The sequence below is a fragment of the Ruegeria sp. YTSA168 genome, assembly GCF_059610045.1.
The window spans coordinates 1-54,753 of the sequence record NZ_JBXWMW010000006.1 but is presented as its reverse complement, the minus strand read 5'-3'; the positions used below and the strand labels follow the sequence as shown (position 1 = coordinate 54,753).

Below are 54,753 nucleotides of genomic sequence, written 5' to 3'. Positions count from 1 at the left end.
CCGGGACGCCTCGGATTGCGACGAAGCAGCAGGTGCGACACGGATAAAGCGGCTGCGCGATACCTTGGGCAACCAGATGGTCAGCGAGTTGTTGGTGAAAAACATCGCCAAGAAAGGCTATATGCTGTCGATCGAGAAAGATGTCATTCAAATGGTCTGACATCTTTGGGTGCACGATCGCACAGCCGATAAAATCTGCATGATCCCTCTTGGAATGGTGGGCGGAAGGCCCCATTCTTTGTGGACCCATGGCAAGGGAGGTCGATCATGAACGTCCACGCCACACCAAGAACCACTGGTTATGGAATCTCTGTAGAACCGTTAGAGGGCAGGATCGCCATCTATCGGAACGATACACTGTTGGCCGAAAGCCGTAACGCCAAGGTGATGTATGAAACTCGTCTGCCGCCGACCATCTACATCCCACGCGATGATCTATGCGTCGACCTGAGCGCCGAAACCGAGTTGCAAACCTTCTGCCCGTTCAAGGGTACGGCGACGTATCACGACATCACCGTTCAGGGCGAATATCTGGCCAATTCCGTCTGGGCCTATGAACAAGCTTTGCCAGAGAGCATCGCCATTCAGGGCCATATCGGATTCATGCCCGGCGCTTACACCGACATCGATCTGGGTCAGAACCAGCTGCGTGATCCGGATGATGGCAATATCAGCGGCCCATTGATTGACTGGCTGATGCGCGGTGCCTCGACCGCGACGACTCCCGAGGCCTTTACCGAAGCCCTGGCCGAGAAAATGTTGGAGCACGGGATCGCCATCCAACGCCTCAGCATACTGGCCTGGTCCCTTCACCCGTTGATCGCGGGCAAGCATTTTATCTGGGAAAAGGATCAGGAAGAGATTCTGACCCGCGCGCCGACTTATGAAATCTACGATCATCCGGCCTTTATCAACAGCCCCTTGCGCCACGTTTCCAATGGGCTTGGCGGCGTACGTCAGCGGTTGAATGACGAAAATCCGCATAACAGCTTTCCGATCATGGAGGATTTGCGCGAGAAGGGCGCAACCGACTACGTGGCGATGCCACTGCCATTCTCAGACGGGCGCACCAATGTTCTGACGCTGACCTGCGATCACCCCAATGGGTTCACCACCGAAAACCTCGGGTTGGTGTTTGAATGCTCATCGGTCATCGCGCGTTACTACGAAGTTTTCATGCAACGCGAAAACGCGCAGGTTCTGCTAGAGACCTATGTGGGCAAACGGTCAGGCGCACGGGTTCTGGGCGGTGAAATTCGGCGTGGCGATGGCGATGAGATCGACGCCGCGATCATGTTCTGCGATCTTCGCAACTCCACAAGTCTGGAAGAACAGTTAGGGCGTGAGGCCTATATCAATCTGTTGAACGAGTTTTTCGAAACTGTCTCGGAAATCGTGCACGAAAACGGTGGCGAAGTGCTGAAGTTTATCGGCGACGCTGTGCTTGCGGTCTTCCCGGCACTGGATGACCCAGACATCGCGCGCGAAAGCGCACAGCGCACGGCGATTGATATCGTCGAACGGTTGGGCGAACTGCGGCAATCGGGCGACGATATTCACTGCGATTGCTCGATCGGAGTGGCCTATGGGCGCGTGACTTATGGCAATGTTGGATCGCGCGAGAGACTGGATTTCACGGTCATCGGACAAGCGGCAAACATTGCAGCTCGGCTTGGTGAGTTCGGCAAAACGGTTGGCCATCGCATTGTTGTGTCCGAAGACATCGCCCCTGCCTGTGCCCATGCGCAGCCTTTGGGTGAGGTAGCCCTGCATAATGTATCAAAGCCTGTTAACTCCTATGCCCTGCGCACGTCCGCGGATGAGATCCTGAATTCTTAGCAAACGCGGTCGTTACTTGGTCGCGATGGCGTTTCACCCGTCGACAGATTACATGGTTAACCCACCAACTATACGCCGGAACGATAGCAGCAGGACATCTATCTCTGCTTACCCTGCCCCCAGCAAGATCAGCGCGGTCTGCGCTGGCGAGATGGTGCTTTGCAACTGTGCGATCTGACTGCGCGACAGATAGGTGTCGGTCAATCGCGTCACCGCATCTTCTTCGGTGAATTGCGCCAGATCATCGGACCCGGTCAACCGAAGCAAGCGATCTTTGAATTCGACCAACTGCTTGTCGATATCCAACTGCCCAAACGACGGCGGCAAGCCCAGCGCTGTCTCCATCATGCTGCGCAGCGGAGGCAAGCCCATCAGATCGAACCATTTGGTATCAGCACTGACATTTTCTTGCGCCAGCTCCGTCAACGCATGCTGCGCATAAAGGGCGATCCGCATCGTTTCATCAGATTCACCGACCGAAATCTCGAAACGGGCGGCCATATTGTCTTGCGCGACCTGTTCCATCAAGGACGCAAAGCCGGTTCGCCGCACCTGACCAGGCCCAAACCCAAACGCGTCCGAAAACTCTCGGTACCGTTTATCGGCCAACCGATTGGACAAGGCATCATCCGCACTCGTCCCATCCTCAAGGATCTTGCGGATGAAAAATCGGTTGTCCAGATCCCCTTCCAGACCAAAGGCACCCAGCGCGACCTGCAGCAGGCGCCGATCCGAAACCAGCTGCTCAGCCGTTTCAATCTTTCCGATGTTCTCCAGGAAGTAGCGATTTTCGCGCTCGTTGATATTCGAGCTCGAAAAGGCCTGAAACTGCGACTCATAGGTTCGCTGGAGGAAGCGCCAACCAACCAACCCGCCCGTGGGTATGACGGGTTGAAATGTCATTGCTGATAAGCCATCAAACGCTCTTCCCGCGGCAAGAGCGAACGAAGGGATTTGAGGCATTTATAGTAATGCTCGCCCACCAGTGCATCCGTGGCTTCGCCCAGTACACGGCGGCTGTCAGCATCTGTGAAAACCTGACTCAACTCTTCGACCCGGCGCAGCAACTGCTGACGCGCTTCAACAGGATCCATATCGCCTGACAGAACAAGCTGCGCGGCATAACAGACACGGCGGACAGGCGTGTTAACCTCATCGGGGTGTATCGCATCGCGTAAGCGCAGAACATTCGCCTGAGGTGTCATGATCGAGAACCGGCTGCGACGATCCCCATTTTCAATCACGACACCGTTGATCAGAACCCTCTCTTTCGGGGCAAGTTTCAGAACCAGCCCCCCCATTACGCCGCCCCGCCCTGGCGCAGGCCGCGCAAGACCGCTGTGTTGATCTCCAATAATGGTTCTACGGTGGCGTTGTTGCCAAGGATCTGACTGCTATGATGTTCCGTGAACTCTGCCAGATAGAAAATCCGCGCGCGTAGTTCATTGGGCAAGGCGTTGTCGGAATCTGAAACGCCAGTTGCCAGAACGGTCCACAAACGACGGTTTTCATGAACCGCCTGCACAAAGGCGGCGAAATCGGTTGTCTTGCTGGCCGCGGCCGCTTTCAGACGGCGTGTGATTTTCGAGATCGCCTCGAATTCAGTGTCGCGTGGTGTACGAACAGGGGCGGCAGTTTGCGCATAAGCGTTGTGAGCAAGCATTTGCGGGGTCACTTGAAATCCTTCCAATTGGCCGTCTTCAGGCGGTCAGAACCGGGGCGCGAAAACCGCGCCCCGGCCAAGTTCCAAAATTAACGGAACAGCGACAGGATCGACTGCGGCGCCTGGTTGGCGATCGACAGCGACTGAGTCGCCAACTGCTGCTGGACCTGCAGAGCCTGAAGACGGGCCGAGGTTTCCTCCATATCCGCATCAACCATCGCGCCGATGCCGGATTTGAAGGAATCCGTCAGTTTGGACACGAAATCCTGCTGGGTCTCGATTCGACCTTGGGCCGAACCAAAAGCAGCGGCTGCGTCAATCGACGTGTCGATCAGCGATTCAATCGTGCCAAGTGCAGCAGCGGCACCCGCATCAGTGGACACGTCAATCGAGCTGAGCGCACCCAGACCACCCGAACCAGCATTTGAGAACTGAGCAGATACCGAGATATCCTGATCCGCATCAGCCCCGGCGGCCGCCGTGCCTGTTGCGAAGGACAGTGTGTTCGGAGCACCCGACGAGTCGTAGTCAACCGCCATCCCGGTGATGCCTAACGCATCAATCTCGTTCTTCAGGCCAACCGCAACCAATGCATCGGTATAGTTCTCGTCATATGTGCCTGAAGGATCGAGATCGCTGTCCTGGATAGTGTAAGACACCTCCTGATCACCAACCCGGATCGAGACCCGGTCACCAACTTCAAAGTTGTCAGTAGAACTGTCGATCACGATATCGCCGGTGCCGGCGGTACGGTCCATAGTGAACCCAGCCACGTCGTTATCGGTGGTCGCACCATCCGAACCTGCAAGCACGCCCTTGGCGGTATACCCACCGATGGACAGATCCTGGCTGGCGACCGAGATAGACGCCGAATTGACAGCACCCGTGCCATCACGGTCCAGCGAAGACAGGATCGAAACAGTACCCGCAGATCCATCCACAAGGTTCAGTCCATTGAACTGCGCTGCACCAACAACCGATTCGATCTGGTTGCGCAGAGCGGTGACATCATCATTGATCTTGGCCCGATCAACGTTGCCTTCCTGCGCCGCGACAATCTTGCCTTTCATCTGGGTCAGAAGATCGGTCACAGTTTCAGATGCGTTCCGCGCGACCGCCACAGTCGACTCACCCAATGCAAGACTGTCTTTGATCGCGTTGAAGCCTTTGACGTCCGATTCCATCACTTTCGAAATCGCCCATACCGCCGAGTTATCCTTGGCGGTTGCGACGTCCTTACCTGTTGAAATTGCGTTCTGCGTCATCGCCAGGTTTTTGTTGACCGATTTCAGGGTCTGCAGCGCGACCATTGCGCCGTTGTTTGTCAGAATGCTGGACATTGCTGTCATCCTTTCACTTCGGGCGATTTGCGCCCATGTTCACCCCGCAGAGAACTGCAGGCTTGGCTGTCTTTCTGACCTGTGCGATGCGCCCTGTGGCCGTTCGCGCCACCTGCTGATTTCAGGTGCAAGGACACTTTTGGCGTTGATCCCCTAACGGAGTGCTAAGATGCCCGATCCCGAAACTTCAGATTTGAATCAACACCAAGCTAAGCCCGTTTTTCGAGCTTTGCATGGCTGCGAACTTTAAAGCCGCTGCGCTGCCCGTCAGCCCCATAGGTACTGAATTCCTGCCGCACCCGGCGCAGTTCGGCCATACGAGCGGCAACGGCGCGGATACCGTCTGCGGCGCTGTTCAACAAAGCCTGGTTGCGTTCGACCTTTTGCTGAACTCGAATCAGATCGACGCTGTCACGCACCTGCAAGTCATTGATCGCGCCAATCAGCTTCTCTTTTTCCGGCACCATGTGAGTCAGGCGATCCAGATCACCATCCACCAGCGCGGTACGTTCAAGATCCAAAATTTCTTCCAGGGATTTGATCAGGCTCATGCTTGGTTCAACCGTCATTGAACTTCTCCATCATTGATTTGAACAAAATTTCAGACAGGCCGACACCGCCCGACTGGGCCAATTGCTGGGCTTGATGCTGGACAAGGAAAGACGAAAACTGATCCTCACCCGCTCCGCCGCCGAATGAATCGCGCGATTCACCCAGCCCTGCAGATTTCAGCATCTCAGCCAGAAATGTCGCCTCAAGCTCGACCGCTGCGGCCTTCAGCTTATCGGCGGTTTGAACCGGTTGGGGCAGTGCCGTAACCTTCATCGCTTTCTCCGAAATTTACATCGAACTTTCTCGATCAAAGGTGAAAGCGGTTAAAATAAACGTAACTTCCTGCAGGCAGGTTTCCGATCAGACATGACGGAGCCCGGAGCAAAATGCCCAACCCGCTTACACCGATGACAGCTGCAACAGCCTCGACTGCCAAACCCGAGGCGAGCGCAGAGAAAGAGCGCCAGAACAGGACCGGGGCCCAGTTTCAGGATGTTCTGGATCAACAGGAAGCGCCGCCTGAACTGGAAATCTCGTCCGAAGATATGCCAGAGGAACAAGACGCCCCAATGGCGGCTGAAACCAATATCCCCTCGGTCAAAGGTGAGTCTTTGGACCCGGATGTAGCGATTTCTAACCCGACACCGCGTCCCGAAACTCAAAAACCTGTTGAGGTTGGGAAAACGGAGTTCGCAGTCACCCCAACACAAGCGCAACTTGGGAATGAGACTATGGTGCAGCCGCAGCAGGGACGGGGCGTGGTGGATGTTCCGCCAGAATCGGCACATAGCGAGATGTCCAAATCACGGATTGAGCCTGCTGACCCAACGCAGCAAGTTCAACCAAAGCCATTGGGGGAAACCCTCGTAGCTACAAAAGATGCGCCCAGTCGTCCCGACACCGGTGTGATCGCAATGCACGCTGCTAAAATGCAGTCAAAAGACAGATCCGCACAGGTTGATGCGGTGCCTGCTGACAAAGTACCGGATACCAATCCCGCCACCGTGCAACCGCAAAAGCCAACACATGCCGTACCGTCCCCGGCTGTCGGCATCAGTGTCGCGCAATTGCAATTGACAGCCTTTGCCCGGCAGCGTGATGCAGAACTGGCTGATAAAGTCGATGCCGCCGAACCCGTTGCTGCCTTGGGTGAGGAGCCCGTGTTGCAATCAACCCGCGATTCGACCGCACCACTCAGCGCACCTGCACAGGCGGCGCGAACCGAGGTTGCGCGGGCAATCGCGGGCCAGATGGCTGCAGCCATACAGGCCCGGCCTGGCTCGGGCGCAATCGAAATTGCCCTGAACCCCGAGGAGTTGGGACGCGTTTCCATCGTTCTGAATGGGCGCGAAGACGGGTTTCACCTGACCATAGCCACAGAACGGCCTGAAACCCTGGACCTGATGCGCCGCCATATCGCTGTGTTGTCTGAGGAGTTTCAGAAACTAGGCTATGGTGACCTGTCATTTGATCTCGGGGACTCCTCAGATTCGCCGCAAAACCCGCTCGGTCACCAAACCGCGAACAACTTCGATCTGACGCCTGAGGATCAGGGCGCGCAGGCTGCCCCGTTTCCGAAGAACACCGCCCCGGGCCGGGGCATTGATATAAGGCTTTGAACATGATCAATCCAACACAAGCCGCTCAGACATCGGTTCAGTCGCAAGCAACCTCGGGCTCCAAAACCAGTGCGATCGCCTCTGATTTTGAAACCTTTCTGTTGATGATGACAACACAAGCCCAGAATCAGGATCCGCTGGACCCGATGGATTCAGCCGAATACGCCTCGCAACTTGCGCAGTTTTCGATGGTGGAACAGCAGGTTCAGACCAACGATCTGCTGGCCTCACTCACCTCCAGCATGGGCAGCCTGAACCTGGGCGAACTGGCGAATTGGGTCGGCATGGATGTCCGGTCAACGTCCGGGTTCAGCTTCGACAGCCAACCGGTGACTCTGTTTGCAGCTCCGCATGAATCGGCGGACCAAGCCACCCTGACCGTTCGGGACGCTGATGGCAAAGTCGTTTCCACCTCGGATGTCCCGCTTGATCAGACCGAGTTTACCTGGGCCGGAACCGATTCTGATGGCAACCCGCTGCCGCCGGGGAACTACACTGCAACCCTCAGCAGCTATCAGGATGGAGAGCGGTTGTCTGAAACACCTGTCGCCTCATACGGCCGGGTTGTTGAGGCGCAGATTGGTACAGATTCGATCTTGCTGACCCTCGAAGGCGGGCAGATTGTTCCCACACACCAGGTGAGCGGGGTTCGATCAGGCGCTTGATCTGACCAGACGCACGGGCCAAACCTAAGCGGATCGCGATTCGCCCTTAGAACTGGTTTTGACCCTGCCAAGCTTCTCCGCCCCTCCGCCTGATCTTATCCAACAACTTTCTGATCAAAAGTTGGTGCAAAACGGTGCGCGTTTCGAAACCCTCTACGGCGGGCGAACCAATCAGGTCTGGAAGGTTCTGGGCGGAGATGCCGACCGCGTTCTGAAACTCTATCGATCCTCGTTGCAAAACCCGCTGTTTCGCAACGACGCCGCGCTAGAAGCACGATGCCTGACCGCATTGGAACCTACGGGGTTGGTTCCTCGCCTATGCGCTGCCGGTGGTTATCATGCAGATCATTGGGTTCTGTACGACCATGCGCCCGGCACACCTTGGAACGATGATCCCGCACCCGTCGCTTGGTTGCTTCGGCGATTGCATCAATCAACGGCTACAGTTCCAGCGCCAGAAGGCTGCAACGGGAGTGCAGATCTTGCCCGGCATGGGCAAGACATCCTTAATCTTTGTGCCCCCGAAACCCGAAACAAACTGCTGAGCCTTAGGCCAGATCATGAAGTCACTCCAACGGCGAACCTAAGCCTGATTCACGGCGACCCGGTGCCCGGCAATATTCTGGTCGCTGCATCCGGGCTGACTCTGATTGACTGGCAATGCCCGGCATTGGGTGACCCTTGTGAAGACCTGGCAATGTTCCTGTCCCCGGCGATGCAACTGCTCTATCGGGGTATGCCTTTGGACCGAGGTCAGGAAAACCGCTTTCTAAGCGCTTACGGAGACCCCGAAGTCCTGTCCCGATACGGACAGCTTCGACCGTGGTTCGCCTGGCGCATGGCCGCCTATTGCCTTTGGCGGGTAGAGAATGGTGCCCCAGATTACGAACATGGGTTTCAGCTTGAAGTTGAGGCGCTGCGTTAGGAATACGTCACCAATCAGCAACCGCCATGGCCGCATAGGCGGGCGGCAACAGCGCGCGCCGCATGCGCCCCAACGGGAACCGAGCGGGCGTTTGTGTCATCGGCTCTGGCAAGCCCGTCGCCTGCCCCAAAGCCAATCGCGCCAGCGCACGACCGCAATAGCTGCCCATCGCAACGCCGTTGCCATGAAACGCAAACCCCGCGAACATTCCGGGATATCCCGGAACGGCCCCTGCATAGGGCAACAGCGAACGTGACAGACACACCATACCCGACCAGATATGGGTGATATCGACATCGGACCATGCAGGGAACATCTGTCTGAAATCCCGCTGCACCTTATCTCGGATGGCCCTCTCGGACGCCTCGGAAGATCGCAGCCCCCCTCGCATTCCGAACAGAAACCGCCCATCCGGCATCAGACGGAAGTAATGCAGAAGATGCCGCGTATCATAGCACATTTGGTCTGAGGTCCAGCCCTGCGCCGCCTTTTCGGCCTCGGTCAACGGCTGAGTAACCAGAACCGTGGATTGCGCAGGCATGTACCGGCCTGACATCCAGTCTGGAACATCCTCGCTCGAATACCCGTTGGTGCAGATCAGCACCTGATCAGCCTGCACGCGGCCCGTGGGCGTTCCAAGTTCAAATCGCGAGGAGGTTTTCTGGACACTTTGCACAGGGCTGTTCTGATAAAATGCCGCCCCCAATGCGATTGCGGATCGCACAAGTCCAAACAGGTATTTCCGAGGATTCAAACCAAACCCGACCGGAGTCGTGTAGCCGCCATGAAACGGGCCGTTCAGACCCAATCCGGGTAAATCTTCTTTCTTATGCAGGGTGCCGCTTTGGTCTGCCTTTTTGCGCAATTTCGCCATCGCACGCGATGAATGCGCCAGCTGGGTCTCACCGACCGAATGCGTATCAGCCGCGATCTGATATTCCTCAAGCATGGCCGCAACCAACGCGACGGCATCATGTTCTGCTTGTTCATGAGCGGCGGCACTGTCCTGCCCAAAGCGGCGGGCTAAGGCGCTGTGGCTCAATTTTGATCCGCCCAGACAACAGAAACCGCCATTGCGCCCCGATGCGCCCCAACCTGGGGTTTCCGCTTCAAGCACGGCGACCGAAGCCCCTTCTTTGGCAAGGTGCAATGCAGCAGAGGTTCCGGTGAAACCGCTGCCGATGACGACGACATCTACACTCTGATCGCCGTTCAGTTCCTGCCAGTCAGGGCTGGGGCAGGTCTCATCCCACCAACACCCCTCGCGCGGGCCGGGGCCGTAGGTGTAGGCCGGATAGATGCGTTTCATTCGGCGCGGGCGGCGGCCATTTCATCCTGCCGCTGCCGCATCATCGCACGTTTCGTGACCAGCGATGCGGTGATCACCCCCACCGTGACAACTGCGATCATGATGGTCGAAAGCGCATTGATTTCCGGACTGACCCCAAGCCGAACGGCTGAGAATATCTTGATCGGCAAGGTCGTGGCCGATGGCCCAGACGTGAACGACGCTATCACCAGATCATCCAGCGACAGGGTAAAGGCCAGCAGCCAGCCCGAGATCACGGCTGGTGCGATGATCGGCAAAGTGACAAGGCGAAACGCCTGCGCGGGAGAACAGCCCAGATCCAATGCGGCCTCTTCCAAAGACTGATCAAATGTCACAAGGCGCGACGAGACGACAACCGACACAAAGCACATTGAGAATGTCGTGTGCGCCAGAACGATGGTCAGAATGCCTCGATCCAAACCGATCCCGATGAACAGCAACAGCAGGGAGAGGCCAGTAATCACCTCGGGCATCACCAGCGGTGCATAGATCATGCCCGAAAACAGGGTTCGCCCAAAGAATCGCCCCCCGCGCACCAGCACGTAGGCAGCGGCGGTGCCCAATATGGTGGCCAGCGTTGACGAAAACACCGCAACCCGGATCGTGACCCAGGCAGCGTCCAAAAACGCCTCGTTCTGGACCAGCTCACCATACCACTTAGTCGAGAAACCCGCCCAAACGGTTACCAGCTTGCTTTCGTTGAAACTGAAGATGATCAGGATGATCATCGGGATATACAGGAACGCAAACCCCAGCGTCAGCGAGACGGCATTAAACCAGCTTAGCCTGCTCATTGCTCGGCCTCCGTCTGTTTTTGCTGGTTGCGCTGGAACAGCACAATCGGAATCACAAGGATCAACAGCAGGACCACGGCCACGGCGCTGGCCACGGGCCAGTCACGGTTCGAGAAGAACTCTTCCCACAGAACCTTGCCGATCATCAGCGTACCCGATCCACCCAACAGCGACGGGATCACGAACTCACCAATCACCGGGATCATCACCAGGAAGCAGCCGGCGATGATGCCAGGGCGCGACAGGGGGATGGTGATCAGCCAGAACGCTTGCAGACGGGAACATCCCAAATCTTCGGCGGCTTCAATCAGGGATTCGTCCATCCGCTCCAGTGCCGAGTAGATCGGCAAGATCATGAAGGGCAGGTAGGTGTAGACGATACCGATATAGACTGCCGTATTGGTGTTCAGGATGGTCAGCGGGGTCGAGATGATACCCGTCCACAGTAGCAACTGGTTCAGGTAACCCTCATTCGAAAGGATGCCCATCCATGCATAAACGCGGATCAGGAACGAAGTCCAGAACGGCAGAATCACCAGCATCATCAATGTAGGCCGCCATTCTTCGGGCGCGCGCGCCATGCCATAGGCGATCGGATAGCCCACCAGCAACGTCAGAATGGTCGAAATCAGGGCAATTTTGACGCTGGATAGATACGCTTTCCAATACAGGTCATCCTCGGTCAGCCAGACGAAATTCTCGAAATCCAGCTGACTGAAGAAGTCCTTGATGCCAGCCCATCCCTGCGACAGGTCCAGCGTTGGCGTATAGGGCGGGATGGCCAGTTCCGTGTCGGACAGCGAAATCTTCAACACAATGAAGAACGGCACCATGAACAGTGCCAGCAACCAGACATAGGGCACAGCAATCAGCAGGGCACGGCGCATCAGTTCGCCAATAGAACCGCAGCCGTTGCTGTCCAGGACAGCCAGACCGGGTCTTCCCAAGTGAAGGATCGGCGCGAGATACGGCGCGTGTTGGCAGATTGCGCCTTAATGATCGTGCCGTTTGACAGTTCCACGTGATAGGTCGAGAGGTTACCAAGATAGGCAATGTCCAGCACCTTGCCCTGCACCGCGTTGATTGCTTCGGCCGGGCGATCGGTCGAGATTGTCACTTTCTCGGGCCGGATTGCGAGATGGCAGGATTGACCATTCGAAAGCTCAGTGCCCGATGTCGCAGTCAGGGGTGCCTGTCCTTCGGCCCAATCGATCTGATAGGTCTCATCACCTGTCGATGTTGCACGACCTTCGATGATGTTCACATCTCCGATGAAGTCGGCCACGTAGACCGAGTTCGGGTTTTCATAGATTCGATCCGGCGTGGCGACTTGCATCAGTTTGCCCTGATCCATCACCGCCACACGGCTGGCAACGGTCATCGCCTCTTCCTGATCATGGGTAACGATCACAAAGGTGGTGCCGGTTTTTTCCTGAATATCCATCAGTTCGAACTGCGTGTCCTGTCGCAGTTTCTTGTCCAGCGCGCCAAGGGGTTCGTCCAACAGCAACAGCTTCGGAGCCTTCGCCAGCGACCGTGCCAAAGCGACCCGCTGCCTTTGTCCACCCGAAATCTGGTGCGGTTTACGACGGGCGAACTGTTCCAAACGAGTGAGGCGCAACATTTCCTCGACCCGATCCTCCAGATCATGCTTGGGCATGTTATCCCGGCGCAGCCCAAAGGCAATGTTGTCCCAAATGCTGAGATGCGGGAACAGCGCGTAGGACTGGAACATCATATTCACCGCCCGCTTATTCGGCGGGATCGGATCAATGTCTTGTCCACTCAGCATGATGTGTCCCTCGGTCGGGGTTTCGAACCCCGCCAGCATTCGCATCATCGTGGTCTTGCCACAGCCCGATGGGCCGAGCAGAGCAAAGAATTCCCGTTCGAAAATGTCCAGCGACAGGTTGTCGATGGCAGTGAAGCCCCCGAACCGTTTGGTGACATTCTGGAACTGGATCAGCGGTTTCGCCTGTGGGTCTTCCCACGGCGCAAAGACATCAGAGTTCAAAGCGGCCCCCGTATTTCTGTACGGCAAAGAAAAACGCGGGGCGTTGTTTCGCCCCGCGCCGCAAGATCAGGTGCCTGACTTGATCTTGGTCCACAGGCGGGTCACGACCCGCTGTGTTTTCGACGGATAGGGCGTCGTGATATAGAGGTTCTGCATCGTCGCATCATCCGGATAGATCGCCGGATCACCGATCACGTCTTCCTCCAGAAATTCCTGCGAAGCCTTGTTGCCGTTTGCGTAGTACACATAGTTCGACGCGGCAGCCATGTTGTTGGCGTCCAGGATGAAGTCCAGGAACTTGTGCGCACCCTCGGGATTGGGCGCATCCGCAGGAATGGCCATTTGGTCGAACCACATCAGCGACCCTTCGGCGAAGGGGTGGTATTCAATCTCGACACCATTGTCGGCCTCGGCCGCACGGTCCCGCGCCTGAAGGATGTCACCCGACCAGCCGACGGCCACACAGATATCGCCATTGGCCAGCGCATTGATGTATTCCGAGCTGTGGAATTTCTGAATATGCGGACGTACCGCCATCAGCACCTCTTCGGTCTTGGCGATGACATCCGGATCATGGCTGTCAGGATCCTCACCCAGATACTGCAGTGTCATCGGTATCATCTCGGCAGGCGCGTCCAGGAAATGCACACCGCACGAGGCCAGCTTCTCCATATTTTCGGGTTTCAGGACAAGGTCCATGCTGTTCAGGACCACGTCGTCGCCTAAAGCTTCTTTGACCTTGCCAACATTCACACCGATGCCGGTGGTGCCCCACATGTAGTTGATGGAATAGGCGTTGTTCGGATCATAGCCTGCAGTGCGATCCTGGATCACGTCCCAAAGGTTGCCAGCGTTCGACAGTTTGGCGGCATCCAGTTCCTGAAACGCGCCAGCCTGAATCTGACGTTGCAAGAAAGTGCCGGACGGCACCACAACATCATAGCCTGACCCACCGGCCAGCATCTTGGTTTCCAGAACCTCGTTACTATCGAAGACGTCATAGATCAGCGTCAGGCCGGTCTCTTCTTCGAACTTCGCCAGCAGGTCCTCGTCAATATAGTCGGACCAATTGTAAACACGCACCTCTTCGGCAAAGGCTGCCGAAGTCCCCAATGCGATGACCGCTGTCAGCGTCAGCGTTTTGATTGTCATTTTTTTCTCCCTGCAAATGTCCGGGTATTTTCCCTGTTTTTCAGATTTGATCAAGTTTTGCGTTTTTTGATGGTAACGACTATGGTTCCACGAAGGGTTAAACCCCGCAAACCATAGGTATCGAAACTGGAACCAGCCCATTGGATTTGATCAAAAATAAAGCAAATGCAGCACAGATGAGTGACACAAAAAGCCCCGTGCATGAGCAGGTCTATCACACCCTCAAATCGCAAATCCTGTTTGGCGATTTGGTTCCGGGACAACCGGTTACAATCCAGGGTTTGGCCAATGCTTTGGGTGTTGGCATGACACCGGTGCGCGAAGCGATTCGGCGGTTGACCTCTGATGGGGCACTGGTGTTTCAGGGGAACCGCCGGGTCAGTGTTCCATTGATTTCCGATTCGGATATCGCCCAGATGAAATTCGCCAGAAGCGCAATAGAATCAGAGCTTTCCAGACGCGCAACCACAAATCTAAGCCCTGCTGGGATTGATGAGCTAGAGCGAATTGACCAGCGTTTGGACAGCATGATCGACGAAGGCGATATCGGCGGTTATCTTCGCTTGAACTATGCCTTCCACAAAGCGCTTTATGCCCATGCGGATGCCCCGATTCTACGCGATCTGGCCGAGCGGATGTGGCTCAGATTCGGCCCGTCCTTGCGGGTTGTCAGTGGCCGATTCGGCACGCAGAGCCTGCCAGATCGACACAAGGACATCATCGCGGCACTGCGCGAAGGCGATGCCGAAAAGGCTGCATTGGCCACCGCACAAGATGTTGAACAGGGGATGGAGCTGATGGTCGGCGCGCTGACCCCTGCCTGAATCGCGCGATTCGATTGACAGACAAAAATTTGATCATATTGTGACCTGCAACTGCTTTAGGAGGTTTCAGGATGTCCACCATCACCAACCATATGCCCACCGCTGAGTTACAGGCCCTGGATGCGGCCCATCACCTTCACCCGTTCTCGGCCAATGGTGCATTGGGGCAGGAAGGCGCGCGCGTCATTACCCGCGCCAAAGGCGTCTACCTGACTGATAGTGAGGGCGAAGAGATCCTGGACGCAATGGCCGGTCTGTGGTGCGTGAACATCGGCTATGGGCGCGACGAACTGGCCGACGTTGCCGCGCGTCAGATGCGCGAGCTTCCCTACTACAACACGTTTTTCAAAACCACCCACGTGCCCGCCATTGCTTTGGCGGCCAAGATTGCCGAGCTGGCGCCCGGTGACCTAAACCACGTCTTCTTTGCCGCAGGTGGTTCAGAGGCAAACGACACCAACATCCGTCTTGTGCGCACCTATTGGGCAGAAAAAGGTCAGCCTGACAAAAACATCATCATCAGCCGCCATAACGCTTACCATGGTTCATCGGTGGGCTCCGCTTCGCTGGGCGGAATGGCCGGAATGCACGCACAGGGTGGCATTCCGATCCCGAATATCCACCACATCAACCAGCCGAATTGGTGGGCCGAAGGGGGCGACATGACGCCCGAAGACTTTGGCCTGGCCCGTGCGCGTGAGTTGGAAGAGGCAATTCTGGAACTGGGTGAAAACCGCGTAGCCGCCTTTATCGCCGAACCGGTGCAAGGCGCTGGCGGGGTCATTGTCGCGCCGGATACCTATTGGCCCGAAGTTCAGCGTATTTGTGACAAATACGATATCCTGTTGATCGCCGACGAGGTCATCTGCGGCTTCGGCCGTACCGGCAACTGGTTCGGGTCGCAAACCGTTGGGATCAAACCCCATATCATGACCATCGCCAAAGGCCTCAGCTCGGGCTACGCGCCCATTGGCGGGTCCATCGTAAATGATGAGATTGCCGAGGTGATTGGGGGCACCGAGTTCAACCACGGCTACACCTATTCCGGGCATCCGGTCGCAGCAGCAGTTGCCCTGGAAAATCTGCGCATCCTCGAAGAGGAACGAATCGTCGACCACGTCCGCGACGTAGCCGCGCCTTATCTGAAGAAAAAATGGGAGGCTCTGGCCGATCATCCGTTGGTGGGTGAGGCCAAGATTGTAGGCATGATGGCCTCGATCGCACTTACGCCCGACAAGGCAAGCCGCGCCAAATTCGCCTCGGCCCCCGGCACCGTTGGGTATATCTGCCGCGACCGCTGTTTTGCCAACAACCTGATCATGCGCCATGTGGGCGACCGGATGATCATCTCTCCACCACTTGTCCTGACTCCGGCGGATATCGACGAGATGTTCGTACGCATCTACAGATCGCTGGATGAAGCACAGGCCGAGATCATCGCACAGGGGCTGATGAAGGCGGCGTCTTAGTTGGTTGATCCCGGTTTATAGTGAAGGCGGCTGTGATAGCCGCCTTTTTCTTTGGGGTCTGGTTTGGCGACAATGTCGGCTCGGAGCCCACTTTACCAAATGCTGCGCTGCTTATGAATGTCCTGTTCCCTGTCGCGTGACGTTGGTTCGGTGCGAAAGAACTGAAAGCAGAACGACACCAAGTATCAGCAGACTGCACATCGCAAAGGTTCCCGCCATGGCAAAGCTCACTATGGGTGTCCGGCCTTCGATGCCAGACTCAAAGAAAGCCAGAGACCAAAATACTGCGCTGACTGATCCGGCCCCGAGGATAAAGCCAAAGTTGCGGCTGAGATTGAGGATGCCCGACGTTACGCCCCGATCTTGTTCTGACGCACTCTCCATCACCGAGGTGTTGAGCGCGGCTAAGAAAACCTGGTAGCTGGGTGCCAGCAAAATAAAGGCCAGAATAAATCCGCCAAGGCCGAGCAGATAAGGCAGCGTCGCCATGGCAGCGCATGCAAAGGCCATTGCAGACGCGCCTGCCGTCACCGCGTAGCCTGTCCCCACTTTCTCTGTGAACCGCCCTGCTGGAATGCCGCTCAGCGCCGACGATATGGGGCCGACAGACATCGCCAGGCCCATTTGCGCGGTCGTTAATCCAAGTCCATCCATGAGGAAAAAAGGCCCAACCACCAACATGCCCATCATAACGAGTGAAACGATAACGTTCATCGCAAGGCTTATGCGCAAACGGCTGGAGCGTAGGAGATCAAGAGGGATGATGGGTGAAGAACTGCGGGTCTCGATCACATAAAGCGCCATCAATGCGCCAATCGCCAGGGCTGCGAGCAAACCATCTGTGACGTCGAACCCATTGACCAATTCAGACATGAGGAACGTTAGGGCAGTGAGGAAAGCGGCCAATGCACCCGCTCCAGGAAGATCAACCGAGCCTTTCTCCGCCTGTCCTGCGCTGCCTCGAATCCAAACGAGGCAAAGCACGAGTGTTGCCAGAGCAAAAGGGACTTGCAGAAGATACACCGAACGCCAGCCGAAAGCGGCCGCAGCAGCAGCCCCAATCGCAGGGCCTGAAGCCGTTCCAATGGCTGACATGGTTCCTAGCACGCCCATCCAACGCCCGATTTGGCCAGAAGACACCAGATCGCGCACCATCGCCAAAGGCATCGCCATCATGGCCGCTGCACCTGCGCCTTGGACAAATCTGCTGGCGATCAAAGCCGTCAGCGTTGGCGCGAGGAACGCAAGAACTGCGCCAAGAGTAAAGAGGCACAAGCCCGAAGCCAGCACAGTGCGCTTGCCATAGAGATCGCCTGCGCGCCCCATCGGCACGATAAGGGCTGTGACGGCAAGGATGTACATCGAGACAACCAGTGCCGGGTTAGGGCTCTGGCCACCAAAGGCGAACGATACGTCCGGTAACGTTACGGCAGCAGAACTTATTCCATAAGCTGCAAGCATGATCGAGATGCCAGGCCCCGACAGCACCGCCAGCGTTCTTTTTGGGTCGGTAGATAGAGAGGCATTGGTCAATTGAACGCTCCATTGCAAATTCGGAGCAGTCACCCTACAACTTGAAGTCAAGTTTAAGTCAAGAGGTATCATATGACAGCACTCTTGGATATTGCTGAGGTGTCAGACCGGTCTGGCATAAGCCCCTCCGGCCTCCGCTATTATGAGAAAAGGAAGCTGATCGAAGCCGTCGCCCGCAACGGGCTACGTCGTCAGTATGAGCCAACAGTCCTTCAAGAACTGGCGCTCATCAACCTGGCCAAATCCGCAGGCTTCTCGCTTGATGAGATCGGCTCCGTTTTACGCCGACCCGGGACGACAGTATTACCTCGCGACGCTCTGGTCGATAAGGCAGGCATGTTGGAAGAGCAAGCTGAGCGGCTGGTCAACCTCGCGAAGATGCTGCGCCATGTCGCGGACTGCCCGCACCAGGATCATTTCGAATGCTCTCGTTTCAAGAAGTTGTTGAAAGTCGCAACAAGAATTTGGAAAGCATGAACTGGCAATTCCCAAAGTTGCCGTTGGAAGCTTGAAGGCCAATGACAACTTCGTCCGCGTTGCAGACCCCGCAGCAACTCAAATCATTCACCTCCCCAATCACCGCAACCGTTCCAACAGGTTCAACGTTGGGTACCCGTCCGGCACCAACCCTTGAGCCAATTGATAGGCCCGTACGGCGTTGATGGTGTTTGGTCCTGTCCGCCCATCGATGCCCTGCGTATCAAATCCCGCTTTGGTCAGTCGGGTTTGAAGCTCTTTTTTCTCGGTAAAGCTCAGCACCCGGTCGCCCCGTGGCCAAGGGGCCTGAAACGGTGCGTGGCCTGCCAGGCGGTCGGACAGGTGACCAATGCCGATGACATAGGCATCAGCACCGTTATAGGTCTCAATCACACTGAAGTTGCCAAAGATCATCAAAGCAACGCCTTGCCCACCAGCCGGTAGTAGGATCGCAGCAAGCCCGTGATCGGGAACCGGTTCGCCATCACGCCCGACCACGCCCAAAGACGCCCATTCGGACGGCATCAAACTATAATCGCGTTTGGCCGTGGCATAATCGAACCCTTGGGGCAGGCGAACCTCAACACCCCAAGGCTGCCCTTTGATCCAGCCGTGCCGGGCCAGATAGGCCGCCGCCGAGGCCAGTGCGTCGGTCGGATCATCCGACCAGATGTCGCGCCGCCCATCGCTATCGAAATCAACCGCATGATCCAAATATGAGGTCGGCATGAACTGCGTATGCCCCATCGCCCCGGCCCAACTGCCGATCATCCGGCCCGCGCTGACATCGCCTGCCTGAATGATCTGCAAAGCTGCGATCAACTGGGTTTCAAAGAAGGATGCCCGGCGTGCATCAAAGGCCAGTGTCGCCAAAGACCGGATCGTCGGGTTGCTGCCGCGATAGGTGCCGAACGATGTCTCTAACCCCCAGATTGCGGTCACGACCTCTTTCTCGACACCGTATTGCGCCTCGATCCGCTTTAGGACCTTTTGGTGCCGATCCAGCGCCGCGCGCCCGTTTGCGATGCGCGTATCCGAGACGGCGCTGTCCAGATACTCCCAAATCGGTTTTGAGAATTCAGCCTGATTGCGATCCCGCCTTATGACATCGACATCATAGGACAGGCCCGCCAATGCGTGGCCCAGCGTAGATTGCGAGATGCCCTGATCCCGCGCCCGATCCGCAAACGCACCTAACCACGCCTGAAATCGCGCATTCCCACCCGAAGACGCCCGCACGACCTCAACCTCGGGCCGGGGCACCGGACGCAGGGATGTCGTAACATCCGCCGAAGCCAATTGGATTTCGCCACCCACAGGCCGAATCTCGGGCCTGGGGGCGTGTTCTGTCGCTGACGCCTGCACGATGGATGCCCATAATGCGGCGGTCATGACGCCACCTATGCATTTATGCATTCCGATTTTTTTCCTGAGTACTGCTCAACCCCAAGGATAGCGCAAAATCAGCAATTCTCAAAGGTCTTAGCTGTTTTCGTCCTGTTCATGTGCGGCGCGTTTTGAACGGATCTGGGCGAGAACATCGCGCAGCATTGGTATACGATTCGGGCGAAAGCTTTGATCTGTCACCAACATTTCGCGCATGCGATCCAACCGAAAGACACGAAAATCCCGCCTGAGATGGCACCAACTGAGCAAGACATTCGAACGGTCCATGTACACGATGCTCAAGGGGTCCACCCGCCTGCGGGTCTCATCCCCCTTGGCATCGGTATATGCAAATTCGACTGTGCGTTCATCCCATGTGGCCTGCCGCAGATCGGCAACTTCGATGGTGGGCGCAGGGGGTCGGTTAAATCGCGTCGCCGCCAATACCGCGTGGCTCAGCCTGTGGGATTGGCGCGGTGGCAGCCGTCCTTGAAGTTTGCGCAACGCGGCGCTGGCAGCATCAGCCAGTGCCGGATCGCCGATTACCTGCACTTCGCGCAGACCCAGGACCAGCGCCTCAAGCTCATCATCGGTAAAACCTAATGGCGGCAGGGTTGCGTCTTCGATCAGGGTGAACCCGAATCCGGCCTCACCATCTATAACCGCGCCAAGGCCGCGCAGCGCATCTATATCGCGGTGTATCGTGCGGGGCGACACATCAAGATCGTCCGCCAGTTGGACCGAGGTTTTCGGCGACGGGCCAGAGCGTAAGGCTTGCATCAGCTGGAACAGGCGGGCAGTGCGGGACATATCGGATGTTAGCCTACCTCTAATGTCAGAAACTGTCATCAGTCGTGTCTAAGGTCCGGCCATCCCCAATGATGGAGCTTATTAATGCTGACCCTTCTGACTTACCCTTCAGCGTTCGGCCTATTTAGTGCCAGCCCGTTCTGCGTGAAAACAGCGCTGATGCTGCAACAGTCTGGCCAACGCTGGCAGCGATCCGACATGCTGGATCCCCGGAAAATGCCACATCAGAAACTGCCAGTGCTGCGCACGCCCGAGCGTCTGGTACCCGACAGCGATCTGATCCGCGATTGGCTGGAACAGCAAGGGGCTGACTTCGATGCTGGTTTGTCGGACATTCAGAAGGCGCAGTCCCGCGCCCTGATCCGCATGGCAGAAGAGCATCTGTACTTCCAGATCGTTCTGGACCGCTGGGGCAATGACGAGGCCTGGCCCATCCTGCGCGAAACCTTTTTCACCGGCATTCCGGCCCTGATCCGCAAACCAGCTTCGAATTCGATCCGAAAATCTGTTCTGAAAGGACTTACAGCGCAAGGCATTGGTCGCTTTTCTCTGAACGAGCGCCTGGAAAGGATCGAGCGTGATCTCGAGGCGATCTCGGCCTATCTGTGGCAATCACCCTTCCTGTTGGGAGAGCAACCAACCGCAGCAGATATGAGCGTTGGCCCCATGCTGGCCGCAATGCGCGCAACACCCGTTGAAACACCGCTGACCCGGCGCATCAAACAGGATAACCTGCTCAACAGCTATATAGACCGGATGGAACAGGCCGTGCCGCTGTCATGACGCAGATTGAAGACCCCGCCATAGCAGCCGTTTTTGCGGCCTTACCGTCGGAAACGCGCGCCGGGGCGTTTGCCCTGCGTGATCTGATCTTCGAGACAGCCAACGCCCTGCCCCGCGCACAACCGCTGCAAGAGGCTCTGCGGTGGGGTCAGCCTGCCTATCTGGCCCCCAAAGGCTCGACCATTCGGTTGGGCGGGCACAAGTCTGCGTCATTTGCCCTGTTCGTACATTGCCAAAGCCGGTTGATGGGGGACTTCACAACCGCCTTTCCCGATGAGGATCGGATTGAAGGCAACAGGGCGGTGCTGTTCGACGATGTGGATCAGATCGACCCGACCCGCCATGGCTGGTTGATCGCGCGGGCCCTAACGTATCACCTCTGACGGCGTTTGCGTTCGACCTTGCGCTTGATCTTGTCCTTCTTGCGCTTGGTACTGACTGCCTTCCGTCGCATGCCCCGTTTGGCAGGGCCGCCCCCGCGCGGCAGGGCCTGATCGTCGATTGACAGCAGCTCCAGCTCCAGCCCACCTGTCACCGGGGTTGCCTCGGTCAGGCGCACGGTGACGCGTTGGCCGATGGCAATGATCAGGCCGGTGTCCGACCCCATCAGCGTTCCGGCCTCGCGGTCGAAATGGAAGAACTCACGCCCCAGTGACCGCACGGGCACCAGCCCATCAGCACCGGTCTCGTCCATCTTCACGAAGGCCCCGAACCGCGCAATGCCACTGATCCGGCCTGAGAATTCATTGCCCACCCGTTCGCTCAGATAGGCCGCTAAATAGCGGTCGGTCGTGTCGCGCTCGGCCATCATCGAACGCCGTTCAGTGTTCGAAATATGAGTGGCGGTTTCGTCCAGCCGCATGATTTCATCCTCGGTCAGCCCATCCTTGCCCCAGCCATGGGCCGAGATCAGCGCACGGTGCACGATCAAGTCGGCATAGCGCCGGATGGGCGAGGTGAAATGCGCATAGTTCCGCAGCGCCAGCCCGAAATGGCCAAAGTTCTCAGGGTTATAGTAGGCCTGCGCCATCGACCGCAGTGTGGTAAGGTTTATCAGCTCGGCATCTTCGGTTCCAGCTGCGGCGTTCAGCAGGGCGTTCAGGTGACGGGTTTGCAGAACCTGACCCTTGGCAAGGTTCAGGCCGGCGGCTTGCGCCGTTTCACGCAAGCTCTCCAGCTTTTCGGGCGCGGGTTCTTCGTGGACGCGGAACAGCAGTGGCCGACGTTTCGCAATCAGCGTTTCAGCCGCCGCGACATTGGCGAGGATCATGAACTCTTCGATCAGCTTATGTGCATCCAAACGGTCGCGGAAGGCGACGCTGGTCACCTCTCCCGTGTCGGACAGAACGATCTTGCGTTCGGGCAGGTCCAGTTCCAGTGGTTGCCGCGCCGCACGCGCGGTTTTCAGCGCGGCATAGGCGGCGTAGAGCGGTTTCAGAACCGTCTCTAGCAGCGGCCCGGTGCGGTCGTTAGGAGTGCCGTCGATGGCCTCCTGCACCTCGGCATAGTGCAGCGACGCGGCGGAGCGCATCAAACCACGCACGAAGCGATGGCCGATCTTGTTGCCCTCGGCGTCGATCTGCATACGCACGGCGATACATGCCCGCGGGACGCCTTCGTGCAGGGAACACAGATCACCGGACAGGCGATCCGGCAGCATCGGCACGACACGATCCGGGAAGTAGCTGGAGTTGCCGCGTTTGCGCGCCTCGCGGTCCAGCGCGGTGCCCGGCTGAACATAGGCGGCAACGTCGGCAATCGCGACCCAGATCACATGGCCGCCGAGGTTCTTGGGGTCGTCATCCGCATGCGCGTAACATGCATCATCATGGTCGCGCGCGTCTGACGGGTCGATGGTCAGCAACGGCATGTCCCGAAGGTCCTCGCGGCCCTTCAGGCCAACGGGTTTGGCCTTGTCGGCCTCATCAATCACCTTGTCAGGGAAATCATCCGGGATGCTGTGTTGGTGAATGGCGATCAGCGACACGGCCTTGGGTGCGGTCGGATCGCCCAGACGTTCAACGATGCGCGCGCGGGGCAGCCCCATGCGGTTCTTGGGCCCGGCCTGTTCGGCCTCGACCAACTCACCATCCTTGGCCCCATGCACCGCGCCTTCTGGCACCAGCCATTCCGTTGAACCGGCCTTGTCGATAGGCACGATCCGCCCGCCCTCGGCCCCCTTGCGATAGATGCCGACGATCTTGCGCGGGTTCGTCCCAATGCGACGGATCAGGCGCGCCTCGTAGTTGTGGTCTTCCTCATGTACCACGGTCAGGCGGGCCAGAATGCGGTCGCCCTCGCCCAGCGCCGGATCGCTGGCGCGGGTGATCAGCAGAACGATCGGCTCGACCCCGTCCCCATGCCACTCCAGAGGCCGCGCGAACAAGTCGCCGTCTTCATTCGGGGCCTTCACCTGCAGCACGCTGACCGGAGGCAGGCGGTCCGGGTCGCGATAGCTGCGCTTGCGCTTTTCCAGATGCCCCTCGGCCTCAAGCTCCTTGAGGATGCGCTTCAGATCGATCCGATCCGCGCCCTTGATGCCAAAGGCCTTGGCGATATCACGTTTCGAGGTCAGGGTGGGGTTCGCTGAGATCCAGTCAAGGACCTCCTGCTTGGTGGGAATGCTACTCATATCTTTGGCCTAGCACGCGCATGCAACCGCGTCATGACCAAAAAGTGCCCCTTTGGCTCAGCCGTGCAAATCAGCGACGGTATCCACGTCGCGCAGTTCGTCCAACAAGGCGACACGACAGCCGGGAACTGACGCTAACGTGTCGGCTAGCGCATGTTCTGTCGACCAGCGCACATCCCGAAACAAGCCCACCGGCAACGCGCCATAGCGTTGCGCACCGACCAGCCAATAGCCGCCATCCGGGGCCGGGCCGAACACCATTTGCGAACGACCCAATGCCTTGAACGCGTCCGAGATATGACAGCGCGCGATGCCCGGAATATCCGCCCCAATCAGGCAAACCGGCCCATTTGGCATCCCGCGCAGCATCCGCCCCATACGGTCACCGAGATCGCCCCTCCCCTGCGCGGCACGTGGCAGATCGGCGGGCCAGATGCGACTGGTCAGCCCTTCGGCGTCGGGGGAAACCGCCAACACAATCTGCCAACGCGGATCGCGCAGCCGACGGATCAGAGAGCGCGTCTGATGGCGAAACCACCACGCCGCACCAACCATGCCGATATCGCGCCCCAGTCGAGTTTTGACGCGACCCGGACGCGGCTCTTTGACCATGATGACCAGAGTGCGCTGCATCGGTCAGGCAAAATAGTCCGTCAGAATACGCGTATAAATCGCCTTCAACTGCTCGATCTGGGCCACCTCGACACATTCATCGACCTGATGCATGGTACGACCGACAAGCCCGAACTCGACCACCGGGCAATGGTTTTTGACAAACCGCGCATCCGAAGTGCCACCGGTTGTCGACAGTTCGGGTCGCACGCCCGTTTCGGCCTCAACCGCCTGCGCCACCAAATCGGACAGTGCGCCTGGCGGGGTCAAAAAGCTTTCGCCCGAGATTTTGATTTTGGTATCCACCTCAACGCCGTACTCTTCAGCCACGCGCGCCGCTTCAGCCTTGAGCCAGTCGCTTAGACCTGCACCGGTATGCGTGTCGTTGAAGCGGATATTGACGGTGCCGCTGCATTGCGCGGGGATGACATTTGTCGCGGGATTGCCGGTGTCGATTGTGACAACGGCGAGCGTAGACGCATCGAAGTGATCGGTGCCTTGGTCCAGTTCATGACTGGCCAGCCGATCCATAAGCCGCACCATGGCTGGTAATGGGTTCCTGGCCCGATGCGGATAGGCGGAATGCCCCTGAACCCCCGTCACTGTGAACCATGCAGTCATTGACCCACGCCGGCCGATTTTCATCACCTCGCCCATCCGGTTCGGGCAAGTGGGTTCGCCAACCAGACACACGCTCATCTTTTCGCCAGCCTGATCCATATGATCAAGCAGGGCGGTGGTACCATCCAACGCGTCAGCTTCTTCGTCGCCCGTAATGGTCAGGATAATCGCCCCGTTGGGTGGCGTGTCGCGCACGAAATCAATCGCCGCAGCTGAAAAGGCGGCAACGCCCGATTTCATATCCGTCGCGCCGCGCCCATACATCACACCGTCATGAACCTCGGCCCCGAAGGGCGGTTTGGTCCAGGCCGCCTGATCCCCCACAGGCACTACATCCGTATGGCCGTTGAAGCCAAACGTCCGCGCGTGCCCCTTGGCACCCCAACGGGCGAACAGGTTACTGATGCCACCGCGATCCACGCGGGTACATTCGAACCCTGCCTCCGTTAGGATATTCTGCAGCAGGACAAGCGCTCCGCCTTCATCAGGTGTGACCGATGGGCAACGGATCAGGTCTGCCGTCAGTTGAACTGCATCGGTCATATGTGGGCCTCGCTGTTGGTCATGTGTTCAGGTTCGTGCACAGATTCAACGAATTGGCAGGATTGCCAAGGCCAATCCACAAAAATTATCGCACTGAACAAGCGATGTATCAGTCTGAGAGCGCAATAAAACATGCCGATTTACTCTGCGGCCACCTTGCCCATGCATATACATTCGCGTTACAGGGCCGCGAAACGGGTGACTTGACCATGAAGCGCGCATTCTACGCATTGATCAGCCTGACTTTCGCCGTTCTCGCACAGCAAAGCCTGGCACAGACGCTAAATGTCACGACCGTGACACGCCCGCCGTTTTCCTATGTTGAGGACGGTGCCGAAACCGGATTCTCGATGGACCTGCTGGGGGCTCTTTCTGAGGCTTTGGGATGGGAATACTCTGTCCAGCGCGTGGATTCCTTTGCCGAGATGCTGGGCGCGGTCGAGGACGGATCGGCCGATTTGGCCATCGCCAATATCTCGATCACGGCCTCGCGCGAAACGCAGATGGATTTTAGCCAGCCGATTTTCGAGGCGGGCTTGCAGATCATGGTGCCATCGGACGCGGTGCGCAGACCGTCGCTGTTGCAGGCATTACTATCCACCGAATTGTTCATCGCCATTGGGCTGGCCTTCGCCATCCTGCTTGGCGGCGGCATGTTGATGTGGGGGTTCGAACGGCGCGCCCAGCCCTATTTCGACCGCAAGCTGAACGAGGCATGGTTCCCATCCTTCTGGTGGGCGCTGAATCTGGTCGTGAATGGTGGTTTTGAAGAACGGATGCCTCGCACACCATTTGGCCGCATTCTGGGCGTGGTGCTGGTGGTATCCTCGCTGTTCATTGTATCGGTCTTCACCGCCCGGATCACCAGTGTCATGACGGTGGACGCGATCACTGGAAATGTGAACTCGGTGAATGATCTCTATGGCAAGAATGTTGGCACCATTACTGGTTCAACTGCGGCCAGCTTTCTGGACCGGCGCGATATCGAATACGCAGGCTATCCGGGGCTCGATCAAATGCTTGAGGCATTCAAGGCCGAAGATTTGGACGCTGTCGTGTTCGACGCTCCTATCCTGTCCTACTTCGCAGCGCACGAGGGGCGCAGGATCGCGACGATGACCGGTAGCATCTTCCTGCGAGAAAACTATGGCATTGCCTTCCCGACTGGCTCGCCACTCGTGGAAGAGGTCAATCAGGCGCTGCTGTCGCTGCGTGAGGACGGGACCTATGACGAACTACACCGCAAATGGTTCGGATCGCAGAATTAAGAGGCTGAGGTCTCGTCTTCAAAAAACGGGGTCATCTGAGCCACGATTACCGCGTTTTCGTCCACCGCCCGCTGCATCAGGGAACGCTCGTCGGGATCGATGTCATGGCCCTGTGCCTCACGCTCAGCCAATGTGCCGTAACCGGTGACATCCAGCGGTGCCGTATCCGCCTGTTTCAGGATGGCCACAGTCTCGCGTACGGCCTCGGCCTCATCCACGCCACTGGCATAACAGATCAACGCCGCACCTGTTGCCCCGTCGGGCAAACCATCCCCATCCTTCCGTCCGATCTGAACAAGAAGGGTATAGACTTGCTGGCGCGAGGGCTTTTTCTGCTTTTCCATGCCACGGGCCTTAGCCCTGCGGCCTGAATTGGTCAAGCTTAGGGTCAGGACCCTAGCGCTCGGCCGTGGCCAGTTTGAGGGCCAGCGCAACAAAGATCGCGCCCGAAACGCGGTTCATCCATAGCTGAACCGAAGGCGAGCCCCTCAGCCAGCCACCCAACGTACCCGCTGCAAGGGCCACGGCTCCGAACACCACAACCGTCGCCAGGAACATCAACGCCCCAAGTTGATAGAACTGCCCGATCAGCGAGCCGTTCAGCGGATCGACAAATTGCGGCAGGAAGGCCAGCATGAAAATCGTCACCTTCGGATTGGCGATATTCATAATCAGCCCGCGCAGATAGAGTTTGTGCGTCGGAATCTCCGGCGCATCGCCCCCGTCAAGCGCAGACCCTGCCGCAGTGAAAGCCTTCCACGCTAGATAGACCAGATAGGCCGCACCAGCGTATTTCAGCGCTGCAAAGGCGGTTTGTGAAGTTTGGAAGATTACGGCCACGCCCAAAGCCGCTGCAGTGGTATGCACGATAAGCCCACTGGCCAATCCCAGCGTCACAACCAACCCTGACATCCGACCATAAAGCGCCGATTGCGTCATCACAAAGATATTGTCTGGCCCAGGAACAGCGGCCAGCGCAATCGCGGCCCCCATGAACAAGATGGCGATATCGATGGGGATCATGGGTCGTTCTCTTCCTGTGTGGCAGCGCCCGGTATAGCAGCATGATGGTCTTACGAAAAAGGCCGCGGAGCCTATCCACGGCCTTTTGCCATTCACGCTACGTTTGGATCAGTCGCGCAGCAACTCATTGATCCCGGTTTTCGAACGTGTCTTTTCATCCACGCGTTTCACGATCACCGCGCAGTAGAGGTTCACGTTGTTCTTTGATGGCATCGATCCGGCGACAACCACTGAATAGGGCGGGACTTCGCCATACATGACCTCGCCGGTTTCACGGTCGACAATCTTGGTCGACTTGCCGATGAACACGCCCATCCCCAGAACCGAGCCTTCGCGCACGATGCAGCCCTCGACTACTTCGGAACGCGCGCCGATAAAGCAGTTGTCCTCGATAATGGTCGGGCCCGCCTGCATCGGCTCCAACACGCCGCCGATACCAACGCCGCCGGACAGGTGCACGTTTTTGCCGATCTGCGCGCAGGATCCGACGGTGGCCCAGGTGTCAACCATCGTGCCTTCGTCCACATAGGCGCCCAGGTTCACGAAGGACGGCATCAGGACGACGCCCGGTGCGATGAAGGCAGATTTGCGGACAACACAGTTCGGCACCGCACGGAACCCCGCAGATTTCCATTGGTTGTCGCCCCAACCGGCGAACTTGCTGTCGACCTTGTCCCACCAGCCACCGCCTTGAGGGCCGCCGGTCTGCATTTCCATGTCCTTGATGCGAAAGCCCAGCAGGACCGCTTTCTTCGCCCATTGGTTCACATGCCAGTCGCCGCTTTCCAACTTCTCAGCAACCCGCAATGACCCGCTGTCCAGCGCGTTCAGAGTATCCTCGATGGCTTCGCGCTGCTCACCCGTGGTGGCGGGTGTAATCGTATCGCGCGCCTCCCAGGCGGCTTCGATGGCGGCTTCCAATTGCGCGTTGGACATTGGGCGTCTCCCTACAGAATCTGTTCGTGTTGGTTTGGCCTATACGCAAGTGAACCTCATGGCGCAATGCGACGAACACGGATCCGTTTGCGTCTGCGCCTCAACCAATCAACCGGCAAGCGGATCGGGCGCGATATTGCCACCGCAGATCAGGACGGCGACACGCTCACCCGGTTCGGGCTGATAGGCCCCCGAAGTTAGCGCCGCCAACGCTGCGGCCCCAGCCGGCTCCACCAGAATGCGATGTGCCTGCCATAGCATCTGCTGCGCCTCAGCAATGGCCTCGTCACTCACCAGAACCGAGCTCACGCCCTGTGCCAGGTCAAAGCAAATCTGGCCAATTCGCCGCGCACCCAAAGCGTTCGCGGCGATGCCGGACACGGACACATCCACCGGCTCACCCACCTTCAGCGCCGCATTCAAGGCGCAAGAGGTTTCGGGTTCGACCGCCACAACCTTGCGCGCGCCGTCAAACCACGCCAGCGCGCCCGCAATCAGGCCGCCCCCGCCAACCGCGACCAGAACGGTATCAGCTTTCAGCCCCTGAGCGTCCCACTCGGCAAAGCACGTCCCCTGCCCGGCCACCGTTGCGGGTGCGTCATAGGCATGGATTTGCATCGCGCCGGTCGCCTGTTCATGCGCCTGCGCGGCCGTCAGCGCGTTCGCGTATTCGCCCGATACAACGCTCAGGTCCGCACCGGTTTGCTTGATCAATGCGATCTTGGACGGCCCCGCAAGCTCGGGCACAAATATCTTGGCCGGGTAGCCCAGCGCCTGCGCCGCATAGGCGGCCGCTGCGCCGTGATTACCACCAGAAGCCGCCACCACTCCGGCCTCGGGAACATCAGAACTGATCAGGGTATTGAACGCCCCCCGCGCCTTGAAACTGCCGGTATGCTGCATCTGCTCCAGCTTCAGTTCGATGGGATAGCCCGGTATCTTGCTGGTCATTACCGGCGTCACCTGCGCATAGCCCGAAATGCGATGCTGGGCGGCTAATATTTCGCTCTTCCAATTCATTCTTGTCTTTCCGTGACTGGCGCTCTGCCCGCGAAGCCTATAGCTGTTTGAAAAACACGCAAGCAGGGATCGATCACCCATGAGAGAAGACCGTCACAGCCCGTTCCGCGACGCACAAACAGATCGCTCGACCGCGCGCGAGGTGCCGGATACGCCGCAGACCCGCTCGCCCGCCTATCGCCTTGCCTTTGCCGACGAAGAATTCCTGTGCCGGGATGAGCTGCGCCCGGTGCGTCTGCAACTGGAGCTGCTCAAGCCCGAGATGATCATGAGTGAGCGCCAGATCACCTCGACCATCGTCATGTTCGGCGGCGCGCGAATTCCGGAACCGTCGAAAAAGCACACAGCAAGGACCGAAACGCTGGCAAGTCTATCTCAATACTACGATGAAGCCCGCGAATTCGCGCGGCTGATGACCGAAAAATCCAACGAAACCGGTGGGCGTGAAAATGTGATCGTTACCGGCGGTGGGCCGGGTGTGATGGAGGCCGGGAATCGCGGCGCGCAAGACGCAAATGGCTGCTCCATCGGGTTGAACATCGTGCTGCCGCACGAACAGGCTCCTAACCTGTATGTGACACCCGATCTTAGCTTCAACTTCCATTACTTCGCGATCCGCAAGATGCATTTCCTGATGCGCGCCCGCGCCATCACCATTTTCCCCGGTGGTTTCGGCACAATGGATGAACTGTTCGAAGCCCTGACCTTGATCCAGACAGGCCGGATGGAGCGTGTGCCCTTCCTGCTGTTTGGTCGTGAGTTCTGGGAGAAAGTCATAAACTGGGCGGCACTGGCCGATGCGGGCACGATTTCGGACGAAGACCTCGACCTGTTCCGTTTTGTCGACACCGCGCAAGAGGCGGTTGATATCATCGAGAACTGGGAACCCGCCCCGCCCCGCGACGCCATTCCGGGGCGCTGAGCCATGGCCCCCAAGATCGGAGAGATGCTGCACCTGCGTGGCAATTCCTTGAACGAAGGTGAACCGGTGGCCCTGCCGCTGACCCAAAGCAGCATGTACCACCTGCCGGGCGCAACGGATGGTCTGGCCACTTATGGCCGCGTCGACAATCCGACATGGGTGCAACTTGAACATATGCTGTCACATCTTGAGGCCGCGCCGTGCCTCAGCTTTCCTTCGGGTATGGCGGCGATCTCAGCGGCGTTGTTTGCCACGGTTCAGGCCGGATCACGCCTGTTGATCCCGTCGGACGGGTACTATGTCACGCGCCTGCTGGCGGATCGGTTCCTCTCGCGCCTCGGGGTCGAGGTAGAGGAACGCGCAACAACGTCCTTTGCGGAGGGTGGTTTTAAGGGGTTTGACGTGGTGTTCGTCGAAAGCCCGTCGAATCCCGGTCTGGATATGATCGATCTGGCCGCCGTTGCTGAACAGGTGCGCGCCGCCGGAGGGGTAACAATTGCAGATAACACAACCCTGACTCCGCTGGGCCAGCGCCCGCTGGATCTGGGGATTGATGTGGTGGTGTCCTCCGACACCAAGGCCTTGGGCGGGCATTCGGATTTGCTGATGGGCCATGTGGCCAGCCGCAATGACCAGATCATGGAACGGGTCGAGGAATGGCGACGCGTCTCAGGTGCGATCCCCGGCCCGCATGAGGCATGGTTGCTGCATCGCGGGCTGGAAACACTGGACGTGCGCTACGATCGCATGTGCAGTTCAGCGCAAGTGCTGGCCGAACGGCTGGCCGCCCATTCCGCAGTCAGGCTGGTGCGCTATCCGGGGTTGCCTGGCGATCCGGCGCACGCACTTGCGCAGGCTCAGACGAAACGGTTCGGGTTTCTGCTTTCCCTGACGCTGGACAATGAGGATATGGCAGAAGCGTTTATCAACGGCTGCCCTTTGTTGCGCCCTGCGACTTCCTTTGGCGGCATTCACAGCTCGGCCGAGCGTCGCGCCCGCTGGGGTGATGATGTTGACCCCGGTTTCATCCGCCTATCCGTTGGATGTGAACCGGTTGAGGAACTGTGGCAAGCCATCGAGGCCAGCCTGAATGCGCTTTAGCTAGTTCTTGGGCGCGCGTAGTTCGGGAAACACGTAGATCGGCAGAACAATGCTGCCGATCAAGGCGCCCAACCACACCAGCAGCGTTGCCGCCAACAGATTTGCCACCCCTCCGATGGTTAGCCCGGCTGTGATCCATTCGGTCACCAGCAGGCCCACGAAAGTCACGATCAAGGCAATGCCGCCTTTGAGTGCAGGCGCTTTCTTTTCTCCGATCTTCAGGATCAACGGCTCTGCGATCACTTGAACAACGGTGAAGACAATGACCACGACCACAAATGACAAAGGCTTGATCGCAAAACCGGTCAGCAGCAGCACTGCCAATATCAACCCGATTGCGTTCCCGGCCAGCAAGGCCAAAGCGGATTTGAATCTGCGTGACATTCGGGGCCTCCGTCAAAGAACATTTGCGATCAAATAGATACTACCAGACCCGCCGGATTTTATGAAGCAATTCAGTTGCCTCTTCCTTTCGGCCGGTTGAAATCGCATGCTAAAACACATTCTTTAAGATTAGACCGACCCACATCCGCGAGAGGTGAGATGAGCGACGATCCCTATTCCGTCCTTGGCGTCGCCAAAGACGCCAGTGCCGCCGAGATCAAGAAAGCCTATCGGCGCATCGCCAAGGAATGCCACCCGGACCTGAAACCGGGAGATGCCGAGGCTGAGGCAAAGTTCAAAGCCGCCGCAGCAGCGTATGACTTATTGAAAGACCCCGAAACCCGCGCCCGCTATGACAATGGCGAGATTGACGCTTCGGGCCAGGAACGCCCGCAACAGCAATATTATCGTGACTATGCTGAAGCTGCTGGAAACCCTTATCGCGGGCGGCAGGCGGACCCGGATGATATGTCAGACATCTTCGCCGAGTTCATGCGCGGTCGCGGCGGTTTCGGTGGTCAGCAAACACAGGAATTCCACGCGCCGGGTCACAACCTGAACTACTCGCTGCAGATCAGCTTTCTGGATGCCGTGTTCGGGGCCAGTCAGAAACTGACCCTGCCCGATGGCAACCGGATCGAGGTCAAGATACCGGCGGGCATCACCACGGGCCAGACCATCCGGCTGCGGGGCAAAGGCGCTCCGGGCTATGGTGAGGGACCGGCAGGTGATGCGTTGGTTACGATCTCGGTGGCGGACCATCCGGTGTTCGACCGGCAGGGCAACGACATCCACATCACCCTGCCCATCAGCATTGATGAGGCCATTTTGGGCGGCAAAGTCCGCGCGCCCACGATCGACGGAGGTGTCAACGTGACCGTACCGGCAGGCACCAGCAGCGGCAAGACCCTGCGCCTGCGGGGCAAGGGCGTCAAAAAACGTGGCTCACCCGAACGCGGGGATCAACTGATCGAACTTACCGTCGCCTTGCCCGACCAGATCGACGATGAGCTTAAGCAATTCATGGAAACCTGGCGCCAAAGCCACGGCTATGACCCGCGCAAAGGAATGCCGTCATGACCCTGACCGAAGAGGAATTGATCGCCACCATCACTCGGCTGACCTCGGATCGCCTGACCGAATATCTGGCCGCCGAGATTGTGATTCCCGAGCAATCAGCACAAGGCGTGGTCTATCACAGCATCGACGTTGCCCGTCTGGAACTGGCCTGCGAACTGCATGAGCAATACGATATGGAGGCGGATGCCCTGTCGATGATGATCTCACTGATCGATCAGATGCACGGGTTGCGCGCCGAACTGCGCGAGGTTCTGAATGCTGTCGAAGCACAACCTGAACCCGTCCGCCAACAAGTGATCGAAGTGATCGGCACGGCGCGGTTCCAGCGTGGATAAGTTGAACGCTACCTAGCCTTGACCTGATACTCTTTGGGCACGAAGAAGGTGTAATCGCGCTCAGCCACTTGTTCGTGGCATTCATGGCAATAAGCAACCTGATTGGCGCGTGATCCGGTCGTATCGCCGTAAAGCGAACCGTCGGGCAGCACCATAATATAGCGCCAGTCAGCCGTTGCGGGGTTCGCGCCCTCAGGCAGCTTTTCCATCACGAACATCGCGCCGGGAAAGATCTTGCCTTCATCGGTGACCGTCATGCTGTCCTTTGCCAGAACCGACCCCACGGGCAAGACCTCTCCGTCCTGCAAGGCACCGTAATTGTGAGCCATGCGATTGGCGTAGCTGTTCACATATCGTTGACCGTGCGTCGCCGAGACATAGGGCGCATCATTGAACAGCGCCCAGCTTTGATAGTTCCGGATCAGGTCCAAACGGGCCGCCGCATATCCACGTGCCAGACGCCGAGCCAGAGATTGATAGATCTCCTCGGCCTCGTCCTTGCTCAGTTCAGCAGGATTCTCGATTGTGATGTGAGCATCGCGATCATCGGCTTTCGCGGTTCCGGTGTGGAAAGAAAATGAGAATGACGCGACCAGTATCATCCTAAAAATACTTGGAAAAATCGTACTCATGGTATTCGCCTATCCGAAAACAATTCGCCTGCCTGCGGTCCTCGCGCAGGTCATTGCCAAAGACTTAGCTTGTGGCTCGAACGAGCCCATTCCTCTCACAGCCTTGTGCGCAAAGGTGAGCTCGACCGGAACCGAACAGGACAAACATAGCAAATTTTGAGTTCAGAAAACAGGCGCTTGCAGTCTGGCTTAGTCGTTCAACCCAGCCTCGGCCTCAATCTGCTTGCGCGATTTGCGGACGCGTTCGGTGGCCGATTTCAGCTGGCCACAGGCGGCCATGATGTCTTCTCCGCGTGTTTTGCGGATAGGTGAGGCATAACCCGCCTGATAGATGATATTCGCAAAGGCGCGGATACGGTTGTTCGAACTGCGCTTGTACGGCGCGCCGGGCCATTCGTTGAATGGGATCAGGTTGATCTTGGCCGGAATGTTGTGGCGTTTGATATGTTCGATCAGCCGATGCGCATCCTCGTCACTGTCGTTGACGCCATCCAGCATCACATATTCAAACGTGATCCGCTCAGAATTCGAAGCATTGGGGTAGCTTGCGAGTGCTTGTAGCAGTTCCTCGATATTCCAGCGCTTGTTGATCGGGACCAGTACGTCGCGGGTCTCATCCGTGGTGGCATGGAATGAGATCGCCAGCAGGCAGCCGATTTCATCGGCTGTGCGCGCAATCTCGGGCACAACGCCAGACGTGGACAGAGTGATCCGGCGGCGCGACAGGGAAATGCCTTCAGGATCCATCGCGATTTTCATCGCATCACGGACGTTTTCGAAGTTATAAAGCGGCTCGCCCATGCCCATCAGAACAATGTTCGACAGCAGGCGCGTTTCGTCCTTGGGGGCACCGGGAGTTGGCCATTCCTCCAAATCATCACGGGCCATCATCACCTGACCAACGATTTCCGCCGCCGTCAGGTTTCGCACCAGTTTCTGCGTGCCGGTGTGACAGAAAGAACAGGTCAGCGTACAACCCACCTGGGAAGAGATGCAGAGTGTGCCGCGATCCTCTTCGGGGATATAGACCACCTCGACCTCATGCCCGCCCGCGATGCGGCACAGATACTTGCGGGTGCCATCTTCCGAAACCTGACGAGTCACGACTTCGGGGATTTCGATGACAAAGTTTTCGGCCAGTTGCGCGCGATAGGCTTTGGCCAGATTTGTCATCTCGGCAAAGTCCCGCACGCCCCATTGGTAGATCCACTGCCAGATCTGGCCGGTCCGCATCTTGGCCTGCTTTTCCGGTGTACCATGCTCAATCAGGACTTCACGCAGACGATCACGTGACAAACCAACCAGATTCACCTTCCCCTCAGGCAGCTTGCGGGGGATGGTCATTACGTCTTGCGTGATCGGCGCTTTGGGCGACATGCTGGTACCTTCTAGGGCGTATCTATGCAGATTCTGGCTTGGGATGCGCCTCTATATAGGAACGCGTGCAAAGATCAAAAGAAATCGTACCCAACACGCTGCAATGCCCGGAAACGCAGCTGGCCGCGGGGATCAGCGCCGCGGCCAGTCAGTTGAGGTCTGTACGGTGTCAGACACCTGAAGGTGGAACAAGGCAGTCTGCCGCATCCAGCTTTTTCACCGGATCTTCCGGGCCACATTGTTCACCGGTAACCGGATAGGTTTCTCCGTTGTTTTCACAGGCCGTCAACAGAACCCCACACACCATCATCAGCGCGATCAGAGATTTGTTCATCATATCTATCACTCCTTCGTTTCTCTTGAACCGATTAGTTCAGATTCTGAAGGCCGCGACATTGATACGGATCAAATTCAAAGCTGAAATCGCATAAAGGCACGAACGGGTCGCCATAACGACAAAGCCCCGCCAGATGACGGGGCCTTACACGTGTAAGCGTCACCTTAGTTTAGTTGGTGCAGCGCGTTTCGGCGTCTTCGATGGCAGCTGTAAAGCCCAGCAACGAAAACGTGTCCTTGGTCTGTGTTCCGCGTTCGGAGCGCGCGGTCAACACCGCCTCGGTCCCGCGTTTCAACGCCGTGACAATCTTGGCGTCATCGGCGGCTGTTGCCGGCCAAGCCCATTCGCCTTCAGTGAACAGCTCAAATTCACTGCCATCCACGTTCAGGTTCACAGTAGAGCCTGATGCGAACGGGTAGCCGCCGGTAAAGGTGACCTGGCCTTTGACCTCGGCATTGGGGCGATAGAACACGAACAACAGGATATCGCTGCGCCGAACTGAAACGACGCGGCCGCCGCGCGTGTTCACGGTTTCCTTAGGGGCAGAAACGCTCCAGCATTCGGTAGGATCATCTTCGACAAAAACGCTCCAATCGGTTTTTGCCGCTACGCGATTTGTGCTTGTCGCTTGTTGAGCGATTGCAGATGTGGCCATCCCTGCCACACACAGGCCCGCGATCACGCGGACGAGCATTGATCCCATTTGTCCAGCCTCCTAGCTCGACCTTTTACCTCATACCCACCGGAATGCCCGCGAACCCTGCCGGTTCGTCTTTACGAAAGTTGCGCATTCCGATGATTGCCGACATACACACACTAACGCAGGTTTCGCCACAGGCGAAAGGGCGATTGGCAGAATTTTGCGCAAAAAACCGGAGGTCCCGATGACGCAGCCCATCCCGATGACAGAACTGTGGCGCGGTCCTTTGCTGGAAAGCCTGCATCTGGGCCACGCCGTCATCTGCGACGATAGCGGCCAGATTGTGCAAAGCTGGGGGGACCCGAACGCGGTGATCTATCCGCGCTCATCCGCCAAGATGATTCAAGCACTTCCCTTGGTCACCTCCGGCGCGGCGGCAAAATACGGGCTAACGTCCGAGCATCTGGCGCTGGCCTGCGCGTCCCATAACGGGGCTGCCATTCACACGGATCGCGTAACCGCCTGGCTGGATCATCTGGGGCTATCAGAGCCCGATCTGCGCTGTGGCCCGCAGGAACCGGCGGACAAGGCCGCGCGCGACCGGCTGATATTGGCCGACGATACGCCCTGTCAGATTCACAACAATTGTTCGGGCAAACATTGTGGGTTTCTGACCCTGGCGCAGCATATGGGGGCCGGGCCGGAATATCTGGACATCGATCATCCGGTGCAGCAGGCAAGCCTGTCTGCATTCGAGGAAACCACCGGTGAAACCAGCCCCGGTTATGGGATTGACGGCTGTTCGGCGCCCAATTTTGCCACATCTTTGGTGGGTCTCGCCCGTTCCATGGCCTGGTTTGCATCCGCCGGCGACCGTTCGGATCGGTCTAGCGATGCGGCGCAGCAACTGACGGCGGCCATGATCCAGCACCCGGATCTGGTTGCGGGCGAAACGCGCGCCTGCACCGAACTGATGCTCGCCATGGATGGCCGCGCCGCGATCAAAACCGGGGCCGAGGCTGTCTTTGTGGCTATCATCCCCGAGAAACGGATGGGCGTGGCCTTGAAAATCGCCGATGGCACAACCCGCGCCAGTGAATGCGCGATTGCGGCCATCCTTGTCAGTCTTGGCGTACTGGAGGCCGATCACCCGGCCACCTGCAAGTTCATGAATGCCACGCAATACAGCCGCCGAGGGCTGGAATGTGGCGTGATCCGGCCTGCACCAGGTTTCCCCGGTTAGGCCTAGGCCTCGAATTCGTGGATTTCAGCCACCTCGACTGAGCCGGTACCGCTGACGACCATAGGGCAGCCCTTGGCCATCTCGTTCGCCGCTTCAACCGAGTCAGCCATGACCACACTAAATCCCGACGCGGGATTTGCACCACCATCCTCGGCAACGCCCGAAGCACTGACGGTATAAGACTGCCCGACCGGGTTGCCCGGTATCTTGACCGCAGGACCCATATCCTGAAACCAGACACCCCATGCAGCCATGGTGGCGTCAATTTCGGCCTGAGACTGCGGCGCAGCACCGCCATGATAGACAAACAAATATTGGGGCATTTCGCTCCTCCCTGTTGAAACTCTATTTGCACTGCGCTGCGAGTTTGCGCAGAGACGATGTCCAGCCTTTGTTATGATTTGCGGCGGCCTCGGCATCGACCAGTTCGCGGTGATCCAAAACCAGCAGCGATCCGGCGCCAGAGGCGGTGACAGTAAAGGTCACATGGCTTTCGACACCGCGCTGATCCTGATCGTCATGCCAGGCCCAGGTGAACCCGACCGAGTTTGGTGGATCGACATGGGTTACATGTCCGGACACCTTGTATTGCTGCCCTTCGGCATTCTCCATCACCGAATACCAGGGACCAGCGCGCGAGAAATCCAGATTGTGTTCGGGCACATGCATTCCCTCGGGCCCCCACCATTGCAACAGCTTTGCCCCGTCCGAGACCCAAGCGAACAGAGTTTCGGGGTCAACCGGAAACTCCCGTTCGAGTTTCAGGTCGGCCATGAGGTTTCCCTTTCCAAAATGTCGCCCAAACGATCCAGGCTGCTTTCCCAGAATTGCCGTTTTGAGATCGTCCAATCCGCAATCGCCCGCAGACCTTCAGGCCGCACGGTATACATGCGCTGCGTGCCCTGCACGCGTTGTTGGATCAGCCCGGCCTCGCGCAGAACTTTCAAATGGCGTGAGATTGCCGCGCCTGACATGCCCTTGCCGTCGATCAGATCACCGGCAGGCAATTCCCCATCGGCCATCAACTGCTCGACAATCGAGAAACGCGTGGCGTCGGATAAAGCGGAAAAGGCGGTCAGAAGCGTGTTCATGACCACTATTTAACATGAGTGTTAAATAAAGGGAAGCCCCGCCGTTACTCAGCAGCGAACTCTGCACGCGAATAGCCCTGCAAATACAGCAGCGCTGTCAGGTCCCCGTGGTTGATCCGCACATCGCACTCTGCCGCGACCGAGGGTTTGGCATGCAGCGCCACGCCCGTGCCCGCGCGATGCAGCATGCCCAGATCATTCGCCCCGTCACCCACGGCAAGAACATCCGATTCCGCAATCCCCAACTGCGCTGTGATCCGTTCCAGAGATTCAACCTTGGCCTCGCGCCCTAGGATCGGGCGCTGAACCTCACCCGTCAGCCTACCATCCGCAGCCAGAAGCGTGTTGGCCCGGTTCTCATCAAACCCGATCAACTCGGCCACGCGGGCGGTAAAGGCTGTGAACCCGCCCGAGACGAGCGCAGCGTATCCGCCGTTTCCGCGCATTGTTGCCACCAGGGCGCGCCCACCGGGCATCAATGTGATCCTTGTGTTCAACACCTGATCAATCACCGCCTCATCCATACCTTTCAACAGACCAACCCGTTCGATCAGGGCGCCTTCGAAATCCAGTTCGCCATTCATGGCACGTGCGGTGATGTCTTTGACGCGCTCGCCGACACCGGCCTCATCGGCCAGCTCATCAATGCATTCCTGTTGGATCATCGTGCTGTCCATATCGGCCAGCAGCATCTTTTTGCGTCGCCCTTCTATAGGCTGTAGGACAAGATCCACGCCCATGGGCTGCAAGTCTGCCCAGACCTCCCATTGATTGTCGGGGCGGGCTGAAAGGTTGAATTCTGCCGCTTCATCGGGGCTGAGCCAGATAACATCTTCGCCGCCCCACGCGTTTCGCAAAGACTCGACCAGCGAAGTGTCCAGCGCGGGCGCAGTGGGGGTGGTCAGCAAAGTGGCAACAAACATCTCAGGTCTCCGGCAAACTGCCTTGCGCATATCGCAGGTGCAGCATTTTCACCAGTGTTCGATGGGCATTCACCCCGGAAATATCTGGGATTCGGGTCTTGTCCGCCTCGGATTTCCCGGTCAGGTTCAGGGCGCAGCGCACCGAAGGGAATAGACAATGGCCAACCCGCTTTATGATCGTTTGTTCGACGTCCATGCGGGGAAAGAGACGCCTTTTCTGCACCTGCCCGATGGCCACACCATCACACACGCCGCATTCCTGAACATGGTCGCACAAATCGCCAATGCGCTGACGGCGCTTGGGCTGAAACCGGGAGACAGGGTTGCGGTTCAGGTTGAAAAGTCACCTCAAATGCTGGCGCTCTATGCCGCCTGCGCGCAGGCCGGGCTGATCTTCCTGCCGCTGAACACCGCCTATAAAACGGCGGAACTGACCTATTTTGTCGAAAACAGCGGGGCGTCTTTGGTTGTCTGCGACGCGGTCAATCAAGCTGAGCTAACCGCTATCTCACACGCTCAGAATGCCAAGGTGGAAACACTGAACGGGAATGGCAGCGGCAGTCTGATACACAACGCACAGACCATGCCAACCCATTTCGAGACGGTGAACCGGGCTGAGGATGATCTGGCCGCGTTCCTTTACACCTCGGGCACCACCGGACGATCCAAAGGGGCCATGCTGACCCATAGAAACCTGCTGTCCAATGCGGAAACGCTAGTGCGAGAATGGCGATTTACCCGTGACGATGTGCTGTTGCACGCGCTGCCGATCTTTCACACCCACGGGCTGTTTGTGGCAACAAATGTGATCCTTGCCTCAGGCGGGTCAATGATCTTTCTGCCGAAATTTGATCTGGACGACATGCTACGCCTGATGCCAAAGGCGACATCGATGATGGGGGTGCCCACCTTCTACACCCGGCTGCTGGGCGATGATCGATTCAATGGCGATCTGACCAGCCATATGCGGCTGTTCATCTCAGGCTCGGCCCCTCTGCTGGCGGAAACCCATGAGCGGTTCGAGGCCCACACCGGCCATCGCATTCTGGAACGCTATGGCATGACCGAAACCAACATGAACACCTCAAACCCCTATGATGGCGAACGCCGCGCGGGGACGGTTGGCCTCCCTCTGCCTGATGTCGAGCTGAAAGTGACCGACCCGGACAATGGAGAGACCCTTTCACAAGGCGAGATCGGTATGATCGAGGTGCGCGGTCCGAACGTGTTTCAGGGGTATTGGCAGATGCCCGAGAAAACTGCCGCCGAACTACGTGAGGATGGGTACTTCATCACCGGCGATCTGGGTCGTGTGGACGAAGATGGCTATGTCCACATCGTCGGACGCGGCAAGGACCTGATCATCTCGGGCGGGTTCAACATCTACCCCAAAGAGCTAGAGCTACTGTTGGACGACCAACCCGGCGTGTTGGAAAGCGCTGTGATCGGCGTACCGCACCCGGATTTCGGCGAGACCGTTCTGGGCATCATCGTACCTTTTCCCGGCAAGTCGCCTGACCTGGCCGCGATCATGGCCTCGGTTCAGAACGACCTCGCCCGGTTCAAGCATCCGCGCGAGTTGATCCTGATGGACGCCCTGCCGCGCAACACGATGGGCAAGGTCCAAAAGAACGCCTTGCGCGAACAATTCAAGGACAGATTCGTCAAAGGTTAGGTATCAATGGCATACGACCGTTTTCGGTCAACAGCCAGCAATCCCGGCCTTCGAACACGGCCGGGACCAGCGGTCGGCCCATCCCGGCGCCGCCGTCCAGATTGATCCGGTTGCCACGATGTTCGGCCCGTAGGGCGGGCGTGTGCCCGTGTACAATCAGACAGGGATGAGGTCGCGGATCGTCCAGAAACTCACCCCGTATCCAGACCAGATCGTCCTCGGCTTGGTCCGCCAAGGGCACACCAGGCCGAATGCCTGCATGGGCAAAAAACACCTCGCCCTCTTGATGATGTGTCACAACGCTGTTCAGGAAGTTGATGTGCTTATCTGGAACAACCGCGCGTACCCGCTCCAAAATCCGGTAGATACGGTCATCGTCCGAGAATTCGATACCGTAAGAGGCCAAGGTCTCTGCCCCGCCCAGACGATGATGCAACCAGTGTTCCCCAACGCGCAATTTGGCCTCAGCTGTAGAGCCATCGCGCAGGAAACGCGCAAACATCCGGTCGTGATTGCCAAGCAGGCAGACCCAGTTTCGCCCAGCGCAAAGCTCTGCGGCCAGAAGGCCCAAAACTGCGCAACTGTCCGGGCCACGATCCACATAATCACCCAGGAACACGACACGAGCGTCCGGCCCACCGTCGCGTTCGATCAGGTCCAATGCTTCTTGCAGCATCCCAAGCTGCCCGTGAATGTCGCCAACGGCGTAGATCGGAGCGGTCACCGCGATATCTCTCGGTAAGACAAGCACATTTTCGGCCCTGTATGGCAGACTAAGAAAGAAAACACCCGCGCCTGAGTTGGCGCGGGTGGAAGATGTCTCAAAAACTCAACACTCGTTACGCAACGTCGAATTCCAACGGTTTGATCTGCGTGAACAAGCCTGTCTCGGCCAGCTTGGCGCGGGCTTCGGCAGGGACCGGCTCGTCCACATAAAGCAGCGCGATGGCCTCGCCACCCGCCTCGGATCGGCCAAGGGTAAAGTTGGCGATGTTCACGTCGTTCTCGCCCATGGTCTGACCCAGCGCACCGATGATGCCCGGCACGTCTTCGTTGGTGGTATAGAGCATATGCGCACCCACCTCGGCATCGATATTGATCCCCTTGATTTGGATGAACCGCGGCTTGCCATCGCTGAACACAGTCCCACCGATGGATCGTTCGCGTTTCTCGGTCACAACGGTCACCTTGATGTAACCTTCGAACGCACCCGATTTGTCCTGATTGGTGGTCGAAATCTGGATGCCCCGTTCTTTTGCAACCACCGGGGCCGAGACCATGTTCACTTCCGGGTTAAACTTCTTCATGATCCCCGCCACGACCGAGCAGTTCAGCGCAGCCAGGTTCATCTCGGCCGCAACACCGTCATAAAGGATGTTGATCGCCTTGATCGGCTCATCCGTCATCTGGCCGATGAAGCTGCCCAGATGTCCGGCCAGCTTGATCCACGGACCCATAACTTTGGCCTCTTCCGCCGTCACGCTGGGCATGTTCAGCGCGTTTTCAACAGCACCGGTGAGCAGATAGTTCGAGATTTGTTCAGCCACCTGCAGCGCGACGTTTTCCTGCGCCTCGGTTGTCGCCGCGCCAAGGTGAGGCGTGCAGACCACGTTCGGCAGGTTGAACAGGGCGTTTTCCTTGGCAGGTTCCTCACTGAACACATCAAAGGCCGCGCCAGCCACGTGACCCGATTGTAACGCCTCAGCCAGCGCGTCTTCGTCGACCAGGCCACCACGGGCGCAGTTAACAATCCGCACTCCCGGTTTGCTCTTGGCAAGGTTTTCTCGGCTCAGGATGTTGCGCGTCTGATCCGTCAGCGGCACGTGCAAAGTGATAAAGTCAGCGCGGGCCAGCAGCTCGTCCAGCTCGACCTTTTCAACACCCATCTGCGCGGCTTTCTCTTCGCCCAGATAGGGGTCGTAAGCCACAACCTTCATCTTCAGGCCAAGCGCGCGTTCACACACGATACCGCCAATGTTGCCCGCACCAATCACGCCAAGGGTCTTGTTGGTTAGCTCAATGCCCATAAACTTGGACTTTTCCCATTTACCTGCATGGGTCGAGGTGCTGGCCTCGGGGATTTGCCTTGCCACGGCAAACATCATCGCAATCGCGTGCTCGGCGGTGGTGATCATGTTGCCGAAGGGTGTGTTCATCACGATCACGCCCTTTTTCGACGCCGCATCCTTGTCGATATTGTCAGTTCCGATCCCGGCACGACCGATCACTTTCAGTTTGTCTGCTTTCTCCAGAATGGTCGGTGTAACCTTGGTGGCAGAACGAATGGCAAGACCGTCATACTGACCGATCACCTCGGCCAGTTTGTCTTTGTCCTTACCCAAGTCGGGCATGAAATCCACGTCGATACCGCGATCGCGGAAGATCTGCACGGCGGTTTCGCTGAGCTTGTCAGATACGAGTACTTTGGGGGCCATAGTCTCTGGTCCTTGAATGTAATGAGAAGTCCGGGCCGATGCGGCCCGGTGAAGATGGGATGCGATCAGGCGGCTTCTGTTTGCGCCGCGATTTCGGCCTCAAAGGCCCATGCCAGCCAAGGCAGCATCGCTTCGATATCCGAGGTCTCGACCGTACCGCCGCACCAGATTCGCAAGCCCGCAGGCGCATCGCGATAGCCACCGATGTCCAAGGCAATATTCTCGGTCTCAAGCCGTTTGGCCACGGCTTTCGCGAATGCTGAACCGTCCTGAATGCGCCCATCTGTGAATTTCAGGCAGACCGAGGTGTTCGATTGCGTCGCCGCATCTTCGGCCAGATTGGCGATCCAGTCATTCTGGTCGCAGAAGGCGTGAACCGCCCCGGCATTGGCATCGGCACGGGCGATCAGCCCCTGCAACCCACCAACCGAACGCGCCCAGTCCAGCGCGAACAGGTAATCCTCAACCGCCAGCATCGAAGGCGTGTTAATTGTCGCCCCGGTAAAGATACCGTCGATCAGCTTGCCGCCTTTGGTCAGGCGGAAAATCTTTGGCAGCGGCCATGCTGGCGTATAGCTTTCCAGCCGTTCCACCGCGCGCGGGCTCAGGATCAGCATCCCGTGAGCCGCTTCACCGCCCAGCACCTTCTGCCAGCTGAAGGTGGTAACATCCAGTTTGTCCCAGGGCAGGTCCATCGCAAACGCTGCCGAGGTCGCATCGCAAATCGTCAGGCCCTGACGGTCATCCTCAATCCAGTCGCCATTGGGAACCCGCACGCCCGAAGTTGTACCATTCCACGTAAACACAACGTCGTTGGCAAAATCGACAGAGGCGAGATCGACGATCTGTCCGTAGTCGGCTGTCTTATTCTCGGCGTCGATCTTCAGCTGCTTGACCACATCTGTGACCCAGCCCGCGCCAAAGCTTTCCCAGGCCAGCATCTCAACCTTGCGTTCACCCAGAAGCGACCAAAGCGCCATCTCAACCGCGCCAGTATCCGAGGCGGGAACGATGCCGATTTTGTAGTCTGCCGGAATGCCCAGCACCTCACGCGTGCCTTCAATGGCCGCTTTCAGCTTGTCCTTGCCAACAGCAGCACGGTGCGACCGGCCCAGCGCAGCATCGGCCAGTTTGGATAGATCAAATGTGGGGGGTTTGGCACAAGGGCCCGAGGAAAAACGCGGATTGGCCGGCCGCGCCGCCGGTTGTTCGATATTCATGTGTATTACCCTTCCAGATACACGCCCCTCGTTGGGGAGGGGTGTCCCACGGGCAGAGCTATTGCCTGGAAAACTGCTCAGCAAGCAGAAAAGACCTTTCCGATGTCAAAAACGACACCGGAAATCGCGTTTATCGGGAACACAGGTTTCCTATCGGCATCACAGATCGAAGCGAACCGTCTCTCCAGTGGCCAGCGCCTGCTGCGCCGCCAACCCCATACGAACTGCCCATAGCCCATCCTGAAGCGACACATCCGGCGCAGAACGTTGGCCGCGCACAAGTTCCAGAAACCCCTGATGTTGATAGAAGGTCGAGCCATTGTGGTCCCCAGCCGCCAACAGCTTTGGGTCAACCGGGATGTCTTTTGACACAGGTCCTTTCGGATCACGCGGGCTGACAATCAGCTGTGGCACCGGGGGCTCACCCAAATGATCAGGCCAGAACCGACCCGGACCGGGCACCAACGCCTCGATCTTGGCCTTGGGGCCGACGGCTGAGACCTCTTCCTGGTAGCGAGAGCCTTCGGCGAACATGCATAGTTCCAGCATCGCCCGCGCGCCGTTGGCGAAATCGACCAAGACATAACCGTGATCCAGGATATCCGGTGTCTCACCGCTGTAGCTTTCATCCAAATGGTTAACCGCCTGCCCGCCGCTGGCGGTGATCCGCACCGGGTCGGAATTCAGGATAAGGCGCATCAGGTCGAAGAAGTGGCAACACTTCTCAACAAAGGTCCCGCCGGTGTTACGGTTGAACCGGTTCCAGTCGCCAACTTTGGTCAGAAACGGAAAGCGATGTTCGCGGATCGACAGCATCTGGACGCCGCCCGTCACACCCGCCTGATCAATCAAAGCCGCAATGGGCGGCATATAGCGGTACTCCATCGCCACCCAGATCGGATGGGGGTAGTCCCGCTGCACCTGCTCAAGCCGCGCGGCATCCTGCGGGTCGGTGAACAAGGGCTTCTCGACCAACAATGGCAATGGGCGCGTTTCTGCGATCTCGCAAATCTGGTTCACATGTAGATGGTTGGGGCTTGCGATGATGATGCAATCCAGATCCTCGACCGCCAGCAACTCCTGCACGGACCCCACTATGACCGCATCCGGCGCTATAGCTTGCGCCGCTTTCGCCATGCCCGGGTCCGGCTCATAAATCGCCGCGACACGCGTACCCTCCAGCAAAGCAATATTGTGCAGATGCTCCTGCCCCATCATGCCGCATCCGATCAGCCCGTAGTGGATGGTCCGGGTCATGCGTTTTCCTTTTACTTCAGACGTTGGACATAGGTGGCCCGATCCGGGTCGAACCATGTCTTTGAGAACTCGACCGGTTCGGCCTTTTCCGACCAGCTGAACCGCTCGATATACCCCACCGTTTCCCCGGCAGGTTTGGTGAAAGTCTCCGGCGTCCAGTCGGGCAGTTTCCCGACCGAAACCCTGTCTTCGGCCCGCGTAATCCAGAACCCAAGCTGGTGCTGATAGTAGCGATAGAGCGAGTCCGATAGCAGGCTGCGATCGATCCGACCGGCTGATTCGTCCAGCCAGATCTCCTCAACCGCGATGATTGTGTCATTCAGATAGCGCATCCGCCGTACGCGTGAGCCTCGGCTTGATGCCCCGAACCCAGGCAGATCGGCGGGCTTTTCCACCTGATCCACGGACAGAATATCCGCACGCGGCAACCCCCCACCTTCGGGCAGTTCCAGCCGGAACATCGCATAGACGCTGTTTTGCGTTCCAGTCTCGCGCACATAGTTGCCCGAGCCTTGTATCCGCTCCAGCATCCCTTTTTTCTCAAGCTCGGCGAGCGATTTTCGCAGCGTCCCGACCGAAACCTTGAGCTCGGATGCCATGTCCCGTTCCGGCGGCAGACGCTCGCCATCAATCATGCGACCTGCCGCGATTTCGCGGATCAGCAGCTCTGCGATCTGAACATAGATCGGCAAGGCATTGGGATTTCGGCTGTTCATGGTCACTTGCGCGCGCTTCACTGGGTCGCAGGAAAAATTGATACACTATTGATCTACATCAATGTGCTTGCTACGCAAGAGGAAAGTCAAAGATGTACGGAGTGTGAATCAAATGACCATCGTCCCCATCACATCCCCCGATCTGGATGCGGCCGAGGTTTCGTGGTTTGCAGCACTTTGCTCGGATGATTATCAGTTTCTTGGCGTACCTGACGGCAATCTGCGCTCGAGCTGGGATCATTGTTCCGGCATCGTCAAAGAGGCCGAAGCGCAGGGGTTCCGCAACATCCTGTGCCCCTCGTCCTATCAGGTCGGTCAGGACACGCTGAGTTTCGTCGCCGGCTGCGCCCCGATCACCGAAAAGATCAACCTGCTGGCCGCCGTGCGGTGCGGTGAGATGCAGCCGATCATGCTGGCCCGTACCATTGCAACGCTGGACCACATGCTGAAGGGTCGGCTGACAGTCAACATCATCTCCTCAGATTTCCCCGGTGAGAAAGCCGATAGCGCGTTCCGCTATCAGCGCTCGCGCGAAGTGGTCGAGATCCTGAAACAGGCCTGGACGCAGGATGAGATCAATCATGCGGGCGAAGTCTACAATTTCTCAGGGCTGACTACTGACCCGGCAAAACCGTACCAGACCGGCGGTCCGCTTCTGTATTTCGGTGGCTACTCTCCGTCCGCTCTGGACCTGTGCGGTGAGCATTGCGATGTCTACCTGATGTGGCCCGAAACCAAGGACCAGCTAGCCGAGCGTATGAAGGCCGTTCACGCCGTGGCCGAGAATTACAACCGCACGTTGGATTACGGCCTGCGCGTCCACATGATTGTGCGCGATACCGAGGCCGAGGCGCAGGAGTATGCGGATTACATCGTCTCTAAACTGGATGACGAATATGGCCGTGCGATCCGGGAACGGGCGCTGGATTCAACCTCGCTGGGCGTGGCGCATCAGGCCAAGAACCGCGATCTGGCGGATGAATACGGCTATGTCGAGCCGGGTCTGTGGACGGGCGTGGGCCGGGCACGTTCCGGCTGTGGAGCGGCTCTGGTGGGCTCGACCGATCAGGTCATAACCAAGATCGAAGAATACCAGAAGATGGGCATCCGCGCTTTCATCTTCTCAGGTTATCCACACATGGATGAGGCCAAGCATTTTGGCGCCCGCGTGATGCCCAACCTGAAAACCTGCTCGCTGCCCGAAGCCTATGGGCGCGTGCCTGCAACATCCCCGGCGACCCCGCTGGGCAACGGAGTTCGTCGCTGATGCAACGTGTGAAACTATCCGACACGCTGGAAATGAGCCGCCTTGTCTATGGCATGTGGCGGCTGGGCGATGACAGCGATACGTCTGTGGGCCATGTCGAGGCCAAGATACAGGCTTGTCTGGATCAGGGCATTACCACATTCGATCAGGCCGATATCTATGGCGGTTACGCGGCCGAGGCGGTTCTGGGCAACGCGCTGCGCGCCAATCCCAGCCTGCGCAAGCGGATGGAAATCGTCACCAAGTGCGACATCATCGCGCCGATGGGCCGGTATGCGGATGCCAAGGTCAAATATTACGACACATCGCGTGACCATATTTTGAAATCAGTCGACACATCGCTGACAGAAATGGCGATTGATCATATCGACCTGCTGCTGATCCACCGCCCCGACCCGTTCATGGACCACCATGAGACCGGCGCCGCGCTAGATGAAGTTGTTGCCAGCGGCAAGGTTGGTGCGGTTGGGGTGTCGAACTTCCGCCCCTGGGACTGGTCGCTGCTGCAATCAGCGATGAAGACGCAGCTGGTCACTAACCAGATCGAAATTTCCCTCGGTGAGATCAGCCCTTTCACGAATGGTGATCTGGCATTCCACCAACAAAATGGGCAGCCGATCATGGCGTGGTCACCGCTAGGGGGCGGGCTTTTGATGGCCGGAAACCCGCCGGTGGGCGTTGTCGCGGACGAAATCGCAGCCGAGTTTGGCGTGGATCGCGCCGCCGTCGCGGTGGCGTTCCTGTTGGCTCACCCCGCGAACATCCTGCCGGTTATGGGCACAAATAACCTGAACCGCATCAAAACCATCTCGGACGCTCTGAAAGTCAAACTGGATCGTGAAAGCTGGTATCGCCTCTATGAGGCGGCATTGGGCCATGAGGTACCATGATGAATGCAATCTCAAAGGACATGACCCACACCTTCGTTCCACATAAGGACGACACCCGCACCCTGCGCGATGCGTTTGGGCGGTTTGCCACAGGCGTCACCATCGTAACCTGCAACAGTACCGATGGCCCGGTGTGCATCACCGCCAATAGCTTTTCGTCACTATCGCTGGACCCACCGCTGATCATGTGGGCAGGCGATCGCAACTCACGCCGTTTTCCCTATTTTCACAAGGCCCGCCATTTCACCGTACATGTGCTATCGTCCGAACAGGCAGAGCTGTGCTTTGGGTGCTCCAAAGACGCCCACGCCCTGCGTGAGATCGAACATGAGCGCTGCGAGAATGGTACGCCGCTGCTGTCGGATTGCCTGGCGCGGTTTGAATGCGAACAACATGCCTATCACGATGCGGGCGATCATGTGATCGTAGTGGGCAAAGTCCTGAAGGCCAGCATGAGCGATGGAGACGCGCTGACCTTCTATGCCGGGAAACTCGGCCAATTCGCGCAACACTAAGCGCGATCTGACGACCGCAGGAGAAACCTGCGGCTGCACAAGGGAGGATCCGCATGGGCGGACTGGCATCGGTGCTTGCGCCGATTGCATTCGTGAACGAAACCGCGCTGCGTCTGGGCCGCGCGGTTGGTGTCGTTGCGATTGCATTGATGGTGATCGCGATCCTGATTCAGGTGTTCTTTCGATACGTGCTGGGCAATGCTCTGCCCTGGCCGGATGAAGCCGCGCGATTCTGTATGTTGTGGATGACCGGCCTGATGGCCCCCACCGCCTTTCGGCGCGGTGGCTTTGTGGCCATCGACATGGTGCCATTGATGCTGCCGCGCGTTGTCGGGCAGGTGCTGACCCTGTTCCTGCTGGTGGTCTCACTGGCGGTGTTGCTGGTCGCCGTTAATATCGGATGGTCCGAGGTCACCGGATTTGGCGGCAAATTCGCGACTGCTGCTTTGTACCTGCCCACCTCCCTCGGGTTCGACGAATGGTATCGCATCCCGCGCAGCTGGATGATGGCCTCACTGCTGGTGGGGATCATCCTGCTGATTTCGGTCAACATCGAACTGATTTTGCGATCCTTCATCACCTTGCTGGGTGGAGGTCACCTGTTGCCCGAAATTCCTGATGCGGCAGTGGGGGCCGAATAAATGCTAATCTGGTTCCTGCCCACCTTTCTGATCTTCCTGCTGATCGGCCTGCCGGTCTTCTTCGCCCTTCTGGCCGCGCCCGGTATCCTGCTGTGGCTAAACGGACAGACAAACGACATCACGCTGCTTTATCGCAATGTTTATAACGGCATGGACAGCTTCCCACTGATGGCGATCCCCTTCTTCATGCTGGCCGGAGAGCTGATGAATCGCGGCGGCATCACCATTCGTCTGGTCGAATTCTCACAAGCCCTGATGGGCCACCTGCGCGGCGGGCTGGCCCATGTGAACGTGCTGAGTTCGATTCTGTTCGCGGGCCTTTCAGGGTCCGCCGTGGCGGACACTTCTGCACTGGGGTCGATGCTGATCCCGGCGATGGAGAAACAGGGCTACACCCGCAAGTTCGCCGCCGCGATCACAGCGGCAAGTTCAGTGATCGGGCCGATTATCCCGCCTTCGGGCATCATGATCATCTACGCATATGTCATGGGTGAAAGCGTCGCTGCCCTGTTCCTTGCGGGCATCGTGCCGGGTGTGATGGTCGGCGTTGGTCTGATGCTGATGATCAAGCTGATGGCCGACCGTTACGACTTTCCCGTCGCCAGCCGCAAATACACATGGCCCGAACGCCGTCAGGCCAGCCTGAAAGCCTTCTTCCCGCTGATGACACCAGTCATCATTCTGGGCGGTATTCTGGGCGGTATCTTCACCCCGACTGAGGCTGCGGCAGTCGCCGTGGGCTATGCCTTCATCATCGGCTTCTTCATCCTGCGGACATTGACATGGAAAGAGGTACCCGAGGTGCTCAGCAATGCGGGCATGACTTCAGCCGTCGTCCTGCTGCTGGTCGGTGCGGCAATGGCGTTCAAGACCGTGGTCAGCCTCAGCCATGCGCCGGAACAACTGGCCTCGCTGATCCTCAGCCTGTCGGAAAACCCGCTAATCCTGCTGTTCCTGATCAACCTGCTTCTGTTCGTCGTCGGCATGTTTCTGGACGCTGGCCCTGCGATCATCATCCTTGGACCCATCCTTGGACCCATCTTCACCAGCCTCGGCGTGGACCCGATCCACTTTGCGATCATCATGAGCGTCAACCTGACCGTCGGTCTGGCCACCCCGCCGATGGGCTTGGTTCTGTTCGTGGCCGCAGCCGTATCGCGCGAACGGGTCGAGACCATCGCCAAGGCGATCCTGCCGTTCCTGGCCGTCGAAATTATCGTGATCTTCCTGATCACATATATCCCCGCACTATCCATGACGATCCCGAGGATAACGGGATTTGCAAACTAACTGAGATCCATAGGGAGGAAACGCATGCTCAGAAACTTCATCAAAACCGCCGCGGTAGCCACGTCGCTGGTGGCGGCATCTGCCATTGCCGCAACAGCCGCCGACTACACGTTGCGCGCCACGGCCAACTCGAATGAAAACGATGAGGACTATGACGGTCTGATCGTGTTCAAGAACTATGTCGAGGCCGCGTCGAACGGCGCTATCGAGGTTGAACTGTTCATCGGCACCCAGCTGTGTTCGAACGGTGCAGAATGCCTACAAGGTGTGGCTGACGGCACCATCGACATCTATATTTCCACCTCGGGCGGGGCCTCGGGCATCTTCCCATATGTGCAAGTGCTGGACCTGCCCTATCTGATGGCCGATGACCGGATTGCTGAACACGTGTTGTCAGGCGATTTCACCCGCACTATGCGCGATATGGCGCTGGAAGATTCCGGCGGCGCGATCCGTCTGATGACCATCGGCAACACCGGCGGCTGGCGCAACTTTGCCAACACGCAACGTCGCGTGGCCGAGCCCGCCGATATGGAAGGTCTGAAAATCCGCACCGTGGTTGCCGACCTACCGCAGGAACTGGTCAAGGCGCTTGGTGCATCGCCTACCCCGATCCCGTGGCCTGAACTGTTCACCAGCTTCCAGACTGGCGTCGTTGAGGGTTCCAAAAACGGCATCACAGACATCATGGGCATGAAATTCCCGGATGCGGGCTTGCAATATGTCACGCTGGACGGCCACGCCTATATGGGCGCGCTGTGGTGGATGAACAATGCGAAGTTCCAGGAAATGCCCGAGGATATGCGCCGCGTCGTGGTCGATGGCTTCTATGCGCTGCAACAGGCCACCTTTGCCTCGCCCAAGCGCAAGTCGATTCAGGCCTATGAAGACTTCGTCGCCGGTGGCGGTGACCTCTATGTTCTGACACCCGATCAGAAGGCCGCGTTCAAAGAGGCCGCAACGCCTGTTTATGACTGGTTCCAGTCGAACGTCGCCCGTGGCGATGAGATCTTTGTTGCGCTGACGGATGCAGTGGCAGCAGCTGAGGCCGATGTAAACGCCTCACGCGACGCAGACCTGAACTAAGCTAACGGGTCGGGCCCTGGTGGCCCGGCCCTTACCGAAACGGGTACATCCACCCTTTGTAGTCGTTCACCAGCACATGCGCTTTATCGATTTGCTCCGGCGACATCTTCTTGACCACTTCCTCAAGGCTGATCGCCGCGTCGGGATCGCCGCCAATGGCGCTGAGCGTGTACCACATGTAAGCGCGCACCAGATCGGGCGCGGGCATGCCCAACCCCAGCTCATAGTACCAGCCGACACCCGACTGAGCACCCGGATGTCCTTTCATCGACGCGCGCAGGTACCATTCGAACGCACGCTCATAGTCTTGTTCGACACCCAGCCCCAGCCCGTACATCACACCGATCAATTCCTCGGCCTCGGCATTGCCCGACCGCGCCGCTGGCAACAGCTCCTCACGCGCGGCCTCGAATTCCCCAGCTTCCATCATGTCGCGCGCCTGTTCCAATTCGGCCACCGCCGGGGATGCGAACAGGCAAAGGGCATATACAAACTGACGCATGGGATAGTGTTCCTCTTGGCCGGGGCTGCGGTGGCGCAGGATTTGCCACGCCCGCTGACCGATGCAGATTTCATCCCCTTTGATATGGAACAGGCCACCATTGGTCATCAACTGTTTTACGATCCGATCCTGTCGGGCAACCAGAACATCAGCTGCGCCCATTGCCATCACCCGGATTTCGGCACCTCGGATGGACTGTCTTTGGGCATTGGCGAAGGTGGTGAGGGTCTGGGCCCGGAGCGCACACCCGGCACCGGGATCGATAGAATCCGCAAGCGCATTCCCCGCAATTCACCTGGGCTGTGGAACCTCGGCGCTAAGGACCACCACACGGTGTTTCACGATGGCCGCCTCAGCATATCGGATGTCTACGGCAATGGGTTTAATTCACCAGCGCAGGAGTGGTTGCCCAAAGGGCTGAACTCGTTACTCGCCGCGCAGGCGCTGTTTCCCTTGACGTCGCAATTCGAGATGGCCGGGAATGTCGGCGAAAATCAGGTGACCGGAGCGGTCGCCGACCGGATCGATCTGGGATGGCCCATTCTGGCCAAACGCGTCCGCACCGATCCGCGCTACGGCCCCGCAATTATAAAGGCGTTCGACGAAGTCGAAAACACCGAAGACATCACAATCACCCAGATCGCGAATGCCCTGGCCGCGTTCATGGCCATCGAATGGCGCAGCACCGACAGCCCGTTTGATCAGTATCTGGCGGGTGATGCCACGGCGCTCACGGACGCTCAGATAGATGGTATGATGCTGTTCTATGGCAAGGCCAATTGCGCGGCCTGCCATGCCGGCCCTTTGATGACAGATCAACAATTTCACGCTTTGGGCCTGCCCCCGTTTGGCCCTGGGCGAACCCGCCAATGGGATCCTTACGCCCGCGACGTGGGCCGCATGGGCGAAAGCAATCGGATCGAGGATGCCTATCGCTTCCGCACCCCCATGCTGCGTAACGTCGCCCTGACCGCGCCCTATGGCCATAACGGGGCTTTTCCAGATCTGGACACGATGATCCGCCACCATTTGAACCCGCAGGCCAGCCTTTCTAAGTGGACGCCGGACTCGGCGGCCCTGCCCGCGGTCCCATGGCTGCAAAAAGCGGATTTTGTCGTCTGGCAAGACCGGCTCGAAATGCAGCGTGTGCGCAATACAATCGACATTTCCCCGGTGGTTCTTACCGACACGGAAATCAACGCCCTCCTCGCGTTTCTAAACGCTTTGACAGGCGCGACTGTGGGCACTCCGCCGTTTGGTGTGCCCAAAGATTTCAAGCCATAGAGAGTACTCCCCCTTTGGGGGTGGATGTTTTTATTCAGCGGCTTCGATGTATTCGGTCATTGGGGGGCATGTGCATATGA

Annotated in this window: 60 protein-coding genes (1 of these 60 only partly in view); 24 read left to right on the top strand and 36 right to left on the bottom strand. The window is 58.1% G+C overall.

From position 1 onward, the window contains the following. Nucleotides 1-160 carry the final stretch of a winged helix-turn-helix domain-containing protein gene (locus AC2FFE_RS12755; protein WP_496819618.1) on the top strand. 542 nt of this gene lie to the left of the window's left edge, so the window shows 160 of its 702 coding nt (coding positions 543-702); its start codon lies off the left edge, out of view; it ends in the stop codon at nt 158-160. Nucleotides 161-267: 107 nt separating this feature from the next. Further along, nucleotides 268-1,839: a DUF427 domain-containing protein gene (locus AC2FFE_RS12750; protein ID WP_496819617.1), complete on the top strand. Its 1,572-nt coding sequence runs from the start codon at nt 268-270 to the stop codon at nt 1,837-1,839. Nucleotides 1,840-1,947: 108 nt separating this feature from the next. On the opposite strand, the gene AC2FFE_RS12745 is transcribed toward AC2FFE_RS12750, so the two are convergent. From AC2FFE_RS12745 to AC2FFE_RS12720, 6 genes are all read right to left on the bottom strand, one after another. Next, entirely contained in the window at nt 1,948-2,742 is a 795-nt protein-coding gene (locus tag AC2FFE_RS12745; RefSeq protein ID WP_496846797.1) for a DUF1217 domain-containing protein, read from the bottom strand. Then, a complete protein-coding gene (flbT, locus tag AC2FFE_RS12740; protein ID WP_496819615.1) occupies nt 2,739-3,140 on the bottom strand; it encodes a flagellar biosynthesis repressor FlbT in 402 nt (133 codons plus the stop codon). Before flbT ends, AC2FFE_RS12745 begins: the two co-directional genes overlap by 4 nt. After that, nucleotides 3,140-3,514, bottom strand: a complete 375-nt coding sequence (flaF, locus tag AC2FFE_RS12735) for a flagellar biosynthesis regulator FlaF (protein ID WP_496819614.1) — start codon at nt 3,512-3,514, stop codon at nt 3,140-3,142. Before flaF ends, flbT begins: the two co-directional genes overlap by 1 nt. Before the next feature lie 77 nt (nt 3,515-3,591). Then, nucleotides 3,592-4,842 carry a flagellin N-terminal helical domain-containing protein gene (locus tag AC2FFE_RS12730; RefSeq protein ID WP_496819613.1) on the bottom strand — a complete coding sequence of 417 codons (1,251 nt, stop codon included), beginning with the start codon at nt 4,840-4,842 and terminating at the stop codon, nt 3,592-3,594. A 209-nt stretch (nt 4,843-5,051) separates the two neighbouring features. Next, nucleotides 5,052-5,411, bottom strand: a complete 360-nt coding sequence (locus tag AC2FFE_RS12725; RefSeq protein ID WP_496819612.1) for a flagellar biosynthesis protein FlgN — start codon at nt 5,409-5,411, stop codon at nt 5,052-5,054. Continuing rightward, nucleotides 5,401-5,667: a rod-binding protein gene (locus AC2FFE_RS12720; RefSeq protein WP_496819611.1), complete on the bottom strand. Its 267-nt coding sequence runs from the start codon at nt 5,665-5,667 to the stop codon at nt 5,401-5,403. The genes AC2FFE_RS12725 and AC2FFE_RS12720 overlap by 11 nt, the downstream gene beginning before the upstream one ends. Nucleotides 5,668-5,780: 113 nt before the next feature. Between AC2FFE_RS12720 and AC2FFE_RS12715 the strand changes: the two genes are divergently transcribed. The 3 genes from AC2FFE_RS12715 to AC2FFE_RS12705 all read left to right on the top strand — a co-directional run bounded on the left by AC2FFE_RS12715 (nt 5,781) and on the right by AC2FFE_RS12705 (nt 8,603). Next, a complete protein-coding gene (locus AC2FFE_RS12715) occupies nt 5,781-7,013 on the top strand; it encodes a flagellar hook-length control protein FliK (protein WP_496846796.1) in 1,233 nt (410 codons plus the stop codon). A gap of 2 nt (nt 7,014-7,015) precedes the next feature. Then, nucleotides 7,016-7,678: a flagellar hook capping FlgD N-terminal domain-containing protein gene (locus tag AC2FFE_RS12710; RefSeq protein WP_496819609.1), complete on the top strand. Its 663-nt coding sequence runs from the start codon at nt 7,016-7,018 to the stop codon at nt 7,676-7,678. Between the two features lie 124 nt (nt 7,679-7,802). Further along, a complete protein-coding gene (locus AC2FFE_RS12705; RefSeq protein WP_496819608.1) occupies nt 7,803-8,603 on the top strand; it encodes a phosphotransferase in 801 nt (266 codons plus the stop codon). 7 nt (nt 8,604-8,610) lie between these two features. Here the strand turns inward: AC2FFE_RS12705 and AC2FFE_RS12700 are convergent, their stop codons facing one another. The 5 genes from AC2FFE_RS12700 to AC2FFE_RS12680 all read right to left on the bottom strand — a co-directional run bounded on the left by AC2FFE_RS12700 (nt 8,611) and on the right by AC2FFE_RS12680 (nt 13,893). Continuing rightward, nucleotides 8,611-9,912, bottom strand: a complete 1,302-nt coding sequence (locus AC2FFE_RS12700) for an NAD(P)/FAD-dependent oxidoreductase (protein ID WP_496846795.1) — start codon at nt 9,910-9,912, stop codon at nt 8,611-8,613. Continuing rightward, nucleotides 9,909-10,727, bottom strand: coding sequence for an ABC transporter permease (locus tag AC2FFE_RS12695; protein WP_496819606.1), 819 nt, complete (start codon nt 10,725-10,727; stop codon nt 9,909-9,911). Before AC2FFE_RS12695 ends, AC2FFE_RS12700 begins: the two co-directional genes overlap by 4 nt. Then, the gene (locus AC2FFE_RS12690) at nt 10,724-11,614 is read right to left on the bottom strand and encodes an ABC transporter permease subunit (RefSeq protein ID WP_496819605.1); all 891 of its coding nucleotides are present in this window, start codon (nt 11,612-11,614) and stop codon (nt 10,724-10,726) included. Before AC2FFE_RS12690 ends, AC2FFE_RS12695 begins: the two co-directional genes overlap by 4 nt. Further along, on the bottom strand, nt 11,614-12,741 hold the full coding sequence (locus tag AC2FFE_RS12685; protein WP_496819604.1) for an ABC transporter ATP-binding protein: 1,128 nt from the start codon (nt 12,739-12,741) through the stop codon (nt 11,614-11,616). The genes AC2FFE_RS12690 and AC2FFE_RS12685 overlap by 1 nt, the downstream gene beginning before the upstream one ends. Before the next feature lie 66 nt (nt 12,742-12,807). Next, nucleotides 12,808-13,893 carry a polyamine ABC transporter substrate-binding protein gene (locus AC2FFE_RS12680; protein WP_496819603.1) on the bottom strand — a complete coding sequence of 362 codons (1,086 nt, stop codon included), beginning with the start codon at nt 13,891-13,893 and terminating at the stop codon, nt 12,808-12,810. 176 nt (nt 13,894-14,069) lie between these two features. Between AC2FFE_RS12680 and AC2FFE_RS12675 the strand changes: the two genes are divergently transcribed. Together AC2FFE_RS12675 and AC2FFE_RS12670 are read left to right on the top strand one after the other, a co-directional pair. Next, a complete protein-coding gene (locus AC2FFE_RS12675) occupies nt 14,070-14,717 on the top strand; it encodes a GntR family transcriptional regulator (RefSeq protein ID WP_496819602.1) in 648 nt (215 codons plus the stop codon). A 71-nt stretch (nt 14,718-14,788) separates the two neighbouring features. Continuing rightward, nucleotides 14,789-16,186, top strand: a complete 1,398-nt coding sequence (locus AC2FFE_RS12670; RefSeq protein ID WP_496819601.1) for an aspartate aminotransferase family protein — start codon at nt 14,789-14,791, stop codon at nt 16,184-16,186. Between the two features lie 111 nt (nt 16,187-16,297). Here the strand turns inward: AC2FFE_RS12670 and AC2FFE_RS12665 are convergent, their stop codons facing one another. Beyond that, complete coding sequence (locus tag AC2FFE_RS12665) at nt 16,298-17,791, bottom strand: MFS transporter (RefSeq protein ID WP_496846794.1); 1,494 nt, start codon at nt 17,789-17,791, stop codon at nt 16,298-16,300. Between AC2FFE_RS12665 and AC2FFE_RS12660 the strand changes: the two genes are divergently transcribed. After that, the gene (locus AC2FFE_RS12660) at nt 17,792-18,196 is read left to right on the top strand and encodes a MerR family transcriptional regulator (protein ID WP_299874990.1); all 405 of its coding nucleotides are present in this window, start codon (nt 17,792-17,794) and stop codon (nt 18,194-18,196) included. 99 nt (nt 18,197-18,295) lie between these two features. Here the strand turns inward: AC2FFE_RS12660 and AC2FFE_RS12655 are convergent, their stop codons facing one another. Next, nucleotides 18,296-19,588, bottom strand: a complete 1,293-nt coding sequence (locus tag AC2FFE_RS12655) for a lytic murein transglycosylase (RefSeq protein WP_496846793.1) — start codon at nt 19,586-19,588, stop codon at nt 18,296-18,298. A gap of 90 nt (nt 19,589-19,678) precedes the next feature. Continuing rightward, on the bottom strand, nt 19,679-20,392 hold the full coding sequence (locus AC2FFE_RS12650; RefSeq protein WP_496819598.1) for a helix-turn-helix transcriptional regulator: 714 nt from the start codon (nt 20,390-20,392) through the stop codon (nt 19,679-19,681). Between the two features lie 84 nt (nt 20,393-20,476). Here AC2FFE_RS12650 and AC2FFE_RS12645 point away from each other — a divergent pair, with 84 nt between their 5' ends. Both AC2FFE_RS12645 and AC2FFE_RS12640 read left to right on the top strand, forming a co-directional pair. Beyond that, nucleotides 20,477-21,175 carry a glutathione S-transferase family protein gene (locus AC2FFE_RS12645; RefSeq protein ID WP_496819597.1) on the top strand — a complete coding sequence of 233 codons (699 nt, stop codon included), beginning with the start codon at nt 20,477-20,479 and terminating at the stop codon, nt 21,173-21,175. Further along, nucleotides 21,172-21,558: a DUF1801 domain-containing protein gene (locus AC2FFE_RS12640; protein ID WP_496819596.1), complete on the top strand. Its 387-nt coding sequence runs from the start codon at nt 21,172-21,174 to the stop codon at nt 21,556-21,558. Before AC2FFE_RS12645 ends, AC2FFE_RS12640 begins: the two co-directional genes overlap by 4 nt. Here AC2FFE_RS12640 and rnr read toward each other — a convergent pair. Genes rnr through dapE form a run of 3 tightly spaced genes read right to left on the bottom strand, consistent with a single transcriptional unit; the run spans nt 21,549 to nt 25,583 of the window. Beyond that, complete coding sequence (rnr, locus tag AC2FFE_RS12635; RefSeq protein WP_496846792.1) at nt 21,549-23,807, bottom strand: ribonuclease R; 2,259 nt, start codon at nt 23,805-23,807, stop codon at nt 21,549-21,551. The genes AC2FFE_RS12640 and rnr overlap by 10 nt on opposite strands. Before the next feature lie 57 nt (nt 23,808-23,864). Then, the gene (locus AC2FFE_RS12630; protein WP_496819594.1) at nt 23,865-24,440 is read right to left on the bottom strand and encodes a TIGR04282 family arsenosugar biosynthesis glycosyltransferase; all 576 of its coding nucleotides are present in this window, start codon (nt 24,438-24,440) and stop codon (nt 23,865-23,867) included. Nucleotides 24,441-24,443: 3 nt separating this feature from the next. Beyond that, nucleotides 24,444-25,583: a succinyl-diaminopimelate desuccinylase gene (dapE, locus tag AC2FFE_RS12625; protein ID WP_496819593.1), complete on the bottom strand. Its 1,140-nt coding sequence runs from the start codon at nt 25,581-25,583 to the stop codon at nt 24,444-24,446. A gap of 209 nt (nt 25,584-25,792) precedes the next feature. On the opposite strand from dapE, the gene AC2FFE_RS12620 reads away from it, so the two are divergent. Next, the gene (locus AC2FFE_RS12620) at nt 25,793-26,851 is read left to right on the top strand and encodes a transporter substrate-binding domain-containing protein (protein WP_496819592.1); all 1,059 of its coding nucleotides are present in this window, start codon (nt 25,793-25,795) and stop codon (nt 26,849-26,851) included. Here AC2FFE_RS12620 and AC2FFE_RS12615 read toward each other — a convergent pair. From AC2FFE_RS12615 to AC2FFE_RS12600, 4 genes are all read right to left on the bottom strand, one after another. Beyond that, nucleotides 26,848-27,195, bottom strand: coding sequence for a DUF8846 family protein (locus tag AC2FFE_RS12615; protein ID WP_496846791.1), 348 nt, complete (start codon nt 27,193-27,195; stop codon nt 26,848-26,850). The two genes, AC2FFE_RS12620 and AC2FFE_RS12615, sit on opposite strands and share 4 nt — an antisense overlap. A 52-nt stretch (nt 27,196-27,247) precedes the next feature. Then, complete coding sequence (locus tag AC2FFE_RS12610) at nt 27,248-27,874, bottom strand: LysE family translocator (protein ID WP_496819590.1); 627 nt, start codon at nt 27,872-27,874, stop codon at nt 27,248-27,250. A 108-nt stretch (nt 27,875-27,982) separates the two neighbouring features. Continuing rightward, a complete protein-coding gene (dapD, locus tag AC2FFE_RS12605; protein ID WP_496819589.1) occupies nt 27,983-28,810 on the bottom strand; it encodes a 2,3,4,5-tetrahydropyridine-2,6-dicarboxylate N-succinyltransferase in 828 nt (275 codons plus the stop codon). A gap of 108 nt (nt 28,811-28,918) precedes the next feature. Continuing rightward, on the bottom strand, nt 28,919-29,830 hold the full coding sequence (locus AC2FFE_RS12600) for a threonine/serine dehydratase (RefSeq protein WP_496819588.1): 912 nt from the start codon (nt 29,828-29,830) through the stop codon (nt 28,919-28,921). 79 nt (nt 29,831-29,909) lie between these two features. Between AC2FFE_RS12600 and AC2FFE_RS12595 the strand changes: the two genes are divergently transcribed. Continuing rightward, entirely contained in the window at nt 29,910-30,752 is an 843-nt protein-coding gene (locus tag AC2FFE_RS12595) for an LOG family protein (RefSeq protein ID WP_496846790.1), read from the top strand. A gap of 3 nt (nt 30,753-30,755) precedes the next feature. Beyond that, nucleotides 30,756-31,853, top strand: coding sequence for a cystathionine gamma-lyase (locus tag AC2FFE_RS12590; protein WP_496846789.1), 1,098 nt, complete (start codon nt 30,756-30,758; stop codon nt 31,851-31,853). Here AC2FFE_RS12590 and AC2FFE_RS12585 read toward each other — a convergent pair whose 3' ends face one another. Further along, the gene (locus tag AC2FFE_RS12585; RefSeq protein WP_496846788.1) at nt 31,854-32,237 is read right to left on the bottom strand and encodes a hypothetical protein; all 384 of its coding nucleotides are present in this window, start codon (nt 32,235-32,237) and stop codon (nt 31,854-31,856) included. 159 nt (nt 32,238-32,396) lie between these two features. Between AC2FFE_RS12585 and AC2FFE_RS12580 the strand changes: the two genes are divergently transcribed. Next, on the top strand, nt 32,397-33,317 hold the full coding sequence (locus AC2FFE_RS12580) for a DnaJ C-terminal domain-containing protein (RefSeq protein ID WP_496846787.1): 921 nt from the start codon (nt 32,397-32,399) through the stop codon (nt 33,315-33,317). Beyond that, a complete protein-coding gene (locus AC2FFE_RS12575; RefSeq protein ID WP_480500669.1) occupies nt 33,314-33,652 on the top strand; it encodes a hypothetical protein in 339 nt (112 codons plus the stop codon). Before AC2FFE_RS12580 ends, AC2FFE_RS12575 begins: the two co-directional genes overlap by 4 nt. Nucleotides 33,653-33,660: 8 nt before the next feature. On the opposite strand, the gene AC2FFE_RS12570 is transcribed toward AC2FFE_RS12575, so the two are convergent. From AC2FFE_RS12570 to AC2FFE_RS12555, 4 genes are all read right to left on the bottom strand, one after another. Next, nucleotides 33,661-34,284, bottom strand: coding sequence for a cytochrome P460 family protein (locus AC2FFE_RS12570; protein ID WP_496846786.1), 624 nt, complete (start codon nt 34,282-34,284; stop codon nt 33,661-33,663). 189 nt (nt 34,285-34,473) lie between these two features. Next, entirely contained in the window at nt 34,474-35,661 is a 1,188-nt protein-coding gene (rlmN, locus tag AC2FFE_RS12565) for a dual-specificity RNA methyltransferase RlmN (protein WP_496846785.1), read from the bottom strand. 169 nt (nt 35,662-35,830) lie between these two features. Continuing rightward, nucleotides 35,831-35,998 (bottom strand): hypothetical protein, encoded by a 168-nt coding sequence (locus tag AC2FFE_RS12560; RefSeq protein WP_496846784.1) that lies wholly within the window; start codon nt 35,996-35,998, stop codon nt 35,831-35,833. Between the two features lie 169 nt (nt 35,999-36,167). After that, the gene (locus tag AC2FFE_RS12555) at nt 36,168-36,701 is read right to left on the bottom strand and encodes an invasion associated locus B family protein (protein WP_496819580.1); all 534 of its coding nucleotides are present in this window, start codon (nt 36,699-36,701) and stop codon (nt 36,168-36,170) included. 181 nt (nt 36,702-36,882) lie between these two features. Between AC2FFE_RS12555 and AC2FFE_RS12550 the strand changes: the two genes are divergently transcribed. Beyond that, nucleotides 36,883-37,881, top strand: a complete 999-nt coding sequence (locus tag AC2FFE_RS12550) for an asparaginase (RefSeq protein ID WP_496846783.1) — start codon at nt 36,883-36,885, stop codon at nt 37,879-37,881. Between the two features lie 2 nt (nt 37,882-37,883). On the opposite strand, the gene AC2FFE_RS12545 is transcribed toward AC2FFE_RS12550, so the two are convergent. From AC2FFE_RS12545 to serB, 4 genes are read right to left on the bottom strand one after another with little or no spacing between them, the layout of a single operon-like run. Beyond that, complete coding sequence (locus tag AC2FFE_RS12545) at nt 37,884-38,204, bottom strand: YciI family protein (protein ID WP_496819578.1); 321 nt, start codon at nt 38,202-38,204, stop codon at nt 37,884-37,886. A gap of 22 nt (nt 38,205-38,226) precedes the next feature. Continuing rightward, nucleotides 38,227-38,655, bottom strand: coding sequence for an SRPBCC family protein (locus tag AC2FFE_RS12540; RefSeq protein WP_496819577.1), 429 nt, complete (start codon nt 38,653-38,655; stop codon nt 38,227-38,229). Continuing rightward, nucleotides 38,643-38,972, bottom strand: coding sequence for an ArsR/SmtB family transcription factor (locus AC2FFE_RS12535; RefSeq protein ID WP_496846782.1), 330 nt, complete (start codon nt 38,970-38,972; stop codon nt 38,643-38,645). Before AC2FFE_RS12535 ends, AC2FFE_RS12540 begins: the two co-directional genes overlap by 13 nt. A 44-nt stretch (nt 38,973-39,016) precedes the next feature. Continuing rightward, nucleotides 39,017-39,895: a phosphoserine phosphatase SerB gene (gene serB, locus AC2FFE_RS12530; protein ID WP_496819575.1), complete on the bottom strand. Its 879-nt coding sequence runs from the start codon at nt 39,893-39,895 to the stop codon at nt 39,017-39,019. 157 nt (nt 39,896-40,052) lie between these two features. Here serB and AC2FFE_RS12525 point away from each other — a divergent pair, with 157 nt between their 5' ends. After that, nucleotides 40,053-41,570 (top strand): malonate--CoA ligase, encoded by a 1,518-nt coding sequence (locus AC2FFE_RS12525; protein WP_496819574.1) that lies wholly within the window; start codon nt 40,053-40,055, stop codon nt 41,568-41,570. On the opposite strand, the gene AC2FFE_RS12520 is transcribed toward AC2FFE_RS12525, so the two are convergent. From AC2FFE_RS12520 to AC2FFE_RS12500, 5 genes are all read right to left on the bottom strand, one after another. Next, nucleotides 41,560-42,294 carry a metallophosphoesterase family protein gene (locus tag AC2FFE_RS12520; RefSeq protein ID WP_496846781.1) on the bottom strand — a complete coding sequence of 245 codons (735 nt, stop codon included), beginning with the start codon at nt 42,292-42,294 and terminating at the stop codon, nt 41,560-41,562. The genes AC2FFE_RS12525 and AC2FFE_RS12520 overlap by 11 nt on opposite strands. 115 nt (nt 42,295-42,409) lie before the next feature. Continuing rightward, complete coding sequence (serA, locus tag AC2FFE_RS12515; RefSeq protein ID WP_496846780.1) at nt 42,410-44,005, bottom strand: phosphoglycerate dehydrogenase; 1,596 nt, start codon at nt 44,003-44,005, stop codon at nt 42,410-42,412. A 65-nt stretch (nt 44,006-44,070) separates the two neighbouring features. Next, on the bottom strand, nt 44,071-45,225 hold the full coding sequence (locus AC2FFE_RS12510; protein ID WP_496846779.1) for a phosphoserine transaminase: 1,155 nt from the start codon (nt 45,223-45,225) through the stop codon (nt 44,071-44,073). 159 nt (nt 45,226-45,384) lie between these two features. Then, on the bottom strand, nt 45,385-46,482 hold the full coding sequence (locus tag AC2FFE_RS12505) for a Gfo/Idh/MocA family protein (protein WP_496846778.1): 1,098 nt from the start codon (nt 46,480-46,482) through the stop codon (nt 45,385-45,387). 11 nt (nt 46,483-46,493) lie between these two features. After that, on the bottom strand, nt 46,494-47,198 hold the full coding sequence (locus tag AC2FFE_RS12500) for a GntR family transcriptional regulator (protein WP_496819740.1): 705 nt from the start codon (nt 47,196-47,198) through the stop codon (nt 46,494-46,496). Nucleotides 47,199-47,310: 112 nt separating this feature from the next. On the opposite strand from AC2FFE_RS12500, the gene AC2FFE_RS12495 reads away from it, so the two are divergent. From AC2FFE_RS12495 to AC2FFE_RS12470, 6 genes are read left to right on the top strand one after another with little or no spacing between them, the layout of a single operon-like run. Beyond that, entirely contained in the window at nt 47,311-48,465 is a 1,155-nt protein-coding gene (locus AC2FFE_RS12495; RefSeq protein WP_496819569.1) for an LLM class flavin-dependent oxidoreductase, read from the top strand. Then, a complete protein-coding gene (locus AC2FFE_RS12490) occupies nt 48,465-49,355 on the top strand; it encodes an aldo/keto reductase (protein ID WP_496846777.1) in 891 nt (296 codons plus the stop codon). The genes AC2FFE_RS12495 and AC2FFE_RS12490 overlap by 1 nt, the downstream gene beginning before the upstream one ends. Next, nucleotides 49,355-49,870 (top strand): flavin reductase family protein, encoded by a 516-nt coding sequence (locus tag AC2FFE_RS12485; protein WP_480550856.1) that lies wholly within the window; start codon nt 49,355-49,357, stop codon nt 49,868-49,870. The genes AC2FFE_RS12490 and AC2FFE_RS12485 overlap by 1 nt, the downstream gene beginning before the upstream one ends. Nucleotides 49,871-49,923: 53 nt before the next feature. Then, nucleotides 49,924-50,511: a TRAP transporter small permease gene (locus tag AC2FFE_RS12480; RefSeq protein ID WP_496846776.1), complete on the top strand. Its 588-nt coding sequence runs from the start codon at nt 49,924-49,926 to the stop codon at nt 50,509-50,511. Next, a complete protein-coding gene (locus tag AC2FFE_RS12475) occupies nt 50,512-51,801 on the top strand; it encodes a TRAP transporter large permease (RefSeq protein WP_496819566.1) in 1,290 nt (429 codons plus the stop codon). It abuts the gene before it with no gap. 24 nt (nt 51,802-51,825) lie between these two features. Beyond that, nucleotides 51,826-52,887, top strand: a complete 1,062-nt coding sequence (locus AC2FFE_RS12470) for a TRAP transporter substrate-binding protein (protein ID WP_496819565.1) — start codon at nt 51,826-51,828, stop codon at nt 52,885-52,887. A gap of 31 nt (nt 52,888-52,918) precedes the next feature. Here AC2FFE_RS12470 and AC2FFE_RS12465 read toward each other — a convergent pair whose 3' ends face one another. After that, entirely contained in the window at nt 52,919-53,389 is a 471-nt protein-coding gene (locus AC2FFE_RS12465; RefSeq protein ID WP_496819564.1) for a tetratricopeptide repeat protein, read from the bottom strand. 15 nt (nt 53,390-53,404) lie between these two features. Between AC2FFE_RS12465 and AC2FFE_RS12460 the strand changes: the two genes are divergently transcribed. Beyond that, the gene (locus AC2FFE_RS12460) at nt 53,405-54,673 is read left to right on the top strand and encodes a cytochrome-c peroxidase (RefSeq protein ID WP_496846865.1); all 1,269 of its coding nucleotides are present in this window, start codon (nt 53,405-53,407) and stop codon (nt 54,671-54,673) included. Nucleotides 54,674-54,753: the final 80 nt, after the last annotated feature.

What these genes read in the sequence shown, in the direction of transcription:
- AC2FFE_RS12750 (WP_496819617.1), top strand. Translation starts at nt 268, where the DNA reads ATGAACGTCCACGCCACACCAAGAACCACTGGTTATGGAATCTCTGTA.
- AC2FFE_RS12745 (WP_496846797.1), bottom strand. Translation starts at nt 2,742, where the DNA reads ATGACATTTCAACCCGTCATACCCACGGGCGGGTTGGTTGGTTGGCGC.
- flbT (WP_496819615.1), bottom strand. Translation starts at nt 3,140, where the DNA reads ATGGGGGGGCTGGTTCTGAAACTTGCCCCGAAAGAGAGGGTTCTGATC.
- AC2FFE_RS12730 (WP_496819613.1), bottom strand. Translation starts at nt 4,842, where the DNA reads ATGTCCAGCATTCTGACAAACAACGGCGCAATGGTCGCGCTGCAGACC.
- AC2FFE_RS12725 (WP_496819612.1), bottom strand. Translation starts at nt 5,411, where the DNA reads ATGACGGTTGAACCAAGCATGAGCCTGATCAAATCCCTGGAAGAAATT.
- AC2FFE_RS12720 (WP_496819611.1), bottom strand. Translation starts at nt 5,667, where the DNA reads ATGAAGGTTACGGCACTGCCCCAACCGGTTCAAACCGCCGATAAGCTG.
- AC2FFE_RS12715 (WP_496846796.1), top strand. Translation starts at nt 5,781, where the DNA reads ATGCCCAACCCGCTTACACCGATGACAGCTGCAACAGCCTCGACTGCC.
- AC2FFE_RS12710 (WP_496819609.1), top strand. Translation starts at nt 7,016, where the DNA reads ATGATCAATCCAACACAAGCCGCTCAGACATCGGTTCAGTCGCAAGCA.
- AC2FFE_RS12700 (WP_496846795.1), bottom strand. Translation starts at nt 9,912, where the DNA reads ATGAAACGCATCTATCCGGCCTACACCTACGGCCCCGGCCCGCGCGAG.
- AC2FFE_RS12695 (WP_496819606.1), bottom strand. Translation starts at nt 10,727, where the DNA reads ATGAGCAGGCTAAGCTGGTTTAATGCCGTCTCGCTGACGCTGGGGTTT.
- AC2FFE_RS12690 (WP_496819605.1), bottom strand. Translation starts at nt 11,614, where the DNA reads ATGCGCCGTGCCCTGCTGATTGCTGTGCCCTATGTCTGGTTGCTGGCA.
- AC2FFE_RS12680 (WP_496819603.1), bottom strand. Translation starts at nt 13,893, where the DNA reads ATGACAATCAAAACGCTGACGCTGACAGCGGTCATCGCATTGGGGACT.
- AC2FFE_RS12675 (WP_496819602.1), top strand. Translation starts at nt 14,070, where the DNA reads ATGAGTGACACAAAAAGCCCCGTGCATGAGCAGGTCTATCACACCCTC.
- AC2FFE_RS12670 (WP_496819601.1), top strand. Translation starts at nt 14,789, where the DNA reads ATGTCCACCATCACCAACCATATGCCCACCGCTGAGTTACAGGCCCTG.
- AC2FFE_RS12665 (WP_496846794.1), bottom strand. Translation starts at nt 17,791, where the DNA reads ATGATACCTCTTGACTTAAACTTGACTTCAAGTTGTAGGGTGACTGCT.
- AC2FFE_RS12660 (WP_299874990.1), top strand. Translation starts at nt 17,792, where the DNA reads ATGACAGCACTCTTGGATATTGCTGAGGTGTCAGACCGGTCTGGCATA.
- AC2FFE_RS12655 (WP_496846793.1), bottom strand. Translation starts at nt 19,588, where the DNA reads ATGACCGCCGCATTATGGGCATCCATCGTGCAGGCGTCAGCGACAGAA.
- AC2FFE_RS12650 (WP_496819598.1), bottom strand. Translation starts at nt 20,392, where the DNA reads ATGTCCCGCACTGCCCGCCTGTTCCAGCTGATGCAAGCCTTACGCTCT.
- AC2FFE_RS12645 (WP_496819597.1), top strand. Translation starts at nt 20,477, where the DNA reads ATGCTGACCCTTCTGACTTACCCTTCAGCGTTCGGCCTATTTAGTGCC.
- AC2FFE_RS12640 (WP_496819596.1), top strand. Translation starts at nt 21,172, where the DNA reads ATGACGCAGATTGAAGACCCCGCCATAGCAGCCGTTTTTGCGGCCTTA.
- rnr (WP_496846792.1), bottom strand. Translation starts at nt 23,807, where the DNA reads ATGAGTAGCATTCCCACCAAGCAGGAGGTCCTTGACTGGATCTCAGCG.
- AC2FFE_RS12630 (WP_496819594.1), bottom strand. Translation starts at nt 24,440, where the DNA reads ATGCAGCGCACTCTGGTCATCATGGTCAAAGAGCCGCGTCCGGGTCGC.
- dapE (WP_496819593.1), bottom strand. Translation starts at nt 25,583, where the DNA reads ATGACCGATGCAGTTCAACTGACGGCAGACCTGATCCGTTGCCCATCG.
- AC2FFE_RS12620 (WP_496819592.1), top strand. Translation starts at nt 25,793, where the DNA reads ATGAAGCGCGCATTCTACGCATTGATCAGCCTGACTTTCGCCGTTCTC.
- AC2FFE_RS12615 (WP_496846791.1), bottom strand. Translation starts at nt 27,195, where the DNA reads ATGGAAAAGCAGAAAAAGCCCTCGCGCCAGCAAGTCTATACCCTTCTT.
- AC2FFE_RS12610 (WP_496819590.1), bottom strand. Translation starts at nt 27,874, where the DNA reads ATGATCCCCATCGATATCGCCATCTTGTTCATGGGGGCCGCGATTGCG.
- dapD (WP_496819589.1), bottom strand. Translation starts at nt 28,810, where the DNA reads ATGTCCAACGCGCAATTGGAAGCCGCCATCGAAGCCGCCTGGGAGGCG.
- AC2FFE_RS12600 (WP_496819588.1), bottom strand. Translation starts at nt 29,830, where the DNA reads ATGAATTGGAAGAGCGAAATATTAGCCGCCCAGCATCGCATTTCGGGC.
- AC2FFE_RS12595 (WP_496846790.1), top strand. Translation starts at nt 29,910, where the DNA reads ATGAGAGAAGACCGTCACAGCCCGTTCCGCGACGCACAAACAGATCGC.
- AC2FFE_RS12590 (WP_496846789.1), top strand. Translation starts at nt 30,756, where the DNA reads ATGGCCCCCAAGATCGGAGAGATGCTGCACCTGCGTGGCAATTCCTTG.
- AC2FFE_RS12585 (WP_496846788.1), bottom strand. Translation starts at nt 32,237, where the DNA reads ATGTCACGCAGATTCAAATCCGCTTTGGCCTTGCTGGCCGGGAACGCA.
- AC2FFE_RS12580 (WP_496846787.1), top strand. Translation starts at nt 32,397, where the DNA reads ATGAGCGACGATCCCTATTCCGTCCTTGGCGTCGCCAAAGACGCCAGT.
- AC2FFE_RS12575 (WP_480500669.1), top strand. Translation starts at nt 33,314, where the DNA reads ATGACCCTGACCGAAGAGGAATTGATCGCCACCATCACTCGGCTGACC.
- AC2FFE_RS12570 (WP_496846786.1), bottom strand. Translation starts at nt 34,284, where the DNA reads ATGAGTACGATTTTTCCAAGTATTTTTAGGATGATACTGGTCGCGTCA.
- rlmN (WP_496846785.1), bottom strand. Translation starts at nt 35,661, where the DNA reads ATGTCGCCCAAAGCGCCGATCACGCAAGACGTAATGACCATCCCCCGC.
- AC2FFE_RS12560 (WP_496846784.1), bottom strand. Translation starts at nt 35,998, where the DNA reads ATGATGAACAAATCTCTGATCGCGCTGATGATGGTGTGTGGGGTTCTG.
- AC2FFE_RS12555 (WP_496819580.1), bottom strand. Translation starts at nt 36,701, where the DNA reads ATGGGATCAATGCTCGTCCGCGTGATCGCGGGCCTGTGTGTGGCAGGG.
- AC2FFE_RS12550 (WP_496846783.1), top strand. Translation starts at nt 36,883, where the DNA reads ATGACGCAGCCCATCCCGATGACAGAACTGTGGCGCGGTCCTTTGCTG.
- AC2FFE_RS12545 (WP_496819578.1), bottom strand. Translation starts at nt 38,204, where the DNA reads ATGCCCCAATATTTGTTTGTCTATCATGGCGGTGCTGCGCCGCAGTCT.
- AC2FFE_RS12540 (WP_496819577.1), bottom strand. Translation starts at nt 38,655, where the DNA reads ATGGCCGACCTGAAACTCGAACGGGAGTTTCCGGTTGACCCCGAAACT.
- AC2FFE_RS12535 (WP_496846782.1), bottom strand. Translation starts at nt 38,972, where the DNA reads ATGAACACGCTTCTGACCGCCTTTTCCGCTTTATCCGACGCCACGCGT.
- serB (WP_496819575.1), bottom strand. Translation starts at nt 39,895, where the DNA reads ATGTTTGTTGCCACTTTGCTGACCACCCCCACTGCGCCCGCGCTGGAC.
- AC2FFE_RS12525 (WP_496819574.1), top strand. Translation starts at nt 40,053, where the DNA reads ATGGCCAACCCGCTTTATGATCGTTTGTTCGACGTCCATGCGGGGAAA.
- serA (WP_496846780.1), bottom strand. Translation starts at nt 44,005, where the DNA reads ATGGCCCCCAAAGTACTCGTATCTGACAAGCTCAGCGAAACCGCCGTG.
- AC2FFE_RS12510 (WP_496846779.1), bottom strand. Translation starts at nt 45,225, where the DNA reads ATGAATATCGAACAACCGGCGGCGCGGCCGGCCAATCCGCGTTTTTCC.
- AC2FFE_RS12505 (WP_496846778.1), bottom strand. Translation starts at nt 46,482, where the DNA reads ATGACCCGGACCATCCACTACGGGCTGATCGGATGCGGCATGATGGGG.
- AC2FFE_RS12500 (WP_496819740.1), bottom strand. Translation starts at nt 47,198, where the DNA reads ATGAACAGCCGAAATCCCAATGCCTTGCCGATCTATGTTCAGATCGCA.
- AC2FFE_RS12495 (WP_496819569.1), top strand. Translation starts at nt 47,311, where the DNA reads ATGACCATCGTCCCCATCACATCCCCCGATCTGGATGCGGCCGAGGTT.
- AC2FFE_RS12490 (WP_496846777.1), top strand. Translation starts at nt 48,465, where the DNA reads ATGCAACGTGTGAAACTATCCGACACGCTGGAAATGAGCCGCCTTGTC.
- AC2FFE_RS12485 (WP_480550856.1), top strand. Translation starts at nt 49,355, where the DNA reads ATGAATGCAATCTCAAAGGACATGACCCACACCTTCGTTCCACATAAG.
- AC2FFE_RS12480 (WP_496846776.1), top strand. Translation starts at nt 49,924, where the DNA reads ATGGGCGGACTGGCATCGGTGCTTGCGCCGATTGCATTCGTGAACGAA.
- AC2FFE_RS12475 (WP_496819566.1), top strand. Translation starts at nt 50,512, where the DNA reads ATGCTAATCTGGTTCCTGCCCACCTTTCTGATCTTCCTGCTGATCGGC.
- AC2FFE_RS12470 (WP_496819565.1), top strand. Translation starts at nt 51,826, where the DNA reads ATGCTCAGAAACTTCATCAAAACCGCCGCGGTAGCCACGTCGCTGGTG.
- AC2FFE_RS12465 (WP_496819564.1), bottom strand. Translation starts at nt 53,389, where the DNA reads ATGCGTCAGTTTGTATATGCCCTTTGCCTGTTCGCATCCCCGGCGGTG.